The 55,331-nt window shown below is 71.3% G+C and carries 59 protein-coding genes (2 of these 59 only partly in view); 39 read left to right on the top strand and 20 right to left on the bottom strand.

All coding sequences use genetic code 11. From position 1 onward, the window contains the following. Window positions 1–2,562: the 5' portion of a TonB-dependent receptor gene (locus H2038_RS08065; RefSeq protein ID WP_292111402.1), read on the bottom strand. 57 nt of this gene lie to the left of the window's left edge; 2,562 of the gene's 2,619 nt are visible here — the first part of the coding sequence; it begins with the start codon at window positions 2,560–2,562; the stop codon falls past the left edge of the window. 437 nt (window positions 2,563–2,999) lie between these two features. On the opposite strand from H2038_RS08065, the gene H2038_RS08060 reads away from it, so the two are divergent. From H2038_RS08060 to H2038_RS08010, 11 genes are all read left to right on the top strand, one after another. Then, window positions 3,000–5,867: a monovalent cation/H+ antiporter subunit A gene (locus H2038_RS08060; RefSeq protein ID WP_292111400.1), complete on the top strand. Its 2,868-nt coding sequence runs from the start codon at window positions 3,000–3,002 to the stop codon at window positions 5,865–5,867. After that, window positions 5,864–6,211, top strand: coding sequence for a Na+/H+ antiporter subunit C (locus H2038_RS08055; protein WP_292111398.1), 348 nt, complete (start codon window positions 5,864–5,866; stop codon window positions 6,209–6,211). Before H2038_RS08060 ends, H2038_RS08055 begins: the two co-directional genes overlap by 4 nt. Further along, a complete protein-coding gene (locus H2038_RS08050) occupies window positions 6,208–7,749 on the top strand; it encodes a monovalent cation/H+ antiporter subunit D (protein WP_292111396.1) in 1,542 nt (513 codons plus the stop codon). Before H2038_RS08055 ends, H2038_RS08050 begins: the two co-directional genes overlap by 4 nt. Then, entirely contained in the window at window positions 7,746–8,237 is a 492-nt protein-coding gene (locus tag H2038_RS08045) for a Na+/H+ antiporter subunit E (RefSeq protein WP_292111394.1), read from the top strand. Before H2038_RS08050 ends, H2038_RS08045 begins: the two co-directional genes overlap by 4 nt. After that, window positions 8,234–8,509 carry a K+/H+ antiporter subunit F gene (locus tag H2038_RS08040; RefSeq protein ID WP_292111391.1) on the top strand — a complete coding sequence of 92 codons (276 nt, stop codon included), beginning with the start codon at window positions 8,234–8,236 and terminating at the stop codon, window positions 8,507–8,509. Before H2038_RS08045 ends, H2038_RS08040 begins: the two co-directional genes overlap by 4 nt. Further along, complete coding sequence (locus H2038_RS08035) at window positions 8,506–8,937, top strand: Na+/H+ antiporter subunit G (protein WP_292111388.1); 432 nt, start codon at window positions 8,506–8,508, stop codon at window positions 8,935–8,937. Before H2038_RS08040 ends, H2038_RS08035 begins: the two co-directional genes overlap by 4 nt. Window positions 8,938–8,986: 49 nt before the next feature. Next, entirely contained in the window at window positions 8,987–10,390 is a 1,404-nt protein-coding gene (locus H2038_RS08030) for a protein adenylyltransferase SelO (protein WP_292111384.1), read from the top strand. Window positions 10,391–10,692: 302 nt separating this feature from the next. Then, window positions 10,693–11,115 (top strand): DoxX family protein, encoded by a 423-nt coding sequence (locus H2038_RS08025; RefSeq protein WP_292111382.1) that lies wholly within the window; start codon window positions 10,693–10,695, stop codon window positions 11,113–11,115. A 164-nt stretch (window positions 11,116–11,279) separates the two neighbouring features. Then, a complete protein-coding gene (locus H2038_RS08020; protein ID WP_092309511.1) occupies window positions 11,280–11,765 on the top strand; it encodes a MerR family DNA-binding transcriptional regulator in 486 nt (161 codons plus the stop codon). Window positions 11,766–11,769: 4 nt separating this feature from the next. Then, a complete protein-coding gene (locus H2038_RS08015; RefSeq protein ID WP_292111377.1) occupies window positions 11,770–13,554 on the top strand; it encodes an acyl-CoA dehydrogenase C-terminal domain-containing protein in 1,785 nt (594 codons plus the stop codon). A gap of 2 nt (window positions 13,555–13,556) precedes the next feature. After that, window positions 13,557–14,720, top strand: a complete 1,164-nt coding sequence (locus H2038_RS08010; protein WP_292111375.1) for an acyl-CoA dehydrogenase family protein — start codon at window positions 13,557–13,559, stop codon at window positions 14,718–14,720. Here H2038_RS08010 and H2038_RS08005 read toward each other — a convergent pair. Then, window positions 14,717–15,247 carry a DUF4334 domain-containing protein gene (locus tag H2038_RS08005; RefSeq protein WP_292111372.1) on the bottom strand — a complete coding sequence of 177 codons (531 nt, stop codon included), beginning with the start codon at window positions 15,245–15,247 and terminating at the stop codon, window positions 14,717–14,719. The genes H2038_RS08010 and H2038_RS08005 overlap by 4 nt on opposite strands. 206 nt (window positions 15,248–15,453) lie before the next feature. On the opposite strand from H2038_RS08005, the gene H2038_RS08000 reads away from it, so the two are divergent. The 6 genes from H2038_RS08000 to H2038_RS07975 are packed head-to-tail and all read left to right on the top strand — an operon-like array spanning window position 15,454 to window position 20,111. Then, complete coding sequence (locus tag H2038_RS08000; RefSeq protein WP_292111370.1) at window positions 15,454–16,866, top strand: hypothetical protein; 1,413 nt, start codon at window positions 15,454–15,456, stop codon at window positions 16,864–16,866. Window positions 16,867–16,875: 9 nt separating this feature from the next. Next, window positions 16,876–17,595, top strand: a complete 720-nt coding sequence (locus H2038_RS07995) for a 16S rRNA (uracil(1498)-N(3))-methyltransferase (protein WP_292111367.1) — start codon at window positions 16,876–16,878, stop codon at window positions 17,593–17,595. A 45-nt stretch (window positions 17,596–17,640) separates the two neighbouring features. Beyond that, on the top strand, window positions 17,641–18,093 hold the full coding sequence (locus H2038_RS07990; protein WP_292111365.1) for an ion channel: 453 nt from the start codon (window positions 17,641–17,643) through the stop codon (window positions 18,091–18,093). Window positions 18,094–18,146: 53 nt separating this feature from the next. Then, window positions 18,147–19,508, top strand: coding sequence for a glutamate--cysteine ligase (locus tag H2038_RS07985; RefSeq protein WP_292111363.1), 1,362 nt, complete (start codon window positions 18,147–18,149; stop codon window positions 19,506–19,508). 49 nt (window positions 19,509–19,557) lie between these two features. Then, a complete protein-coding gene (locus tag H2038_RS07980; protein ID WP_292111361.1) occupies window positions 19,558–19,821 on the top strand; it encodes a type II toxin-antitoxin system ParD family antitoxin in 264 nt (87 codons plus the stop codon). After that, window positions 19,821–20,111 carry a type II toxin-antitoxin system RelE/ParE family toxin gene (locus H2038_RS07975; RefSeq protein WP_292111358.1) on the top strand — a complete coding sequence of 97 codons (291 nt, stop codon included), beginning with the start codon at window positions 19,821–19,823 and terminating at the stop codon, window positions 20,109–20,111. Before H2038_RS07980 ends, H2038_RS07975 begins: the two co-directional genes overlap by 1 nt. 3 nt (window positions 20,112–20,114) lie before the next feature. Here the strand turns inward: H2038_RS07975 and H2038_RS07970 are convergent, their stop codons facing one another. Further along, a complete protein-coding gene (locus H2038_RS07970) occupies window positions 20,115–21,134 on the bottom strand; it encodes a histone deacetylase family protein (protein ID WP_292111356.1) in 1,020 nt (339 codons plus the stop codon). Window positions 21,135–21,200: 66 nt separating this feature from the next. After that, window positions 21,201–21,494, bottom strand: coding sequence for a hypothetical protein (locus H2038_RS07965; RefSeq protein ID WP_292111353.1), 294 nt, complete (start codon window positions 21,492–21,494; stop codon window positions 21,201–21,203). 135 nt (window positions 21,495–21,629) lie between these two features. Between H2038_RS07965 and H2038_RS07960 the strand changes: the two genes are divergently transcribed. The 6 genes from H2038_RS07960 (at window position 21,630) to H2038_RS07935 (ending at window position 26,469) form a co-directional block, all read left to right on the top strand. Continuing rightward, complete coding sequence (locus tag H2038_RS07960; RefSeq protein ID WP_292111350.1) at window positions 21,630–22,211, top strand: TetR family transcriptional regulator; 582 nt, start codon at window positions 21,630–21,632, stop codon at window positions 22,209–22,211. A 31-nt stretch (window positions 22,212–22,242) separates the two neighbouring features. Then, window positions 22,243–22,992, top strand: coding sequence for a DUF72 domain-containing protein (locus H2038_RS07955; RefSeq protein WP_292111347.1), 750 nt, complete (start codon window positions 22,243–22,245; stop codon window positions 22,990–22,992). A gap of 123 nt (window positions 22,993–23,115) precedes the next feature. Then, window positions 23,116–23,670, top strand: coding sequence for a hypothetical protein (locus H2038_RS07950; protein ID WP_292111344.1), 555 nt, complete (start codon window positions 23,116–23,118; stop codon window positions 23,668–23,670). A 68-nt stretch (window positions 23,671–23,738) separates the two neighbouring features. Beyond that, on the top strand, window positions 23,739–24,809 hold the full coding sequence (locus H2038_RS07945; RefSeq protein ID WP_292111342.1) for an NAD(P)-dependent alcohol dehydrogenase: 1,071 nt from the start codon (window positions 23,739–23,741) through the stop codon (window positions 24,807–24,809). A gap of 93 nt (window positions 24,810–24,902) precedes the next feature. Continuing rightward, on the top strand, window positions 24,903–25,628 hold the full coding sequence (phbB, locus tag H2038_RS07940) for an acetoacetyl-CoA reductase (protein WP_292111339.1): 726 nt from the start codon (window positions 24,903–24,905) through the stop codon (window positions 25,626–25,628). Window positions 25,629–25,728: 100 nt separating this feature from the next. Then, entirely contained in the window at window positions 25,729–26,469 is a 741-nt protein-coding gene (locus H2038_RS07935) for a DUF4908 domain-containing protein (protein ID WP_292111336.1), read from the top strand. Between the two features lie 7 nt (window positions 26,470–26,476). Here the strand turns inward: H2038_RS07935 and gloB are convergent, their stop codons facing one another. After that, window positions 26,477–27,205 carry a hydroxyacylglutathione hydrolase gene (gloB, locus tag H2038_RS07930; RefSeq protein WP_292111333.1) on the bottom strand — a complete coding sequence of 243 codons (729 nt, stop codon included), beginning with the start codon at window positions 27,203–27,205 and terminating at the stop codon, window positions 26,477–26,479. Window positions 27,206–27,250: 45 nt separating this feature from the next. Between gloB and H2038_RS07925 the strand changes: the two genes are divergently transcribed. The 5 genes from H2038_RS07925 to H2038_RS07905 all read left to right on the top strand — a co-directional run bounded on the left by H2038_RS07925 (window position 27,251) and on the right by H2038_RS07905 (window position 31,893). Then, entirely contained in the window at window positions 27,251–28,009 is a 759-nt protein-coding gene (locus tag H2038_RS07925; RefSeq protein WP_292111331.1) for a methyltransferase domain-containing protein, read from the top strand. 9 nt (window positions 28,010–28,018) lie between these two features. After that, the gene (locus H2038_RS07920) at window positions 28,019–28,522 is read left to right on the top strand and encodes a histidine phosphatase family protein (protein ID WP_292111328.1); all 504 of its coding nucleotides are present in this window, start codon (window positions 28,019–28,021) and stop codon (window positions 28,520–28,522) included. After that, window positions 28,519–28,869, top strand: coding sequence for a DUF952 domain-containing protein (locus H2038_RS07915; protein ID WP_292111325.1), 351 nt, complete (start codon window positions 28,519–28,521; stop codon window positions 28,867–28,869). Before H2038_RS07920 ends, H2038_RS07915 begins: the two co-directional genes overlap by 4 nt. Then, window positions 28,860–29,897 carry a quinone-dependent dihydroorotate dehydrogenase gene (locus H2038_RS07910; protein WP_292111322.1) on the top strand — a complete coding sequence of 346 codons (1,038 nt, stop codon included), beginning with the start codon at window positions 28,860–28,862 and terminating at the stop codon, window positions 29,895–29,897. Before H2038_RS07915 ends, H2038_RS07910 begins: the two co-directional genes overlap by 10 nt. A 64-nt stretch (window positions 29,898–29,961) precedes the next feature. Beyond that, complete coding sequence (locus H2038_RS07905; RefSeq protein ID WP_292111321.1) at window positions 29,962–31,893, top strand: ATP-binding protein; 1,932 nt, start codon at window positions 29,962–29,964, stop codon at window positions 31,891–31,893. Here the strand turns inward: H2038_RS07905 and vsr are convergent. Then, complete coding sequence (vsr, locus tag H2038_RS07900; RefSeq protein ID WP_292111319.1) at window positions 31,851–32,297, bottom strand: very short patch repair endonuclease; 447 nt, start codon at window positions 32,295–32,297, stop codon at window positions 31,851–31,853. The genes H2038_RS07905 and vsr overlap by 43 nt on opposite strands. A 7-nt stretch (window positions 32,298–32,304) precedes the next feature. Beyond that, the gene (locus tag H2038_RS07895) at window positions 32,305–32,790 is read right to left on the bottom strand and encodes a peroxiredoxin (protein ID WP_292111316.1); all 486 of its coding nucleotides are present in this window, start codon (window positions 32,788–32,790) and stop codon (window positions 32,305–32,307) included. A 117-nt stretch (window positions 32,791–32,907) separates the two neighbouring features. On the opposite strand from H2038_RS07895, the gene H2038_RS07890 reads away from it, so the two are divergent. After that, window positions 32,908–33,477 (top strand): YqgE/AlgH family protein, encoded by a 570-nt coding sequence (locus H2038_RS07890; RefSeq protein ID WP_292111314.1) that lies wholly within the window; start codon window positions 32,908–32,910, stop codon window positions 33,475–33,477. Here the strand turns inward: H2038_RS07890 and H2038_RS07885 are convergent. The 11 genes from H2038_RS07885 to coxB form a co-directional block, all read right to left on the bottom strand. Next, window positions 33,474–35,150, bottom strand: coding sequence for a bifunctional diguanylate cyclase/phosphodiesterase (locus H2038_RS07885; protein ID WP_292111312.1), 1,677 nt, complete (start codon window positions 35,148–35,150; stop codon window positions 33,474–33,476). The genes H2038_RS07890 and H2038_RS07885 overlap by 4 nt on opposite strands. 26 nt (window positions 35,151–35,176) lie before the next feature. Beyond that, a complete protein-coding gene (locus H2038_RS07880; protein WP_292111310.1) occupies window positions 35,177–35,767 on the bottom strand; it encodes a GNAT family protein in 591 nt (196 codons plus the stop codon). Window positions 35,768–35,779: 12 nt separating this feature from the next. Further along, window positions 35,780–36,991, bottom strand: a complete 1,212-nt coding sequence (locus H2038_RS07875) for a pitrilysin family protein (RefSeq protein ID WP_292111308.1) — start codon at window positions 36,989–36,991, stop codon at window positions 35,780–35,782. A gap of 50 nt (window positions 36,992–37,041) precedes the next feature. Further along, window positions 37,042–37,776, bottom strand: coding sequence for an SURF1 family protein (locus H2038_RS07870; RefSeq protein WP_292111306.1), 735 nt, complete (start codon window positions 37,774–37,776; stop codon window positions 37,042–37,044). Continuing rightward, window positions 37,769–38,149, bottom strand: coding sequence for a DUF983 domain-containing protein (locus H2038_RS07865; protein ID WP_292111304.1), 381 nt, complete (start codon window positions 38,147–38,149; stop codon window positions 37,769–37,771). The genes H2038_RS07870 and H2038_RS07865 overlap by 8 nt, the downstream gene beginning before the upstream one ends. Continuing rightward, a complete protein-coding gene (locus H2038_RS07860) occupies window positions 38,146–39,054 on the bottom strand; it encodes a cytochrome c oxidase subunit 3 (protein WP_292111301.1) in 909 nt (302 codons plus the stop codon). The genes H2038_RS07865 and H2038_RS07860 overlap by 4 nt, the downstream gene beginning before the upstream one ends. Before the next feature lie 47 nt (window positions 39,055–39,101). Continuing rightward, complete coding sequence (locus tag H2038_RS07855) at window positions 39,102–39,665, bottom strand: cytochrome c oxidase assembly protein (RefSeq protein ID WP_292111299.1); 564 nt, start codon at window positions 39,663–39,665, stop codon at window positions 39,102–39,104. Continuing rightward, window positions 39,662–39,847, bottom strand: a complete 186-nt coding sequence (locus H2038_RS07850; RefSeq protein ID WP_292111297.1) for a hypothetical protein — start codon at window positions 39,845–39,847, stop codon at window positions 39,662–39,664. Before H2038_RS07850 ends, H2038_RS07855 begins: the two co-directional genes overlap by 4 nt. Before the next feature lie 4 nt (window positions 39,848–39,851). Further along, on the bottom strand, window positions 39,852–40,817 hold the full coding sequence (cyoE, locus tag H2038_RS07845) for a heme o synthase (protein ID WP_292111295.1): 966 nt from the start codon (window positions 40,815–40,817) through the stop codon (window positions 39,852–39,854). Between the two features lie 73 nt (window positions 40,818–40,890). Next, a complete protein-coding gene (gene ctaD / locus H2038_RS07840; RefSeq protein ID WP_292111293.1) occupies window positions 40,891–42,555 on the bottom strand; it encodes a cytochrome c oxidase subunit I in 1,665 nt (554 codons plus the stop codon). A 25-nt stretch (window positions 42,556–42,580) separates the two neighbouring features. Next, window positions 42,581–43,615: a cytochrome c oxidase subunit II gene (coxB, locus tag H2038_RS07835; RefSeq protein ID WP_292111291.1), complete on the bottom strand. Its 1,035-nt coding sequence runs from the start codon at window positions 43,613–43,615 to the stop codon at window positions 42,581–42,583. 245 nt (window positions 43,616–43,860) lie between these two features. On the opposite strand from coxB, the gene H2038_RS07830 reads away from it, so the two are divergent. The 7 genes from H2038_RS07830 to H2038_RS07800 all read left to right on the top strand — a co-directional run bounded on the left by H2038_RS07830 (window position 43,861) and on the right by H2038_RS07800 (window position 51,416). Further along, complete coding sequence (locus H2038_RS07830) at window positions 43,861–44,226, top strand: PadR family transcriptional regulator (protein WP_292111289.1); 366 nt, start codon at window positions 43,861–43,863, stop codon at window positions 44,224–44,226. After that, window positions 44,223–44,801 (top strand): DUF1700 domain-containing protein, encoded by a 579-nt coding sequence (locus H2038_RS07825; protein WP_292111287.1) that lies wholly within the window; start codon window positions 44,223–44,225, stop codon window positions 44,799–44,801. The genes H2038_RS07830 and H2038_RS07825 overlap by 4 nt, the downstream gene beginning before the upstream one ends. Before the next feature lie 13 nt (window positions 44,802–44,814). Next, on the top strand, window positions 44,815–45,216 hold the full coding sequence (locus H2038_RS07820) for a hypothetical protein (RefSeq protein ID WP_292111285.1): 402 nt from the start codon (window positions 44,815–44,817) through the stop codon (window positions 45,214–45,216). 21 nt (window positions 45,217–45,237) lie between these two features. Next, window positions 45,238–45,594, top strand: a complete 357-nt coding sequence (locus tag H2038_RS07815) for a DUF2807 domain-containing protein (RefSeq protein WP_292111283.1) — start codon at window positions 45,238–45,240, stop codon at window positions 45,592–45,594. Window positions 45,595–45,632: 38 nt separating this feature from the next. Next, on the top strand, window positions 45,633–47,063 hold the full coding sequence (gene tldD, locus H2038_RS07810; protein WP_292111281.1) for a metalloprotease TldD: 1,431 nt from the start codon (window positions 45,633–45,635) through the stop codon (window positions 47,061–47,063). Between the two features lie 161 nt (window positions 47,064–47,224). Further along, window positions 47,225–49,270, top strand: a complete 2,046-nt coding sequence (locus H2038_RS07805) for a TonB-dependent siderophore receptor (protein ID WP_292111280.1) — start codon at window positions 47,225–47,227, stop codon at window positions 49,268–49,270. 94 nt (window positions 49,271–49,364) lie between these two features. Further along, on the top strand, window positions 49,365–51,416 hold the full coding sequence (locus H2038_RS07800) for a TonB-dependent siderophore receptor (protein WP_292111277.1): 2,052 nt from the start codon (window positions 49,365–49,367) through the stop codon (window positions 51,414–51,416). A 70-nt stretch (window positions 51,417–51,486) separates the two neighbouring features. Here H2038_RS07800 and H2038_RS07795 read toward each other — a convergent pair whose 3' ends face one another. Continuing rightward, window positions 51,487–53,427 (bottom strand): oligopeptide:H+ symporter, encoded by a 1,941-nt coding sequence (locus H2038_RS07795; RefSeq protein ID WP_292111274.1) that lies wholly within the window; start codon window positions 53,425–53,427, stop codon window positions 51,487–51,489. Between the two features lie 204 nt (window positions 53,428–53,631). After that, window positions 53,632–53,844 carry a hypothetical protein gene (locus H2038_RS07790; RefSeq protein WP_292111272.1) on the bottom strand — a complete coding sequence of 71 codons (213 nt, stop codon included), beginning with the start codon at window positions 53,842–53,844 and terminating at the stop codon, window positions 53,632–53,634. A gap of 43 nt (window positions 53,845–53,887) precedes the next feature. Here H2038_RS07790 and H2038_RS07785 point away from each other — a divergent pair, with 43 nt between their 5' ends. The 3 genes in view from H2038_RS07785 to H2038_RS07775 are tightly spaced (each overlapping or abutting the next) and all read left to right on the top strand, a layout consistent with a single transcriptional unit that may run on beyond the window. After that, window positions 53,888–54,955 carry an isoaspartyl peptidase/L-asparaginase family protein gene (locus H2038_RS07785; protein WP_292111270.1) on the top strand — a complete coding sequence of 356 codons (1,068 nt, stop codon included), beginning with the start codon at window positions 53,888–53,890 and terminating at the stop codon, window positions 54,953–54,955. Next, window positions 54,952–55,323 (top strand): cupin domain-containing protein, encoded by a 372-nt coding sequence (locus H2038_RS07780; RefSeq protein WP_292111268.1) that lies wholly within the window; start codon window positions 54,952–54,954, stop codon window positions 55,321–55,323. Before H2038_RS07785 ends, H2038_RS07780 begins: the two co-directional genes overlap by 4 nt. Beyond that, window positions 55,323–55,331 carry the beginning of an isoprenylcysteine carboxylmethyltransferase family protein gene (locus H2038_RS07775; RefSeq protein ID WP_292111266.1) on the top strand. 498 nt of this gene lie beyond the right edge of the window, so 9 of the gene's 507 nt are visible here — the first part of the coding sequence; the start codon lies at window positions 55,323–55,325; the stop codon falls past the right edge of the window. The genes H2038_RS07780 and H2038_RS07775 overlap by 1 nt, the downstream gene beginning before the upstream one ends.

The raw sequence follows: 55,331 nt of genomic DNA, 5'->3' as shown, positions 1-55,331 counted from the left end.
GTAGGTCTGGGTATCCAGCGCCGGGTTGTAGTAGGTGCCGTTCGGCTGGACCGTGGTCTGGAAGGCCGAGCCCTGCAGCGGGCCGTTGTAGGCGACCTGCACGTACTCCTCGTCGGTCAGGTTCTGCCCCCAGATCTCGACGGTCCAGTGCTCGTCCGTCGGACCGAAGGAGATGCGGCCGTTGAAGGTCGTGAAGGCGTCCTGCTGCTTGTAGGGCAGCAGGTCGGAGCCGGTGTTGTAGTCCGACATGTACTTGGCGGCCAGGGAGAAGCCGGCGCGCATGTTGTTGGCGAAGTCGCGATCGTAGTTGATCGAGGCGGTCGCCGACCACTCCGGCGCGAACGAGGCCGTGGCGCCCGGCAGCAGCGACAGCTGCGGGAAGTTGCCCGGGTTGGTCAGGTCCGCGGCGGTGAACTCGCCGTACTCGGTGTTCGTCCAGGTGACGCCGCCCTGCAGGCTCAGCCCCTCCATCGGGGTGAACCACAGGAAGTCGGCGTCGACGCCGCGCGAGGTCAGCTCGGGGATCGACTCCACCACGAAGGCGGTGCCGAGGAAGGTGTTGAGCTGGAAGTCCGAGAAGGTCTGGTCGAAGTAGGTCGCGTTCAGCAGCAGGGAGCGGTTGAGCAGGGTCATCTTCACCCCCGCCTCGTAGCTGTCCACGACTTCCGACGGGAACAGCAGGGAGGCGGTCGGGGTGATGCCCGACTGCACGCGATCGAGGTTGTAGCCGAAGCTCTTGTAGCCGCGGGCGTACGAGACGTAGGCCATGACCGCGTCGCTGAAGCGGTAGGAGCCCTTGATCGTGCCGCTCAGCTCGCCGTCGTCGAAGGACTCGCTGATGACCCGGTTGTTGAAGGCGGCGTTGGCCCACGGCAGACAGATGTTGCCGATGACCGTCGAGGCGGTGCTGGCGCTGAGGAAGGCGGTGCCGAGAGCCGTGGCGTTGGCGATGGCGGCGGCGCAGGTCGTGCCGTTGCCGTTCAGGTTCTGCTGCCGCCCGTCGAGGCTCTTCTCGTCCATGGTGTAGCGCAGGCCGAACGTCAGGTCGAACTGGTCGGTCACGCGCCAGGTGTTGTTGGTGAAGATCGCGTACGAGGTCGATTCCTGCTCGTAGGCGTCCTGATAGCCGTAGCCGACCGTGAAGACCGGGCCGGTGGCGGCCAGCGGGCTGGCGGCCGGCTGGGTTCCGCCGGTGGCCAGACAGCCCTGGATCTGCGGGGCGGTCGTGCCCGGGCGGGTCAGACAGCCGATGATCGAGGGGCTGATCGCGAACGCCGGGTTCGCGGCGTTGAAGCGCGAGCTCAGCAGGAACGACATGAACGGGGTGTAGTCCGCGCCGTAGTACCAGCTGTCGGTGCGGCCGATGTCCTCCTTGGTGGCGAACAGGCCGACCAGCCAGTCGAAGCGGTCGGTCTGGCCGGCGAGGCGCAGCTCCTGGGTCAGGTTCTCGACCGTGTACCCGTAGCCGCCGTTCTGCTCGCGGTAGGCGATGTCCGCGCCGGTGTAGTCGACGTCCATGCCGATGTCGCCGGACCAGTCGCGCCACGAGGTGATCGAGGTCAGGGTGGCGTTCATCGACGGGATGTCGATGTTGGCCTCGGCCGAGAGGCCCCTGTCCTCGATGTCCTGGCCGGTGCCGCGGTTGGCGTAGGCCTGACGCGAGAACGGCAGCGGCCCGAAGCCCGGCGCCGGCGGGCGCTGGCCGGGGCCGGCCGACAGGGCGTCGATGAACGGATAGGTCGGGCCGGTGCGGATCTGCACGCCGGTGCAGCAGTACTCGTCACGCGTCGTGTAGTCGGCGATGATCCGGACCGAGGTGTTGTCGTTCGGCAGCCAGAGCAGCTGGCCGCGGGTGGTCATGAAGTCCTGGTTCTGGTCGTCCAGCTCGGTGCGCGGCCCGTCGCCCAGGTCCACGCCGTAGAAGCCGTCGCGCACGCGGTGGCCGGCGTACAGACGGAAGGCCAGCTGGTCGGTCAGCGGACCGGTCACCGAGCCCGACACGCCGAGGGCGCCGTAGTTCCCGCCGGTCAGTTCGGCCGAGGCCCCGGGGGTGAAGGAGGGGGCTTCGGTGATGATGTTGATGACGCCGGCCGAGGTGTTCTTGCCGAACAGGGTGCCCTGCGGCCCCTTCAGCACCTCGATGCGCTGCAGCTCGCCCAGGTCGCCGAAGCCGACCGAGTTGCGCGAACGGTAGACGCCGTCGATCACCACGCCGACCGAGCTCTCCAGGCCGGGGTTGTCGCCGACCGTGCCGACGCCGCGGATGCGGGCGGTGGTCGAGGCTTCCGACTGGGTGGAGGTGACGGTCATGCCCGGCGTCAGGATCTGCAGATCCTTGATGTCGCGGACGCCGGCGTCGTCGAGGGTCTCCGCCGAGAGGCTGGTGACCACGATCGGCACGTCCTGCAGGTTCTGCTCGCGCTTCTGGGCGGTGACGATGATGTCGTCGATCGTCGTCGGCCCCTCCTGGTCCTGGGCGGCGGCGACGCCGGCGAAGCCGAAGGCGCAGGCGCCGACGACGGACGCCGAAACGGTGGTGCGAAGAAGATTGGTAAGGCGCATGCACGGCTCCCCGACGTTGGTCGGGCGTCCGCGGACGCCCGGCGTTTCCTGGTCCCTGGTCCGCGCCCTTACATGGAGCGCGAAACTCCAGCATCCGGGGTAATCCAAGCCGGAGTCAGCGACAAGGAGCGGCGACCGGTCACGCCGTATTTCAACCGTGGGCAGGCCCGGACTGTGACGCAAAAGCGACAGAAATCGATGACCTTACGTCAATATTCGTGCCGATCGGGCGGCAGTAATGGATCGCCGGCGACAGGATCGTTGCGCCGGCGGGCAGTGTTCGGCGCCGCGCCGGCCGGACCGCGGCGAAGCCCCGGCGGGGGCCGGCTGCGACCGATCGCGCGACCGAATTGGGCCGAAAGGGGGAGAAATCCGCGCCAAGCCCCTCTATCAAGGCGGGCCGCGCCCCGCCTGTCCCCCGCTTCCGAGGCCGACTGTTGCTGTTTCTGCTCGCCCTGCTTCCGCTGATCGGCGCCGCCGCGCCGGCGCTCGCCATGCGCGGCGGCCGCAATGCGGCGGCCCTGGCGGCCGGGACGGTGACGCTGGCGGCGCTGGCGACGCTCGCCGCGCTGGCCCCCGCCGTGATGGCCGGCGAGACGCTGCGGGCGGGGGTCGCCTGGATTCCCGCCCTCGGGCTGAACCTCAACCTGTTCCTCGACCCGCTGGGCCTGATGTTCGCCGGGATGATCCTCGGCATCGGCCTGCTGGTCATCGTCTACGCGCGCTTCTACCTGGCGGCGGCCGATCCGCCGGGCCGGTTCTTCAGCTATCTGCTGCTGTTCCAGGGCGCGATGCTGGGCATCGTGCTGTCGGACAACGTCCTGCTGCTGCTGGTCTTCTGGGAGCTGACCAGCCTCTCGTCCTTCCTGCTGATCGGCTTCTGGCGTCAGTCGGCCGAGGCGCGGCAGGGGGCGCGGATGGCGCTGACCATCACCGGCGGCGGCGGCCTGGCCCTGATCGGGGGGCTGCTGATCCTCGGGAACATCGCCGGCTCCTACGACCTGACGGTGATCCTGCAGCAGAGGGAGGCGATCCAGGCCTCGCCCCTGTACCTGCCGGCCCTGCTGCTGATCCTCGGCGGCTGTTTCACCAAGTCGGCGCAGTTTCCGTTCCACTTCTGGCTGCCGCACGCCATGGCCGCGCCGACGCCGGTCAGCGCCTATCTGCACTCGGCGACCATGGTGAAGGCCGGGGTGTTCATGCTGGCGCGGCTGTGGCCGGTGCTGGCGGGGACCGAGGCCTGGTTCCTGATCGTGGCCACCACCGGCCTGGTCACCATGGTGTTCGCCGCCTGGGTGGCCCTGTTCAAGGACGACCTGAAGGGGCTGCTGGCCTATTCGACGATCAGCCACCTGGGCTTTCTGACCATGCTGTTCGGCATCGGCACGCCGATGGCGGCCGTGGTCGGGGTGTTCCACATCCTCAACCACGCGACCTTCAAGGCGGCGCTGTTCCTCAACGCCGGCATCGTCGACCACGAGGCGGGGACGCGCGACATCAAGCGTCTGGGCGGGCTGTTCGGCCTGATGCCGATCGCCGGGACCCTGGCCCTGATCGCCGGCCTGTCGATGGCGGGAATCCCGCCGCTGAACGGCTTCATCTCCAAGGAGATGATGCTGGAGGAGGCGGCGCACACCGTCTGGGTGGGCCAGCCGTGGGTGTTCCCGGCGCTGGCGACCCTGGGGGCGCTGCTGTCGGTCGCGTATTCGCTGCGCTACATCGTCCACGTCTATTTCGGCCCGCGCCGCGACGACTATCCGAAGACGCCGCACGATCCGGGCGTCGGCCTGTGGGGGCCGCCGGCGGTGCTGACCGCGCTGGTCGTGATCATCGGCCTGTTCCCGGCGCTGACCGCGGGGCCGCTGGTGGACGCGGTCGCCGGGGCGGTGACCGGCGGCGCCGCGCCGCACGTGCATCTGGCGCTCTGGCACGGGGTCAAGCCGGCGCTGTTCATGAGCCTCGCCGCCATCGCCCTGGGGGCGGCGGCGCTGGTCGCGCACGGACGGCTGGAGCGCCTCTTCGCCGCCGTCGGCCTGCCCGCGGCGAAGGCGCTGTTCGAGGCGGCGGTGGACGGCGGCGCCGCGCTGGCCCGGCGGTTCGTGGAGGCGACGCACAACGGCTCGCTGCAGCGGGCGATGGCGGCCCTGATCGCGACCTGCGTCGGCGTCGGCTTCGCCGGCGTGCTGGGCGGCGGCTTCAGCGTCGGCGGCCGGCCGGGGGTCGAGGCCTCGCCGGCGGCGGTGGCGGCCTGGGCGGCGCTGGTGGCGGCGACCGCCCTGGTGGTCGTCAACCACCGCGCCCGCTACCTGTCGCTGATCTACGTCGGGATCGTCGGCCTGGTGATCTCGCTGGCCTTCGCCCACCTGTCCGCGCCGGACCTCGCCCTGACCCAGATCTCGGTCGAGGTGGTGACGATCCTGCTGATGCTGCTGGCGCTCAATCTGCTGCCGAAGACCACGCCGGCGGAGAGCCGGCCGTGGCGGCGGGCGCGCGACGGGGCGCTGGCGTGCGCCGCCGGCCTCGGCGCCGGCGGGGCGGCCTGGGCGGTGATGACCCGGCCGCTCGACAGCATCTCCGGCTATTTCTGGGACAACGCCTATTCGGGCGGCGGCGGGACGAACGTGGTCAATGTGATCCTCGTCGACTTCCGCGGCTTCGACACCTTCGGCGAGATCATCGTGCTGGGCGTCGCGGCGCTCGGCATCTTCTCGCTGCTGGAGACGGTGGCCACCGGGGCCAGCGGGCGGCGGCTGGCGCTGTGGAAGCCGGATACGGTGCGCTCGCCCGAGCACCACCCGATGATGCTGGTGGTCGCCACCCGCCTGCTGCTGCCGCTGGCCGTGGCGGTGGGGCTGTACATCTTCCTGCGCGGTCACAACCAGCCGGGCGGCGGCTTCATCGCCGGCCTCGTCGTCTCGATCGCCATCCTGATGCAGTACATGGCCTCGGGCTTCACCTTCGCCGACCAGAGGCTGCGCGCCGACCACCACAGCCTGATCGGGGCCGGGGTGCTGGTCGCCGCCGCCACCGGCCTGGGGGCGCTGGCGTTCGGCCAGCCGTTCCTGACCAGCGCCTTCGACTATTTCACCCTGCCGCTGATCGGCGAGTTCGAGCTGGCCACGGCCATGCTGTTCGACATCGGGGTGGCCCTGACGGTGATCGGGGCGGTGATGCTGGCCCTCGCGCAGCTGTCCCAGGTGGCGCAGCGGGCCGAGAAGGCGCCGCCGCCGGAGACGCTGGAGGCGATGGACGTCGACCCGTCGCGTGCGCCGCCCGTCCCGTCGCCGAAGGAGGCCGGCCGATGACCCTCGAGATGCTGGTCGCCTCGTCGATCGCCATTCTGACCGCCGCCGGCGTCTATCTGGTGCTGCGCGGGCGGACCTTCCCGGTGGTGCTGGGGCTGGCCTTCCTGTCCTATGCGATCAACCTGTTCCTGTTCGCCATGGGCCGGCTGGTGGTGAACCGGCCGCCGATCTACGACAAGGCGGCCGAGGCCTACACCGACCCCCTGCCCCAGGCCCTGGTGCTGACCGCCATCGTCATCGCCTTCGGCATGACCGCCTTCGTGGTCGTGCTGGCGCTGCGGACCTTCCTCGAAACCGGCTCCGATCACGTGGACGGCCGCGAGGATGCGGAGGCCGGCTCGTGACCGCCTTCGTTCCCTGGCTGATCGCGGCCGCTGTGGTGCTGCCGGCGGTGATGGGGGCCGGCATCCTGCTGGCGCTGCGCCATCGGCTGGACGCCTCGCGCGTCGCTTCCCTGGCCTCGTGCCTGACGCTGGTCCTGATCGCCGCGGCGCTGGTCGTCGAGGCCTCCGGGGGCGGGGTCACCAGCTACGAGCTCGGCGACTGGCCGGCGCCGTTCGGCATCGTGCTGGTGCTGGACCGGCTGTCGGCGATGATGCTGCTGCTGACCTCGGTGCTGGCCCTGGTCGTGATGGTCTATGCGGCGTCCACGGGGATCGACCGGAAGGGCTGGCACTTCCACCCGCTGTTCCAGTTCCAGCTGCTTGGCCTGAACGGGGCCTTCCTGACCGGCGACCTGTTCAACCTGTTCGTCTTCTTCGAGGTGCTGCTGATCGCCTCCTACGGCCTGCTGCTGCACGGGCAGGGGCCGCTGCGGCTGAAGGCGGGGGTGCAGTATGTGGTGATCAACCTCGTCGGCTCGACCCTGTTCCTGATCGGGGTAGGCCTGCTGTACGGCGTGACCGGCACCCTCAACATGGCCGATCTGGCGGTCCGCGTGGCCGCCGCCCCGCCGGCCGACCACGGCCTGATCGCCGCCTCGGCCCTCGTGCTGGCAGTGGTGTTCGGCCTCAAGGCGGCGGTGGCGCCGCTGCACTTCTGGCTGCCCGGCGCCTACGCCGCCAGCACCGGCGCGGTGGCCGCCCTGTTCGCGGTCATGACCAAGGTCGGGGCCTACGCCCTGATCCGCACGGGCACGCTGATCTTCGGCGCCGACGCCGGACCGCTGGCCTTCCTGACCGGGCCGTGGCTGCTGCCGGCGGCGCTGGCGACGGCGGCCATCGGCTTCACCGGCCTGTTCGCCGCCCGGGCCCTGCGCGAGATGGCGGCCTGGGCGGTGGTCGGCTCGATGGGCGTGCTGCTGGCGGCCATCGCCGTGTTCCGGGTCGAGGCCATGGGCCCGGCGCTCTACTACCTGCTGCATTCGACCTTGGCCGGGGCGGCCCTGTTCCTCGTGGTCGACCTGATCGCCGCACGTCGCGGCGCGCACCGGGACGCCCTGACCGTCGCGCCGCGCTTCCGCCAGTGCGAGCTGCTGTCGGGCCTGTTCTTCCTCGCGGCGATCGCCGTCGCCGGCCTGCCGCCGCTGTCCGGCTTCGTCGGCAAGCTGCTGATCCTCGACGGGGTGCGGGCGGCGCCGGGGGCGGCGTGGATCTGGGCCACGGTGCTGGTCACCACCCTGCTGGCCGTGCTGGCCTTCGCCCGGGCCGGCAGCCGGCTGTTCTGGAAGAGCGCGGAAGTCGGCGGCGAGATCGAGATGCGCGCCCTGCGCGGGCCCGTCGCCGGTCCGGCCGCGGCGGCGGCCCTGCTCGCCGCCCTCGTCGCGCTGACCGTCCTCGGCGGGCCGGTCAGCGCCTACACCGGGGCGGCCGCCGCCCAGCTGTTCGCGCCGCAGGCCTATGTCGAGGCGGTGCTGGGCGGGACCGCGGGAGGCGTCCGATGATCCGCCGCCTTCTGCCCCACCCGGCCCTGAGCGTGCTCGTCGGCGTCGTCTGGATGCTGCTGGTCAACGAGCCTTCCTCCGGCGGCCTGTTTCTCGCGGCGGTCTTCGCCGTGCTCGTGCCGCTGGCGACCAGCCGGTTCTGGCCGGACCGCCCGAGGATCCGCTTCGGCCGGGCCGCGCTGGCCTATCTGGGGATCGTCCTGCTCGACATCCTGATCGCCAACTTCCAGGTCGCCTGGGTCATCCTGACCCGGCGCAACCGCGACCTGCGCGCCCGCTGGCTGGTGGTCCCGCTGGCGCTGCGGTCGCCGGAGGCGATCACCGTGCTGGCCGGCACGATCAGCCTGACCCCCGGCACCGTCACCAGCGACGTCTCCGCCGACGGCCGGGCCCTGCTGGTGCACGCGCTCGACGTGGCGGATCCGGAGGCGGAGATCGCCCGCATCAAGGCGCGCTACGAATCGCGCCTGCTGGAGGTGTTCCCATGACGATCCTGTCGGCGGGGCTCGGCTTCGCGCTGGCGTGCATCAGCCTGGCCATCCTGCTCAACCTGTTCCGGCTGGTGCGGGGGCCGACCTCCGGCGACCGCATTCTGGCGGTCGACACCCTGACCATCAACGCCATCGCCCTGATCGTGGTGTTCGGCGTGGCCCATGCGACGAAGATCTATTTCGAGGCGGCCCTGCTGCTGGCCATGGTCGCCTTCGTGGGCACCGTGGCCTACTGCAAATTCCTGCTGCGGGGAGACATCGTCGAATGAGCCTCGCCGCCGAGATCGTCATCGCCGGCCTGCTGATCCTGGGCGGCGCCTTCATCCTGGTCGGCTCCTGGGGGCTGGCCCGGCTGCCGTCGCTGATGACCCGGCTGCACGGGCCGACCAAGGCCAGCACCCTGGGCGTTGGGGCCTGCCTGATCGGCTCGATGATCTACTTCCCCGCCTCGGGCGCGACCTTGTCCGCCCACGAGCTGCTGATCACCATCTTCCTGTTCCTGACCGCGCCGGTGTCGGCCAACATGATCGCCAAGGCCCACCTGCACCGCCAGGGGCACGGCATCGACCCGAATCCGGCCGACGGCATCGTCAGCGGCCTGCCGGCGCCGCCGTCGGGCGGCGACTGGGCGACCTTCCACGGGGCGGCGGAGGACGACGACGCGCCGCCGGCGCACGGCGACGCCGCGGCCCCCTGAGGCGGCCGTCGAGGTTGCAGCCTTCGGCCGGCGGGCGCATTTGCCCGCCATGCCCGTGTCCCCCGCCTACCGCCCCGAGCCGCGCTTCTTCGATCTCGGGGAGGACTATGGCGACGCCGTCCGGCCGGCCTCCTTCCCGCAGACGATCCTGCGCTTCCGCAACGACCGGGCGGCGGCGACGGTGGGGCTGGAGACGCTGGACGACGCTGGCTGGATCGCCGCATTCGGCCGCTTCGAGCCCCTGCCCGGCCAGCCGGGACCGGTGGCGATGCGCTACCACGGCCACCAGTTCCGCACCTACAATCCCGACCTCGGCGACGGGCGGGGGTTTCTGGCGGCGCAGCTGCGGGCGGACGACGGGCGGCTGCTGGACCTCGGCACCAAGGGCTCGGGTCAGACGCCGTGGTCGCGCGGGGCCGACGGGCGGCTGACGCTGAAGGGCGGGGTGCGCGAGGTGCTGGCGGCGGAGATGCTGGAGGCGCTGGGCGTTCCGACCAGCCGCGCCTTCAGCCTGATCGAGACCGGCGAGGCGCTGGAGCGGGGGGACGAGCCCTCCCCGACCCGCTCGGCGGTGCTGGTGCGGCTGTCGCACAGCCATGTCCGGTTCGGGACCTTCCAGCGGGCCGCCTACTTCGGCCGGACGGACATGATCGAGGCCCTGGTCGAGCATGCCCGGGCGCTCTACCACCCGGAGGTGGAGGGCGGGGACGTCCCCGGCTTCCTCGCGGCGGTCGTGGCGGCCTCGGCCCGGCTGACGGCGCGATGGATCGCGGCGGGCTTCGTGCACGGGGTGCTGAACACCGACAACCTGAACGTCACCGGCGAGAGCTTCGACTACGGGCCGTGGCGCTTCCTGCCGTGGTACGAGCCGGGGTTCACGGCGGCCTATTTCGACCAGACCGGGCTGTACGCCTTCGCGCGCCAGCCCGAGGCGGTGTTCTGGGCCCTGACCCAGCTGGGCGGGGCGCTGAAGACGGTCGCCGCGGCGGAGCCGCTGACCGCGGCCCTGAACGGCTTCGGGCCGGCCTACATCCGCGAGCTGCGGGCCGCCTTCCTCGAGCGGCTGGGGGTGAAGAGCCTCGGCGAGGCGGCCGACCAGCGGCTGCTGGACACGACCCTGGCGCTGCTGCGCGAGGGCGGCGAGGGGCTGCGCTGGGAGCCGCTGTTCCACGACTGGTTCGGCGGCTTCGCCTCCTCGGCCCGGGCGCTGCGGGGGCCGCGGGCGAAGACCTACCAGGGGGAGGCCTTCGACGCCTTCCGCTTCGCCCTGTTCGAGCACGAGCCGGACCGGCCCGAGCGGCTGGAGCATCCGGTCTTCGCCCGCCCCGAGCCGGAGGAGATGCTGATCGACGAGGTCGAGGCGATCTGGGCGGCGATCGACGCCGGGGACGACTGGGGGCCGTTCGAAGCGAAGATCGACCGGGTCCGGGCGGCCGGCGCCGCCCGCCGCTGAGCCGCTGCTGACAGCAGGGCGGCAGCAGGCTGGCAGTAGACGGGAGGGGTCCGAAGCGCTGCCCCGGTGAGCCGATGACCTGCCCCGCCTCCCCCTGCTCCGACGCCGGCCGGCGCCCGCCGCCGGCCCGCGGCGCATTACAACGAATTATAGGTGCGGCCACGCTTTGGCCGCCGGCGCTCCGCACAAGGCGGTCACGGATGGTTACGCTTCCGGCCGCCCCCCTTGCGGAGACGGCCGGGCAAACCGATCTCACCACTGTTACCAATCAAGAAGAGCGCCCCTCCCCGGGCGTCGCACATATGACTTCCCAGGCCCTCTCCCCCGCCCGCTCGCGGCTGAATGCGAGCTACCGCAACCTGACCCTGTGGACCCTGCAGGGCTGGATCGCGATGTTCTTCATCGCCGCCGGCTACGCCAAGGTGACCGAGCCGATGACGAACCTCGTCGAGCTGATGCGCTGGCCGGCGTTCGCGCCGGAGAACCTGGTGCGCGGCCTGGGCGTGGCCGAGATCGTGCTGGCTGTCCTGGTCCTGGCGCCGCTGGTGTCGTGGAAGCAGGGGCGGCCGCTGCTGGTGGTGGCCGCCGCCGGCCTGCTGGCGCTGGAGGTGATCATGCTGGCGCTGCATGCGCTCGGCCTGGAGTTCGGGCTGGCCGCGACCAACCTGGCGCTGATCGCCATCACCGCGCCGGTGCTGTGGATGCGGGCGCGGGAAGTGCGCTGAGGCGCAGGCGGCAGGCAGCAGGCAGCAGGCAGCAGGCCGAAGCGGCGGTGGCGCGGCGGGTCGAGGACGGGTCACAACAGATTCTGCTGCCTGCTGCCTGCCGCCTGCGCCCTCACCCGAACCTTCCCTTTACGTGCACGTAAAGTTCGGCTTATCTGGCGGCCATGGCGACCGCCGACGATCATCGCACCTATTCGATCCGCCAGCTGTGCCGCGAGTTCGGGGCGACGGCGCGGGCGCTGCGCTTCTACGAGGACAAGGGGCTGCTGACCCCGGCCCGCAAGGGCCAGACGCGGGTCTATGACGCCCGCGACCGCGCGCGGCTGAAGCTGATCCTGCGCGGCCGGCGCATCGGCTTCAGCCTGCAGGAGATCCAGGAGATGCTGGATCTGTACGACCGCAAGGATCACAACGCCCACCAGATGGCGGTGGCCCTGCGCCGCCACCGCGCCCAGATCGCGGCGCTGAAGCAGCAGCTGGAAGACATCGAAGGCGCCATCCAGACGGCCGAGGAGGCCTGCCAGTGGATGGAGCAGAAGCTGGGCGAGCACCGTCCCGACCTGCTGCCCGGCGCCGAGGAGTACGCCTCGCTGCTGCGCGAGCGCCTGAACCCCGACCACCATCACCAGCCCTTCAAAGCGAGAGCGTAGTCCCATGGCCTACAAGGCGCCTGTCCGAGACCTGACCTTCGTCCTCAACGAGGTGCTGGAGATCGACCGTTACGCCAACCAGCCCGGCTTCACCGACGTGTCGTCGGAACTGGTCGGTCAGATCCTCGAGGAGGGGGCGAAGTTCGCCGAGGAGGTCATCGCCCCGCTGAACCGGGTCGGCGACCAGGAGGGCTGCAAGTTCGACAATGGAAAGGTGACCGGTCCGACCGGCTGGAAGGAGGCCTACCAGCAGATGGTGGCCGCCGGCTGGCCGGGCCTGAGCTCGGATCCGGAGTTCGGCGGCCAGGGCATGCCGGCCATCGTGGGCATGGCCTTCGGCCAGTTCACCGCCGCCGCCTCGCCGGCCTTCTCGATGTACCCGGGCCTGACCCACGGCTGCTACGAGGCGCTGCACGCCAACGGCTCGGACGAGCAGAAGGCGACCTACCTGCCCAAGCTGGCCACCGGCGAATGGGGCGGGACCATGAACCTGACCGAGCCGCAGTGCGGCACCGACCTGGGCATGATCCGCACCAAGGCGGTCCCGAACGGCGACGGCAGCTATTCGATCACCGGCCAGAAGATCTGGATCTCGTCGGGCGAGCACGACTTCACCGACAACATCATCCACCTGGTGCTGGCCCGCATCGAGGGCGCGCCGGCGGGGATCAAGGGCATCAGCCTGTTCGTGGTGCCCAAGTTCTTCGTCAACGAGGACGGCTCGGCGGGCGCGCGCAACGAGGGCGTCCAGTGCGCGGGCCTCGAGCACAAGATGGGCATCCACGGCAACGCCACCTGCGTGATGTCCTACGAGAACGCGAAGGGCTGGCTGGTCGGGACCGAGAACAAGGGCATGGCGGCGATGTTCGTCATGATGAACGAGGCCCGCCTCGGCACCGGCCTGCAGGGGCTGGCCATCGGCACGGCGGCCTACCAGGCGGCGGCGGAGTTCGCCAGGGACCGGCTGCAGGGGCGGTCGCTGACCGGGCCGAAGAACCCGGACGGCCCGGCCGATCCGATCGTGGTGCACCCGGACGTGCGGCGCATGCTGCTGGAGGCGAAGGCCATCGTCGAGGGCGGCCAGGCCTTCATCCTGTGGACCGCGCTGCAGGCGGACCTGCAGCGGTCGAACGACGAGGCGACGGCCACCAAGGCGCGCGACTACATGGGGCTGATCACCCCGGTGCTGAAGGCCTATCTGACCGATCGCGGCTTCCACGCCGCCTCGCTGGCGATGCAGGTGCACGGCGGCTCCGGCTACACCGAGCACTTCCCGGCGTCGCAGTACCTGCGCGACGCGCGCATCACCATGATCTACGAGGGCACCAACGGCATCCAGGCGCTGGACCTCGTCGGCCGCAAGCTGCCGGCCAACGGCGGCCGGGCGATCATGACCTGGTTCGGCGAGATCGACGCCTTCGTGGCGGAGCATGGCGGCGAGGGCCCGCAGAAGCCCTTCATCGACGGCCTGGCCGACGCCAAGAAGAAGCTGCAGGAAGCCACCATGTGGCTGATGCAGAACGGCATGCAGAACCCGGACAACGCCGGGGCGGCGAGCACCGACTACCTGCACATCTTCGGCCTGACGGCCCTGGCCTATATGTGGGCGCAGATGGCGCTTGCGGCCCAGAAGGCGATCGACGGCGGCTCGGACGACCCGTTCTACGCGCACAAGATCGCCACCGGCCGCTATTTCGTCGAGCGCATGCTGCCCGACACGGGCGCGCATCTGGCCAAGCTGAAGACCGGCGCGGACGTGCTGATGACCCTGCCGGCGGAGGCGTTCTGAGCATGAACGTCCTCAACGCCCCCGACCCCGCCTTCATGCAGGAAGAGGAGATCACCCTCTTCTCCGACAGCGTCGGCAAGTGGATCGACGAGCACGCGCCGCCGGAGAAGGTGACGCAGTGGATCGCCGACAGCTCGGTGCCGCGCCAGCTGTGGAACGACGCCGGCGAGGCGGGGCTGCTGGGCATCTCCATGCCCGAGGCCGACGGCGGCATGGGCGGCGACTACCGGCACGAGGTGGTGCTGATGCGCCAGCTGGGCTGGAAGGGCGCGGACCACTTCGGCATCTCGCTGCACAATGCGATCGTCATGCCCTACATCTGGCACTACGGCACCGAGGAGCAGAAGGCGCGCTGGCTGCCGCGGCTGCAGTCGGGCGAACTGGTCGGCGCCATCGCCATGACCGAGCCGGGCGCCGGCTCGGACCTGCAGGGGGTCAAGACCACCGCCATCAAGACCGGCGGCCAGTATGTGGTGAACGGGTCCAAGACCTTCATCACCAACGGCCAGCTGGCCAACTTCATCATCGTGGTGGCCAAGACCGATCCGGCGGAAGGCGCCAAGGGCACCAGCCTGATCGTGGTCGAGACCGACGGGGCCGAGGGCTTCGAGCGGGGCCGCAACCTGCACAAGATCGGCATGGAGGCCAACGACACCTCCGAGCTGTTCTTCAACGACGTGAAGGTCCCGGGCGAGAACATCATCGGCGGCGGCGAGGGCCAGGGCTTCATCCAGCTGATGCAGCAGCTGCCGCAGGAGCGGCTGAACATCGCCGTGCAGGGCGTGGCCGCGGCCGAGCGCGGGCTGGAGCACACCCTGGCCTACGTCAAGGAGCGCAAGGCCTTCGGCAAGCGCATCCTCGACTTCCAGAACACCCAGTTCAAGCTGGCCGAGGTGAAGACCAAGCTGACGGTGGCCAAGGTCTTCGTCGACCACTGCATCGAGCGCCACCTGAAGGGCGAGCTGGACGCGGCGACCGCCTCGATGGCCAAGTACTGGGTGACGGACATCCAGGGCGAGACCATCGACGAGATGCTGCAGCTGCACGGCGGCTACGGCTACATGAACGAGTACCCGATCGCCCAGCTGTACAAGGACGCCCGGGTGCAGCGGATCTACGGCGGCACCAACGAGATCATGAAGCTGCTGATCGCGCGGACGCTCTAGCGCTCGCGGGTCAGCAGAAAGAAAAAGGGCTGCGGCGTCGGGCGCAGGTCCATCAGGCCCAGCACCCGGTCGGCGTCGATCTGGCGGAAGTGATCGATGATCGGCAGGTCGTCGTAGATCATCGCCGCCGACACCCGGCCGCGATGGGCCACGGATCGCAGTCGGGCCTTGGGCTTCCGGGTGCTGATCAACGGCCGGACGAGGCGGAACAGGCCGCGGGCGGCGTCGGTCCGGGCGATGCGCGGCAGGGCCAAGGCCAGGCCCAGAGGCAGGCGGGCCGGGTCGAGGGCCAGGACCTCGTTGTCGCGGCCAAACAGCAGCGGATCGACCCGGTCGGCGTCGATGAACCGCTTGCCGCGCCAGCCGTGGAAGGCCAGCAGGCCGTCCAGCGGGTGGCCCGTGGGCAGCTCCGAACCGCGCCAGGTCCCGATCATGACGTCGGGCGTCACGGCGGGCAGGGCGTCGAAGGCGTCCAGGGCCGCGGCCGTCGTCCGGCCCTCGTCGGCCCAGGTCTTCAGCCACGGCATCGCGGGCCTCCCGCAGTCATCCGGGGAAACCAACGCGGCGGCCGCCGGCCTGATCCGCCCTGCCGCCCGGGAGACGATCCGATCACGAACCAATAGCATCGTCCGCGCAACAGCGTTCCGGAAATCCGGCGCGCGTCGCGGCCTCGCGGTAGACGGTTAACGGTCAAGCTTTGCAGTCTGCCTCCGACATCGGGGGATGCTGTTTCATGAGTTCGTTAGGGGAAGCCGCCCTTGCGGCGGCGGCCGGCCTGCGTTCGACGCCGGTCGAGTTTCTGATCTTCGGACTGACGCTGGCAGGCGTCGCCGTCTTCCACCGGCGACCGCTGCTGGTCGCCCTGGCGGGGCTGGCGGCGACCGTCGGATTCAAGCTTCTGGTTTCGGGCTTCGCCCACGGAACCGGGGTGGACGGACTGCTCGCCCACGCGGCGCACGAGGCGGTGCTGCTCGGCAACCTGGCCCTGCTGCTGCTGGGCTTCGCCCTGCTGGCCAGCCAGTTCGAGCGCAGCAACATTCCCGAGGCCATGCCGCGCATCCTGCCGGACGGCTGGACCGGCGGCCTGGCCCTGCTGGGCCTGGTCTTCGTCATGTCGATCTTCCTCGACAACATCGCCGCCGCCGTCATCGGCGCGGTGGCCGCGCGCCATGTGTTCCACGGCAAGGTGGGCGTCGGCTATCTGGCCGCGATCGTGGCGGCGGCCAACGCGGGCGGCGCGGGCAGCGTGCTGGGCGACACGACCACCACCATGATGTGGATCAGCGGCGTCTCGCCGCTGGCGGTGGTGAAGGCCTTCGTCGCCGCGGGCGTCGCCCTGCTGATCTTCGGCCTGCCCGCCGCCCTGCAGCAGCAACGGCATGCGCCGATCCAGCGCCACGTCGCGCCCGACGCCCCGCGCATCGACCGGGTGCGGGCGGGCGTCGTCCTGTTCATCCTGCTGACCCTGCTGGCGGTGAATTTCGCCGGCAACGCCTGGTATCCGCAGCACCAGGACCGGGCGCCGTGGCTGGGCCTGAGCCTGTGGGCGGCCCTGGTCCTGACCGCGCCGGTCCGCATGCCGAAGCTGTCGGTGCTGGGCGGGGCGGCGAAGAGCGCCCTGTTCCTGACGGCGCTCGTGGCCACCGCCTCGCTGATGCCGGTCGACCGGCTGCCCGAGGCCGGCTGGCGCACGGCCCTGGGTCTCGGCGTGCTGTCCTCGGTGTTCGACAACATCCCGCTGACCGCGCTGGCGCTCAAGCAGGGCGGCTATGACTGGGGCGTGCTGGCCTTCGCCGTCGGCTTCGGCGGCTCGATGATGTGGTTCGGCTCGTCGGCCGGGGTGGCGGTGTCGGCGCAGTTTCCGGAGACCCGATCGGTGGTCGAATGGCTCCGGCGGGGCTGGTACGTCCCCCTCGCCTATGTCGCCGGTTTCGCGGTCATGCTGCACCTGACCGGCTGGACGCCGACGCCGACCCGGGCCGAGCAGGCCGGGGTCGCGCACGCCGCGCCGCCGGCGGTGCTGGACGAGGCCCTGCACCGGACGGGCGAGGCGTGGCGCGCCATGGTCCGCGATCTGGAGGAGAGGCTCGAGACGACCGCCGGCCGGCCGGCGGCGGGCCTATCCAGTCCGGAGTCGGCGCACTAGAATCGACGGGTGATCCGCCTCTACGTCCCCCAGCCCCTGTCCGCCGGCGCGGCGCTCGCGCCCACGCTCGAGCAGTCGCGCTACCTGACCCAGGTGATGCGCCTGAAGGCGGGCGATCCGCTGCTCGTCTTCAACGGGACCGACGGCGAGTGGCGCTGCGTCGTGGGCGAGGTGTTGAAGAAGGGGGTGGTGCTGCGGGCCGGGGAGCGGGTCCGCGAGCAGGTCACGCCGCCGGACGTGCACCTGCTGATCGCCCCGGTGAAGAAGTCGGCGCTGGAGTTCGCCGTGGAGAAGGCCACCGAGCTGGGGGCGTCGCGGATCGGCCTGGTGACCACGGCGCGGACGCAGCCGCAGCACCTGCGCATGGACCGGCTGGCGGCCATCGCCGAGGAAAGCGCAGAACAGACCGGGCGGCTGGACGTGCCGGCGGTGGAGGGGCCGCGGAAGCTGGCCGAGGTGCTGGACGGCTGGGACGGGCGGCGGCGGCTGATGTTCTGCGACGAGACCGGCGGCGAACCGGCGCTGAAGGCGCTGAGCGGGGCCGGCGAGGGCCCGTGGGCCATCCTGATCGGGCCGGAGGGCGGCTTTTCGCCGGAGGAGCGCGAGCGGCTGCGGAGCCTGCCGTTCACCACCGCCGTCTCCCTGGGCCCGCGGGTGCTGCGCGCCGACACGGCGGCGGCGACGGCGCTGACGCTGTGGCAGGCGGCGGTCGGCGACTGGGAACGCTGAGCGCCGGCGTCTTGTCCGTTCCCGCGATCCGGGCAAGATGGCCGCATGTTCAACGAGCTGGCCCTGTCGACGGTGCTCGCCCTGCTGGCGGTGGGCGTCCACGGCTTCGGCCTGCAGGGCCTCGGCCGGCTGCTGGAGATCTACGAGGCCCGGCGGGGCCCGGTTCCGATGGCCGATCCGTTGTGGCGGCACTCGCTGCTGACCATCGGCGTGGTGCTGGGCCTGTTCGTCATCCACGGGGTGGAGATCTGGCTTTACGCCGCCGTGTACCGGGTCATCGGCGCGGTGGAGACGCTGCGGGACGGGGTGTACTTCTCCAGCATCAGCTACGGCTCGATCGGCTACAGCGACGAGCTGATGGCCCCGCCGTGGCGGCTGCTGGGGGCCATCGAGGGCGTCGCCGGCGCGATCCTGCTGGGGTGGTCGGTGGCCTTCTTCGTCTCGGTCATGACGCCGTTCACGGTGCGCCGCCGTCGCCCGCGTCCGGACCCCTCTTGAGCAGCGAAGCGCGGCGGCCCATCTAGCCGCGACACGAGGGGTTACAGATCCGCATGGCCGAAGCCGAACCGCTTACCCGCGACGACCTGATCGGCGCCATGTCGAAGGGGATCAAGCCCCGGGAGCAATGGCGCATCGGCGCCGAGCACGAGAAATTCGGCTTCGACAAGTCGAGCCTCCGCCGGCCCGCCTATGAGGGCGAGAGCGGCATCCGCGCCATGCTGGAAGCGCTGCAGCGCTTCGGCTGGACGCCGGTGCGGGAAGGCGGGCACGTCATCGCCCTCGAGCGGCGGAACGACGAGGGGTTCACCGCCTCGATCAGCCTCGAACCGGGCGGCCAGTTCGAGCTGTCGGGGGCCCCGCTGAAGGACATCCACGGCATCTGCGACGAGACGGGGCGCCACCTGGTCGAGGTCAAGCAGGTCGCCGACCAGCTGGGGCTGGGCTTCCTCGGCCTCGGCTTCGACCCGATGTGGCGGCGCGAGGACGTGCCGGTCATGCCCAAGGGCCGCTACGACATCATGCGGGCCTACATGCCCAAGAAGGGCGCGCTGGGCCTCGACATGATGCTGCGCACCTGCACCATCCAGGCCAACCTCGACTTCGACAGCGAGGCGGACATGGTGCTGAAGTTCCGCACCTCGCTGGCGCTGCAGCCGGTCGCCACGGCCCTGTTCGCCAACAGTCCGTTCACGGAAGGCCGGCCGAACGGCTTCCTGACGGCGCGGGCCAATGTCTGGACCGACACCGATCCCGACCGCACCGGCATGCTGGACTTCGTGTTCGAGGACGGCTTCGGCTTCGAGCGCTACGCGGACTATGCGCTCGACACGCCGATGTATTTCGCCAAGCGCGGCGAGCGCTACGTCGACCTGTCGGGCCAGTCGTTCCGCGCCTTCATGGACGGCCGGCTGGACGCCCTGCCGGGCGAGCGGGCGACGAAGAAGGACTGGGCCGACCACCTGACCACCCTGTTCCCGGAGGTGCGGCTGAAGCAGTACCTCGAGATGCGCGGCGCCGACGGCGGACCGTGGAGCCGGATCTGCGCCCTGCCCGCCCTGTGGGCCGGGGTGCTGTACGACGCGCCGTCGCTGGCGGCGGCCTGGGACCTGGTCAAGGACTGGGACATCGCCGACCACGAGCGCCTGCGCCGCGACGTCACCCGGCTCGGGCTCAAGGCGGAGGTGGCCGGCCGCACGGTGCAGGACGTCGCCCGGGACCTGGTCGCCATCGCCCGGCAGGGGCTGAAGAACCGGGCCCGCTTCTCCGGCGGCATGGTCGACGAGCGCGGCTACCTGTCGGAGCTGGAGGACATCGCCGACAGCGGGATCACTCCCGCCGAGCGCCTGCTGGAGCTGTACCACGGCGACTGGCAGGGGGACGTGGAGCGGGTGTACCGCGACTTCGCCTACTGAGGGTTGGCCCCGCGTTGACAGGCGCCGGCGCGAGGCAGACCCTGTAGCCATGGCCGAGATCACCGTCTCCCTCCCGGAAGACCTGAACGCCTGGGTCGAGGCGCAGGTCCGCGCCGGCCGCTACCGGGACGCGGGCGAGGTGGTGCGCGACCTCCTCCGTCGCGAGCAGGTGAGGGCCGGGAAGATCGCCCACCTGGAGCGGCTGGTGGACGAGGCCCGGGCCAGCGGCGTCAGCGAGCGCAGCGTCGATGAAATCTTCGCCGAGGCTCGCGCGGAGGCCCTGACGCAGACCACGCACCCCGCCGCCGGCTGATGCGGGTTCGCCTGTCGGAGGCGGCCCGGGCGGACATCCGGGCGATCTACCGCGAAGGCGTCGAAAGGTTCGGTCCAAAGCAGGGCGATGTCTACGCGGACGGGCTGCGCGCCTCGATTCAGCGGCTCGGCCAATTTCCACGGTCGGCGCCCGTGCGCGCCGGGCTGCGCGCCTCGATCCGCATCCTGCCGTACAGAAGTCATATCGTCCTGTACGAACTGGACCCTGCGGGCGTGCATGTCCTGCGCATCCGCCACGGCCTTGAGGACTGGCTGGACTCCCTCCCCTGACCCTCAGAACCCCGAGAGGAAGCCTTCGACGTTGTCGGCGAGCTCGGCGACGGCGTAGCCGCCTTCCATGACGATCAGGGTCGGCCGGCCGAGGGCGGCGATGCGTTCGGCCAGGCGCGGGTAGTCGCCGGTGGCGATGCGGAAGTGGGAGATCGGGTCGCCCTCGAAGGTGTCCGCGCCGAAGGAGACCACCAGCAGCGACGGATCGAAGCGCGCGATCGCCTCCAGCGCCGTGTCGAGAGCGGCCGTGTAGCGATCGAGGGTCGCGCCGCGCGGCAGCGGCAGGTTGAGCGTGGCCCCCTCCCCCTCGCCGACGCCGCCCTCGTCGGCCTGGCCCCAGAAGAACGGATAGTCGCTGGCCGGATCGGCGTGGATGGAGGCGAAGAACACCGACCCGTCGTCGAGGAAGACGTCCTGGGTGCCGTTGCCGTGGTGGTAGTCGACGTCGAGGACGGCGACCCGGGCGTGGCCGGCGTCGCGCGCCGCCCGGGCGGCGACGGCGGCGTTGTTCAGGTAGCAGTAGCCGCCGAGGTAGTCGGCGCCGGCGTGGTGGCCGGGCGGCCGGCACAGGGCGAAGCTGGTGCGCTCGCGCCCGTCCAGCAGCGGCTGGAGGGCGGTGAGGGCGGTCTGGGCCGCCCACCAGGCGGCCTCCCAGGTCCCGGCGGTGACCGGGGTGCAGGCGTCGTACGAGAAGCGGCCGATCCGGGCGTCGATGCGGTCGAGGTTCAGCGACCGGCGGCCGATCACCGGCCAGGCGTAGCCGATGGCGTCGCCGGGGCGGCCGGCGGCCGTCCAGTCGGCGTGGGCGCGCTCGAGGAAGTCGAGGTATTCGGCCGTGTGGACCCGCAGGAGGGGCGCGCGGCCGAAGTCGCGGGCGGCTTCCCAGGGGCCGAGGCGCGCGGCGATGTTCGCCGCCCGGGCCGGCACGTCCGCGTGCGGCGCCCAGCCGCCGTTGTGGAACTCCTGCGCCGGCGCGTGGGCCAGCTGGCGCGGGTCGAAGACGCGGAACATCGATGCGGCCATGGAAGCCCTCCCCGCCGCAGCGCGCGGCCGGGGAGGGCTAGCACGGGTCGCGGGCGCTGCGGAGGGTCAGGCCGCCGCGGCGTTGCACTGGACCAGTTCGGCCTCCGTCAGGGCCATGCCGTCGCGCGAGAAGGCCGACACCGGACCGAAGCGGGCCGCGAAACGGCGGCATTCCCGCATCAGCGGCTGGGAGGCGCCGCCGCCGCGGCCGATGCAGCGGCCGGCGGGGTCGCACGACCAGTTGCGGCCGTCGAGGTTGGCCCGCACCTCGCGGGGCTCGACGAGGGTGGCGGCGGCGCCGGCCGCGGCCGGCGGGGCGGCGAGCAGGGCCGCGGCGAGGGAAAGGGAGGCGAGAAGCATGGCGCTTCCTCCGTTGAGGGTGGTCACGACGACCGGCTCCGTGTAGAAGTGACCGGTCGTGCACAAATGAGTGACCGCTCGGTCACTTTGAGTCAACAGGAAAGTGTCCGGTCGGACACTTGTGGAGTCGGATCGATGGCGGGCAAGGGCGAGGCGACGCGGGCGCGGCTGATCGACGAGGCCATGCGGCTGGTCGCCGTGCGCGGCCTCGCCGCCGTCAGCCTGGCCGACGTGGCCGCCGCGGCCGGCGTGTCGAAGAGCGCCGTGCTGAAGCACTTCCAGTCCAAGGAAGCGCTGCAGGCCGAGCTGGTCGAGGCCATGATCGAGCGCTTCACCGAGCGGGTGTGGCGGCCCGCCGAGGGACTGGCGCCCGGGCGGGAGCGGCTGGACCGGATCGCCGAGCTGGAGCTGGACTGGGTCGACGGCCAGGACCGGCCGGGCGGCTGCCCGCTGATGGCCGCCGCGGCCGAGCTGGACGACCAGCCGGGCCCGCTGCGCGACGTGCTGAAGGCCAGCCAGCTGCGCTGGGCCAGGGTCATCCGTCGCGAGTTCCGGACGCTGTATCCGGACCTCGACGAGGCGGCGCTCGACGCCAGGGTGTTCCAGTACAAGGGGATGGTGCTGTCCTACAGCCACTCGAAGCGGCTGCTGGACGACGCGACCGCCCGCGCCCACGCCCGGGCGGCCTACCGCGCCCTTGTCCCCGCCGCCGGCTGAGAGCACATCGGTCTCCGCACAGGAGGGCGAGATGACAGGCACGATCCGCGTCGGCGTCGGCGGCTGGACCTACGAGCCGTGGCGCGGGGTCTTCTATCCCGAGAAGTGGAGCCAGAAGCGCGAGCTGGAGTACGCCAGCCGCAAGCTGACCTCGATCGAGATCAACGGCACCTACTATTCGACCTTCAAGCCGGACAGCTGGATGAAGTGGCGCGACGAGACGCCGGAGGGGTTCGTCTTTTCGGTCAAGGCCAGCCGCTATTGCACCAACCGCAAGGTGCTGTCGGACATGGGCGAGTCGATGGGGCGGTTCCTCGACCAGGGGCTGACGGCGCTGGGGGACAAGCTGGGCCCGATCAACTGGCAGTTCATGGGGACCAAGAAGTTCGATCCCGAGGATTTCGAAGGCTTCCTCAGGCTGCTGCCGAAGGAGAAGGACGGGCTGCGCCTGCGCCATGCGCTGGAGGTGCGGCACCCGAGCTTCGACACCCAGCAGTTCTACGACCTGGCGGCGAAGTACGGCGTCGCCATCGTCTACGCCGAGGACGAGGAGGCGCCGGAGTGGCCGCGCATCGACCAGCCGACGGCGGACTTCACCTACGCCCGGCTGATGTCCAGCCGCGAGGACGAGCCGACCGGCATGACGTCGGCGGAGCTGGACGCGATCGCGGCCCGGGCCCGCGCGTGGGCCGGGCGCGGGGACGTGTTCGCCTACTTCATCTCCGGCGCGAAGGTGCGGAACCCCGCCGCCGCCATGGCGCTGATCGACCGGCTGGGCTGAGGGCGGCGCTTGCCCCGCCGGCGGCCGCGCCGCGGGCGGTCGTCCGGCCATTACGCCGAATTAAGCCGCCCCGGGCCGGACGGCTTGCTAGCCATCTTCACTGCAGCGGAGGAGGAGGCGGGCGTGCCCGGGGAGAACGACACAATCGATCGACTGCAGAAGCAGGTCGGACGACTTCAGATCACGACGCTCGCTCTGGCCGCCGGACTCGCGGTGGTGCTGGTCGGGGGCGCAGCGCGCGATCCCGTCCAGGACGAGGTCAAGGCGCGGCGGATCGCCCTCGTCGACGGGCGCGGGGTGGAGCGGGTGGTGATCGGCACGGATGCGGGGCGGCAGCACGGCCAGTCGGCGGCCCTGTGGATCTATGATGAGACCGGCGTGGAGCGCGGCGGGCTGGGCACGTTCGAGAACGGCCAGGCCTCGCTGGCGCTGGATGCGCCGGCCGGGGTCGGCGCGCCCATGCGGGACCGCCTGGGGCTGGTGGTGAGCCGCACCGGAGCCGCGTCGATCCGGCTGAACAACAACGACACGGGCGTGCCGGTGCGCCTCGTCACCGACGCCGAGGGCGGGGGCGGCCTGGAGCTGATCGCCTTCGACCATGCGGAACGCAAGGCGCGCATCCGGCGGCTGACCTACGAAGGTGAGACCACCCGGGAGATCCCCATGGGCGGCGGCTGAGCCCGCGGGCTTGCGCGGCGGGAAGCCGAGCCTAGCTTAGGCCCCCTTCCCCGCCGCCGGAGCCTTCCATGCCCATCGCCACCCGCGCCTTCGCCGCCGTCGCCGCCGACCAGCCGCTGGAGCCCTGGCGGTTCGACCGGCGCGACCCGGGTCCGGACGATGTGGCGATCGAGATCCGCTACTGCGGCGTCTGCCACTCGGACCTGCACGTGGCGAAGAACCAGCTGGGCGGCACGCGCTATCCGATCGTGCCCGGCCATGAGATCGCCGGGGTGGTGACGGCGGTGGGCTCCGGCGTCACCCGCTTCAAGGTCGGCGACCGGGTCGGGGTCGGCTGCATGGTGGACAGCTGCCGCACCTGCCCCGCCTGCGTGGCGGGCGAGGAGCAGTACTGCGAGCCGGGCATGATCCAGACCTACGGCTCGCGCAACGCGAAAGGCGCCGAGGTCGGGCAGACCATCACCCAGGGCGGCTACTCGGACCGCATCACCGTCGATCAGAATTATGTGCTGCGCATCCCCGACGCCCTGCCGCTGGACGCCGCCGCGCCGCTGCTGTGCGCCGGCATCACCACCTGGAGCCCGCTGCGCCACTGGAAGGTGGGTCCGGGCTCGAAGGTGGCGGTGATCGGCCTGGGCGGCCTCGGCCACATGGCGGTCAAGCTGGCCGCCGCCCTGGGCGCCGAGGTGACGGTGCTGTCGACCTCGGACCGGAAGAAGGCCGACGCCGAGCGGATGGGGGCGAAGCACTTCCTGATCAACTCGGACAAGGCGGCCATGCAGGCCGCGGCGGAAAAGTTCGACCTGATCATCAACACGGTCTCGGCCACCCACGAGATCGCCAGCCATATCAACCTGCTGGCGCGCGACGGGACCATGGTCATGCTGGGCCTGACCACCGAGGGGATGCCGGTCTACGCCATGCCCCTGCTGTGGCGGCGGCGCAGCGTGGCGGGCAGCCTGATCGGCGGCATCCGGGAGACGCAGGAGATGCTCGACTTCTGCGCCGAGCATGGCATCGCCTGCGATATCGAGGTGATCGCGCCGGAGCAGATCAACGAGGCGTACGAGCGGATGGAACGGTCGGACGTGCGCTACCGCTTCGTCCTCGACATGGCCCGTCTGGCGCCGGCGGCGTAACGACGCTTTCCGCGCAACGTCCGGCAAGCTAAAGCGTATTCCCACGGCAGGCGGCCCACGGAGAGGCCGCCGCTCAGGGACAGGAATACGCACATGGCACGCGTCGCACTCGTGACGGGCGGCACCCGCGGCATCGGCAAGGCGATCGCCCAGCGGCTGAAGGAAGACGGGATGGCGGTCGCCGCCGGCTTCTCCGGCAACGAGGCCGCCGCCCGCGCCACCGCCGAGGAACTGGGCGTGATGGTGGTCAAGGGCAACGTCGGCAGCTTCGAGGACTGCCAGCGCGCCGTGGCCGAGGTGGAGGCGGCGCTGGGGCCGATCGACGTCCTGATCAACAACGCGGGCATCACCCGCGACGGCTTCTTCCACAAGATGACCGCCGACCAGTGGTCGGACGTGATCCGGGTGAACATGGACAGCGTGTTCAACATGACCCGCCAGGTCATCAACGGCATGCGCGACCGGGGATGGGGGCGGATCGTCAACATCAGCTCGATCAACGGCCAGAAGGGCCAGATCGGCCAGACCAACTACTCGGCCGCCAAGGCGGGGATGATCGGCTTCACCAAGGCCCTCGCGCTGGAGAACGCGCGCAAGGGGGTCACGGTGAATTGTATCGCGCCCGGCTACATCGACACCGAGATGGTGGGCGCCATGGACGAGAAGGTCCTGGCCGGAATCATCGCCCAGATCCCGGTCGGAAGACTCGGAAAAGGCGAGGAAATCGCCGATATGGTGTCGTGGCTGGCCGGCGAACGTGCCGGATATGTCACAGGCTGCACCCTGTCGCTGAACGGCGGTCAGTATCTGGTCGGGTGATCCGGCCCCTGCCCAAAATCCGCCGCGCCGCGATTGCACCAAGGCGGCCATGGAGTTGACGGCGAAGGCGAGGCCGGCGTGGACGCCGCTTTCGGCCGCGATGGCGATCGCCCTCGCGGCGTCGGCTCTTTCGCTCGCCTCCACGGCGGGCGCCAGCGCCCAGGAACGCGCCAACGCCCAGGCCGAACAGAGCCGCGCCCTCCGCCTCCAGCCGCGGCCCAGCAGCGCCCTTCCGCCGCCGGGGCGCTACGTCGCCGACACGGGCGACGCCTTCACCCTCGACCGGTCCGGCAACCACTCGCTGCTCAGGTTCGAGCGCAGCGAGGAGACCTGGGTCCTGCGCCCGAGCCCGGCGCCGCGCGGCGACGTGATCTATCGCAATGACGCCGGTCAGCAGGTGCTGCGGGTGACCCCGAACGGGGGCATCACCGTCTACACCGGACGGGCGCCCGGCGGGGCTCCGGCCTCGTTCGCGGGGCCCGGCCAGAACCTGACCCCGCCGGTGCTCGGACCGTTCCGCCTGTGGAGCCTGATGGCGCGCCGCAGCGCCATGCTCAGCGAAGCGGTCGGACGACTGGTCGAGATCAACGTCGACACCGGCGGCGACGCCGAGGCCCTGACGGTCGAGGCCCTGATCCTGTCGACCGACGCCGTGGCCCGGATCTCCCGCTCGCCCGGCGGACGGGAGGCGCTGAACCAGCTCCGCCGCATCGTCATCGTGGAGGGCGGCGCCGCCTCGGTGACCTACGCCCGGGGCGAACTGCGCGTCGTCGTGGCGCCCTCCCAGGGCGTCGCCGGACGGCCGTCTTCGGCCCGGGTGATCCGGGCCTTCCTGCAGTAGCAGACCGTCAGCCCCGGAAGCCGTCCTTGGCCGCCCGCAGGGCGGCGAAGGCGGCCGCATCGGGCGCGCGCAGGAAGGGGTTGAAGGCCTTCTCTGCCCCGATGGTCGTGGGAACGGTGGACTCCCCACGCTCGCGCAGAGCGAAGATCCCGGCCGCCCGCGCCTCCATCTCCGGACGGTCGTCGACGCTGAGCGCGAAGCGGGCGTTGGAGGCGGTGTATTCGTGGGCGCACCAGATCACCGTCTCGTCGGGCCAGGCGGCCAGGGCGCGCAGGCTGGACCACATCTGGTCCGGCGCGCCCTCGAACAGGCGCCCGCAGCCCATCACGAACAGCACGTCCCCGACGAAGGCCTGGGCGTCTTCCGGCGAGCGGTAGACGATGTGACCCAGGGTGTGGCCGGGCGTGTCAGTCACCTCGAAGGCGGTCTCGCCCAGCCGCACGCGATCCCCGCCCCGCACCACGCGGTCCAGCGGCGCCGCCCGGCGGACCTCCTCGGGACCGACGATCTCGCATCCGGTCGCGGCCTTCAGGGCGGCGTTGCCCTGGGTGTGGTCGGGGTGCCAGTGGGTGTTCAGGACCAGGTCGAGCCGCCCCCAGCCGGCGCGCTCCAGCCCGGCGAGGATGGCGTCGGCGTCGGGCGCGTCAACGGCCGCCACCGAGCCGCTGCCGGCGTCGCGCAACAGCAGGCCGTAGTTGTCCGACAGGCAGGGGAACAGGCGCACGTCGAGGGGCATGGGGCCATTCTGGCAGCGGCGCCCCGACGGGTCTATGCTGGCGGCATGCGGCGCAGCATCGAGGAGCTTCGCGACTTCTACGGCGAGCCGACCGGCGCGCTGGCCCGACGCCTGCTGGCGCGGCGGCTGGAGGACGCCTGGGGCGAGGCGACGAACTGCGACGTGCTGGGCCTCGGCTATGCGACGCCGTGGCTGGACGCCTTCGTCGGGGCGCGGCGGGTGGTCGCCGCCATGCCGGGCGGCCAGGGGGTGGAGCCGTGGCCGGCGTCAGGCAAGAACCGGACGCTGCTGGTGGACGACCGCCGACTGCCGTTCGCCGCCGGCGCCTTCGACCGGGTGCTGCTGGTGCATGCGCTGGAGGAGGCGGACGACGCCCGGGCCCTGATGCTCGAGGCGGTGCGGGCCCTGGCCCCGGCGGGGCGGATGATCCTCGTCGCGGCGGCGCGCGGCGGCCTGTGGGCGCGGGCGGAAAGCACGCCCTTCGGCCATGGGCGGCCGTTCACCCGGCGCCAGCTCGAGCGGCTGGTGCGCGAGGCGGGGCTGGAGCCGGTCGCCTGGTCGCAGACCCTGTACGTGCCGCCGTGGCCGCCCCTTCTGCCGCTGGCGGACGGGCTGGAGCAGGTGGGGCGGCGCATCCTGCCCGGGACGGCCGGGGTGATCCTTCTGGAGGCGACCCGCCAGGCCTATGCGCGGATCCGTCCGGGCGGGGCCGTCGCCCCCGCCGCCGCCCTCGCGCCGGCCCTTCAGCCGCAGCCGGCGGGTCGCAGCCATCGCGGTCTGGCGGGAACCTCCGAACGGCCCTAAAGGGCGGCCATGCAGCGACTGATCCTGATGCGCCACGCCGAGGCCGAGCGGACGGGCGGCGCCGGCGGCGACCGCACCCGGCCGCTGTCGGCCCGCGGCCGGATCGACGCCGCCCTGATGGGCCGGACCCTGGCGGCGCGGGGGCTGCGTCCGGATCTGGCGCTGGTCTCGCCCGCCACCCGCACCCGCCAGACCTGGGACCTGGTCCATGACGCGCTGGGCGACGTGCAGGTCCGAGACGACGAGGCGCTGTACAACGGCTCGGCGGAGACCCTGCGGCGGCTGGTCGAGGCCGCCGAGGAGGAGGCCGGGTGCCTGCTGGTGCTGGCGCACAATCCGGGCGTCCACCTGCTGGCGCTGGAGTATCTCGGCGAGGGCGCGGCCTCGCCGGCGCTCATGGACCGGATGAGCGGCGGCTTCGCGCCGGGCGCGGCGGCGATCTTCTCGGTCGACCCCGCCGGACGCCCGCTGTTCGAGGGACTGCTGCAGCCGCGGGAGCTGGAAGCCCGGTGAGCGACGTGGCCTGGAAGCTGGTCGACGCCGCCGAGTGGGCGGCCGCCGGTCCCGCCTGGGACGGCTCGGAGGTGGATCGCGCCGACGGCTACATCCACATGTCGATGGCGGACCAGCTGGCCGAAACGGCGGCGCGCCACTACCGCGGCCGGAGCGGGCTGCGTCTGCTGGAGGTCGATCTGGCGAGCCTCGGGGACCGGCTGGTCCGGGAGCCGTCGCGGGGCGGGGCCCTGTTCCCCCACCTGTACGGGCCGCTGCCGCGCACGGCCGTGCGCTCCGAGCGCGGGCTCGCCGTCGATGCGGCGGGGGTGATGCGGTTCGAGGACGGAGCGGTCGGATGGCCCTGAGCGATCTCGGCGCGGGGCTGCTGCGCCGGCTGGACCCCGAGACCGCCCACGGCCTGGCCCTGCGCGCCCTGCAGCTGGCCCCCCTGCCCGCCCCGCCGCCGGACGATCCGGTGCTGCGCGCCCGCGTCGGGCCGCTGGAGCTGCCGAACCCGATCGGCCTGGCCGCCGGCCTCGACAAGAACGGGGAGGCGCTGCACGGGCTGGCGCGGCTGGGGTTCGGCTTCGTCGAGTGCGGCTCGGTCACGCCGCGGCCGCAGCCGGGCAATCCCCGCCCCCGCCTGTTCCGGCTGGCGGAGGACCGGGCGGTGATCAACCGCATGGGGTTCAACAATGCGGGGCTGGAGGCGTTCGCCGCCCGCCTCGAGCGGCGGCCGCGGACCGTGACGGTCGGCGCCAACCTCGGCGCCAACAAGGACACGGAGGACAAGGCGGCGGACTATGTGGCCGGCCTGCTGCGGCTCAAGGGGCTGGCCGACTATCTCACGGTCAACGTCTCGTCCCCCAACACGCCCGGCCTGCGCGCCCTGCAGGGGCGGGCGGCGCTGGACGACCTGCTGGGCCGGCTGGCCGAGGCGCGCGGCGAGGACCGGACGCCGGTGTTCCTGAAGATCGCCCCGGATCTGGACGCGGCGGAGATCGGCATGATCGTCGAGGCGGTGATCGACCACGGGCTCGACGGGCTGATCGTCTCGAACACCACCCTGGACCGACCCGCCGGTCTCCGCTCGCCGCACCGCGAGGAGGCCGGCGGCCTGTCCGGAGCGCCGCTCAGGGACAGGGCGCGCGCGGCGCTGACCGCGGCGGCGGAGGCGGCCGCCGGGCGGCTGCCGCTGATCGCCGTCGGCGGGATCGATTCCGGCGAGGAAGCCTGGCGGCGCATCCGCGCCGGGGCCTCGGCGGTCCAGCTGTATTCCGCTCTCGTGTACCAGGGGCCGGGGCTGGTGGCGCGGATCAAGCGCGACCTCGCGGCGCGGGTGCGGGACGAGGGTTTCGCGTCCGTGGCGGAGGCGGTCGGAAGCGCCCGTTGACGGAGCGTTAGGGCAAGACCGGGATAGTCGCGGCGGGGGCCGCTGGCCAATTCCGGGGAGCCGCATGGCGATCGCTACGGCCGCGACGACTGACCAGACGCCGGACCCTTGGACCGGCGCCATCCATCAGCGGCGCAAGGCGCTGCTGCAGCGTCTCGGCATGGCGGCGGCGAGCGCCCTGGTGTTCAGCCCGGTGGTCGGCTGGGAGCTGAGCTTCGTCTGGTTTGTCGGCTACCTCCTGATCCAGGCGCTCGACCTGTGGGTCTTCGCACCGATCAACGGACGGCGGGCGACGCGCCTGCGGGGGCTTCGCGCCCTGGCCGGCGACGCCCTCCTGGTCGCCAACGCCGGCTATTTCGGCAGCCTGTCGCTGCCGCTCTGGCTGGTGGGCGGACCGCTGGCGGGCATCTGCGCCACCCTGCTGCTGTCCGCGGGCGCCATCTATTCGATGATCAATGCGCCGCGCTCGAAGCGGGTGCTGGTGCTGACCGTCGTCCCCCAATTCCTCTACCTCGCCACCGTGCCGGTGTTCATGGCCATGTTCGGCGCCGGCACCGGACTGGTCACGGCCGCCGCGGTGGCCGTCGGGGTGTTCGTCACCTACTGCCTGTCGACGTGGCAGCGGATGAACGAGGCCCGCATCGCCGAGACGGCCGCGCGGCTGGAAGCCGAGCGCAAGCGTCAGGACGCCGAGCGCATCATGGAGGGCCGCAGCGCCTTCCTCGCCGCCGTCGGCCACGACCTGCGCACGCCCATCAGCGCCATCCTGACCGGCTCCGTCGAGCTGGAGCGGGCGGCGGCCGACGGCGGCTCCCGCGCCCAGGCCCGCCTGATCAGCGACGCCGGCTTCATGATGAAGGCCCTGCTGGACGACCTGCTGGACCACGCCAAGCTGGAAGCCGGCCACATGACCGTGGACAGCGTCGATTTCGACCTCCGCGACCTGCTCAACCAGACGGTGCGGCTGTGGCGCGGTCCCGCCCGCGCCAAGGGGCTGAAGCTGCGCGTCGAGGGCGCGGCGTCGATTCCGGCCGCCGTCCGCGGCGATCCGATGCGGCTGCGTCAGGTGCTGAACAACCTGATCTCGAACGCCATGAAGTTCACCCCGCAGGGCTCGATCACCCTGCGGCTGCGGTCCTGGCCGGAGGAGCCGGCCGGCCACGCCCTGCTGATCGACGTCATCGACACCGGGCCCGGCATGACGCACGAGCAGATGGGGCGCCTGTTCACGCCCTTCGACCAGATCGCCGACGGGATCAGCGCCCGGCACGGCGGCACCGGCCTCGGCCTCGCCATCAGCCGCCAGCTGGCCGAGCTGATGGGCGGACGGCTGACCGCCCGCAGCCGGCCCGGCGAGGGGGCCCAGTTCACTCTCGCCCTGCGGGTCGAGCCGGGCGAGGATTCCCTCTCCTCGCCGCCGACGCTGGAGCAGCAGGGCCGGGAGGCGGTGGCCCGCGCGCTGGTCGGGCCGGCGAAGCCGGACGCCTCGGCCCCGCCGGCGGAGTCCCCGGTCATCGCCGCGACCGCGGCCGCACCGGCGCCGGAGCCCGCCCCGGCGGAGGCGGAGGAGGCGGACGACGGGCGTCCCATGCGGGTGCTGGTGGTGGACGACCACGACATCAACCGGCGCGCCATCCAGCTGATCCTGCAGCCGCTCGGCTGCGACATCTCCACCGCCGCCGACGGCATGGCGGCGCTGAAGATCTGCGAGGCGACCCCGTTCGACCTGATCTTCATGGACGTGCGGATGCCGGAGCTGGACGGGCGCGAGACCACCCGCCGCATCCGCGCCGGCAGCGGACCCAACGCCCGCGTGCCGGTGATCGCCGTGACCGCCGACACGGCGCCCGAGGACATCGCCGCCTGCACGGCGGCGGGCATGACCTATTTCGTGCCCAAGCCGATCACCCCGCAGATGCTGCTGGGGGCGATCAACCACGTGATGACCATGGCTCAGCCCGGGGACGCGGCGGAGATGGAGACGGCGGTCGCCTGATCCTCGAGCGCCGCGACCAGCCGGTCGGCCAGGTCCGGCCGGCGCAGGCCGCATTCCCAGACGGTGATCACCCGCCAGCCCTGCGCCTGCAGCTGCGCCGCAGCCCCCGCGTCGCGGGCCGCATTGCGGGCGATCTTGGCGGTCCAGTAGGCGGCGTTGGCCCTCGGGACCCGCGCGCCCCGGGGGCAGTCGTGGCCGTGCCAGAAGCAGCCGTGGACGAAGACGGCGACCCGCCGTCCCTTCATGACCAGGTCCGGACGCCCCGGCAGGCCGGCGCCGCCGAGCCGGTAACCGACTCCGGCGGCCCGGAAGAGGCGGCGCACGATCAGCTCCGGCCCCGTGTCGCGACCCTTCACCCGGCGCATCACGGCGCTGCGCTGCGCCGGGGTGAAGACGTCGGTCATGCCGGCCCTAGAGCTGGGTCAGCAGGTGTTCGGCGGACGACACCTTGTACTCGCCCGGCTGCTCGACGTTCAGCTGCTCGACCACGCCGTCGCGGATCAGCATCGAGTAGCGCTGCGAGCGCTCGCCCATGCCGAAGCCCTTGGCGTCCATCGACAGGCCGAGGGCGCGGGTGAAGTCGCCGTTGCCGTCGCCGAGCATCAGGATGTCGTCCTTGCCGACGCCCTGGCTGTCGGCCCAGGCGCCCATGACGAAGGCGTCGTTGACCGAGACGCAGGCGATCGCGTCGACGCCCTTCGCCTTCAGCGTCTCGCGGGCGTCCTTGAAGCCCGGGAGGTGCCGGGCCGAGCAGGTCGGGGTGAAGGCGCCCGGCACGGCGAACAGGGCGACGGTGCGGCCCTTGAAGACCTCGTCGGTGGAGACCGGCTTCGGTCCCTCGTCGGTGGCGCGCGTCAGCGTGGCGGAGGGGATGCGGTCGCCGATCTTCACGGTCATGGAAGGCTCTCCGGATGGGGCTGCGGGATGGGTCCCGCCGCCCAGATAGGGCCTGCGGCGAAACTCGCCAACCTCGCGCGACTTGCGCCTGCGCCGCCGGCTCCCGATGATAGAAGGATGGACCACTTCCAATCCCTGGCCGGGCGCCTGCTGGTGGCGATGCCGGGCATCGGCGACCCCCGCTTCGAGCATGCGGTGATCCTGATCTGCGCCCACGGGCCGGATCACGCCATGGGGCTGCGCCTCGACCGGCCCGCGCCGGGCGTCGACCTGAAGATGGTGCTGACCAAGCTGGAGACGCCCGCGCCCGATGCGGCGGCGGAGCGTCCGGTGCTGGTCGGGGGGCCGGTCGAGCGGGAACGGGGCTTCGTGCTGCACACCGACGACTGGATGGCGGCGGACGCCTCGGCCCTGATCGGCGACGGGCTGGCGATGACCGGCACGCGCGAGGCGCTGGCGGCCATGGTCGATCCGGCGGCGGGGCCGCGGCGGTCGGTGCTGCTGCTGGGCTACGCCGGCTGGGGCGAGGGTCAGCTGGAGGAGGAGCTCGGCGAAAACGTCTGGCTCACCGCCGACGCCGACGCCGATCTGGTCTTCGACCCCGACTACGAGGCCAAGTGGGCGCGCGCCCTAGCCACCCTGGGCATCGACCCGGGACGGCTGTCGGGCCAGGCGGGCCGCGCCTAGGCGCTCTGGCCCGAGCGCGCCTTGATCGGGGCCGAGCCGTCGGCGAGGGACTCGTTGAGGTAGACCTCGGCGCCCTGGGCGGGCAGCGGCTGGGCGTAGCCGAAGCCCTGGCCGTAGTGGCACTGGGCCTGCAGCAGGAGCTTGGCCAAGGTGGCGTTCTCGACCCCCTCGGCGACGACTTCGAGCGACAGGTCGCGGCCCAGGTTGACGACCGAGCGGACGATCTTGGCCGAGCCCTCGTCCTTGTCCATCGTGAGCACGAAGTAGCGGTCGATCTTCAGGGTGTCGAACGGCAGGCGGGCGAGGTAGCTGAGCGACGAGAAGCCGGTGCCGAAGTCGTCCAGCGCCAGCGAGGCCCCGGCCTCGCGGAGCTCCTTCAGGATGGCGGCGGCGCGCGTGGTGTCGCGCATGATGTCGCTCTCGGTGACCTCGAGCTTGAGCGCGCCGCGCGGCAGCCCGGTCTCGGAGATGATCCGGGCCACGTCGGCGACCAGGCCGGGCCGCTCGATCTCGCCCACCGACAGGTTGACGCTGCAGAACAGCTTGCCGGCGCCGGGGTGGCGGCGCAGCCACTCGGCGAGCTGGCGGGCCGACTGGGTCATCATCAGCAGGCCCAGCTCGTTCATCAGCCCCATCTCGTCGGCGAGGCCGAGGAACTCGTCGGGGGGCACGAGGCCGCGGCGCGGGTGACGCCAGCGGGCCAGGGCCTCGAAGCCGGCGACCGCGCCGGTGTCGAGGTTGACGATGGGCTGGTAGAAGGGCTCGATCTCGCCGCGCACGAAGGCGTTGCGCAGGTCGGACTCCAGCGCCAGCCGCGAGAGGCTGTCGCTTTCGAGGGCGCGGCCGTAGGCGGCCACCCCGCCGCGGCCGGCGGACTTGGCGTGCTCGACCGCCAGCTCGACGCGGCGCAGCAGTTCGGCGGCGTCGGGCGCGTCCGGACCGCCCTCGACGGCGACGGCGCCGATCGACACGGTCGGATAGATATCGAAGCCGGCGATGCGCAGCGGCTGCTCCAGCGCCTCGCGCACCCGCTCGGAGGCGGCGGTGGCGCCGCGCGGCACGATGATGGCGAACTCGTCCTCGCCGACGCGGGCGGCGGCGGCGTCCTGGGCGAAGGCGGCGTTCAGGCGGGAGCCGAGCGCCGACAGCACCAGATCGGCGCGCTCGTGGCCCAACGCCTCGTTCAGCCGGCGCAGGCGGTCGACGTCGGCCGCCACCAGTTCGTACTCGCCCGGCTGGGTGAGGGCGTCGGCGGCGCGGCTGATGAAGGTGCGGCGATCGAGAAGCCCCGTCAGCTGGTCCCGCTCGCAGGCCGAGAAACGCTTCTCCAGCGCCGCCACTCCGGCGGCGCGCAGCCCGTCCTCCAGCCAGACGCCGCGCCAGATGCAGGTCTCGGAATCGCGCATGCGCAGGCGGACGGCGACCTCGGTCCCCTCCTCCTGCGGCTTGAGGATCTTCTCGGCGAGGGCGCGGTCCTGGGGCACGGCGACCGCGGCGAAGGCGGCCCCGGAGCACTCCGGCGCGAGCGGGCCGAGCCCGAGGGCGCGGGTCGCGCCGGTGAAGCGCATCTGGTCCTGGGCCGGGGTCCAGATCCACAGGGCGGTGTCCGCAGCGGCCAGCGCCTCGATGGCGGTCGTCGCGTCCCAGGCCAGACTTCTGGAGCGATTGTTCAAACGCCTACGGATCCCCGGTGAACGGCTCAGCCGTCGCAGCCGGCCCCGTCGTTCACGCGGCCGAACAACAGATGATCTGCCCAAGCGCCGTTAATTTTGAGATAAGCCCGGGCCTGCCCCTCCAGCTCGAAGCCAGCCTTCTCCAGCACGCGGCGGGAGGGCGTGTTGGCGGGGACGCAGGCCGCCTCGACCCGGTGCAGGCCGAGCTCGTCGAAGGCCCAGGCGGTCATGGCGCGGACCGCGGCGGTGGCGTGGCCGCGACCGGAGAACCGACGACCGATCCAGTAGCCGAGGGTGCCGGTTTCGGCGACGCCCCGGCGGACGTTGGAGAGGGTGATGGCGCCGACGAGGGCGCGGTCGGGCTCGCGGTAGACGAAGAAGGGCCAGGCGTGCCCCGCCTCCATCTCGCGGGCGTAGATGGTGAGTCGCCGCCGGAAGGCGGCCCGGGTCAGGTCGTCCTCGGGCCAGGTCGGCTCCCACGGCTGGAGGTAGGCGCGGGACTCGCCGCGCAAGGCGGCCCAGGCCTCGTGATCCGACGCCCGCGGCGGGCGGAGGACGACGCCCCGGCCGCGCACGACCGGACCGCTCGCCTCGCTGATCCAGTCGAGAAGGGCCATCGCCGCAGGATATCAGCCGAACAGGGCGCGGTGGAAGGCGGCGCCGGCCGGGCCGGCCGCGGCCGGGCCGAGCACGGCCGTGGCCGAGGTCCCGGCGGCCAGCGCCGCCCCGGCGGCGTCGCGCACGCTGGCGGGCGTCTGGGCGAGAATGCGGTCGGCGGCGACCTGCGAGGGGATGGGCGCGCCGAACAGGAGGGTCTGGGCCGCGGCCCGGCCGGCGCGGGCGGCGGGATTCTCGTCCGACATCCACAGGCCGGCGTTGAGCACCGCGGCGGCGCGGGCGACCTCCGCCTCCTTCGGACCGTGCTCGGCCAGGGCGCGCAACTCGTCGGCGCAGACCCGCGCCAGCTCGACGGCCCGCTCGGCGGCGGCCCCGGCGTAGATGCCGAGCACGCCGGCGTCCTCATAGGGCTCGTGCCAGGCGTCGATGGCGTAGGCCAGGCCGCGGGCCTCGCGCGCGCTCTGGAACAGGCGCGAGGCCATGCCGCCGCCGAGGATCTCCGCCAGCATGCGGGCGGCGGCGTAGGTCGGCTCGACCGCCGAGGCCGACGGGAGCTGGAACACGAGGTTGGCCTGTTCGATCCGGCGCGTCAGCCGGTCGGCGCCGCCGGTGAAGCGGGCGGCGGCCGGGGCGTCCGCAGGGATCGCGGCCTCGCCGCCGAACCAGCGCCCGGCCAGCGTCAGCAGCTCGTCCTCGTCCACCGCGCCGGCGGCGGCGACGACCATGCGGTCAGGGGCGTAGAGGCGGGCGCGCCAGGCGGCGATGCTCGCCCGGTCGATGGGGGCCAGGCTGGCGACGGAGCCGAGGATCGGTCGTCCGAGCGGCTGGTCTGCGAAAGCGCGGGTCTGCGCCATTTCGAACACGTGGTCGTCCGGGGTGTCGAAGGCCTCGGCGATCTCCTGGGCGACGACGTCCTTCTCGCGCTCGATCTCCGCCGGATCGAGCGTCGGGCGGAAGACGAGGTCGGAGAGGACCTGCATGGACAGAGGCAGCGTGCCCGCCAGGCCGCGAACCTCGAAGCTGGTGCGCTCGTAGCCGGTGGCGGCGTTGATCGAGCCCCCCTGCCCCTCGATGCGCTCCACGATCTCGCGCGCGCCCATGTCGCCCGCCCCCTTGAACACCAGATGCTCGAGGCAGTGCGACCAACCCGAGGTCGCCTCCGTCTCCCAGCGCGCGCCGCCGCGCACCGTGACCGTCAGAGCCAGGGTGCGCAGGCCCGGCATGGGGTCGCAGACGACGCGGACGCCGTTGGGCAGGGTGTGGAGGCGGGCGGTCAGGACGGTTCCTTGTCCCCGGGGCGGGAGGGGCCGGACATGCGCCGGCGGAGCAGGGCGATGTAGAAACCGACGAGGGCGAGCGCCAGTCCGAACCAGGTCAGGGCGTAGCCGAGGTGGTTGTTGGAGAAGGCCGGCGGCGGGGCGGAGGGCTGCAGGGCGGCCCAGTCGGGATTGGTCGACGCGAGGGCGAAGGCGGTCCACGGCGACACCGGACCCTCGACCCCGAGCGCGCGGGCCATGGCGGCGTTGTCGCGCACGTAGAAGCGGTCGTCCTGGGCGGCCAGCGCCATGGGGCCGGGGGCGGGGGTGGCGCGGATCTCGGCCACGACGCGCAGGGGCGTGGACGAGGGCGCGACCGGGGGACGCGCCGAAATCCCGTCCGCGACGAAGCCCCGGTCGACGAGGACCACGCGGTCCAGTCCGGGGTCGCGGCAGGCGGAGATCAGGCGAACCCCGGCCTGGCCGTCGTGGATGCTCTGCAGCTCCACCCAGGGGGCGGTGGCGAGGCCGGGACAGGTCAGTTCGACCTTGCGGAACTCGGGCCGGGCGGCGGCGAACACCCGGGCGGCGGGAGCGACGGGCTCCTCGGCGGCGGCGTCGGCGGCGGCGATCAGCCCCGCCTTCCATTGCATCCGCTGCACCTGCCAGACGCCGAGCGCGAGCAGCACGGCGCACAGGCCGGCGCAGAGGACGGTCAGGATCCAGGGGAAGCGGCGGGGCAGCTCAGTCACCGGACCGGGACTCGCGCATCTGCAGGGCGATCATCAGGCCCTTGGCGGGCCGCATCAGGGCGAACGAGAGGCCGGCCACCAGCGGCAGGGCGCCCGCCGCCACCGCCCAGACCGGCGGCGCCCAGGCCAGCTGGATGAACAGGGCCCCGAACACGACCGGGGCCCCGGCGGCCTGCATGACGAAGACCGCCGCGCCGTCGCCGGTGTTCAGGCGGCGGAAGTCGTAGCCGCAGACCTCGCACGCCTCGACCACCTTCAGGAAGCCGGCGAACAGCCGCCCGCGACCGCAGTGCGGGCAGCGGCAAAGCAGACCGGCGCGGATCGGGTCGATCCGCGCCGGCTGGCCGTATGAAGCTGTCGGGCCCTCGGTCAACCGAAGGTGACGTAGACGAAGGCGAAGAGGAACAGCCAGACCACGTCCACGAAGTGCCAGTACCAGGCCGCCGCCTCGAAGCCGAAATGCTTCTCCGGGGTGAAGTGGCCGGCCAGCAGACGCAGCAGGCAGACGATCAGGAAGATGGTCCCGACCAGCACGTGGAAACCGTGGAAGCCGGTGGCCATGAAGAAGATCGAACCGTAGAGGCCCGCGCCCGCCGCTTCCTCGTTGAAGAACAGGTTCTCGTGGATGATGTGCTGGTACTCGTAGGCCTGCACCGCGGTGAACAGCACGCCCAGGGCGATGGTGATGGCGAGGCCGATCTTCGTCGCATTGCGGTCGCCGTTGGCCAGGGCGTGGTGGGCCCAGGTGACGGTGGTGCCGGACAGCAGCAGGATCACGGTGTTGAGCAGCGGCAGCTGCCAGGCGTCGAGGGTCTCGACCCCTTCCGGCGGCCAGGTCGACCACTTGGCGGCGGTGTCGGCCCAGGCGCCGATCTCGGGAATGTGGGTCCGCGCCTCGTTGAAGATGCTCATCTCGAAGAACATCCAGAAGAAGGCGGCGAAGAACATCACCTCGGAGGCGATGAACAGGATCATGCCGTAGCGCAGGCCGAGCGAGACGACCGGGGTGTGGTCGCCCTTGCGGCTTTCCTTGATCACGTCCGACCACCAGCCGAACATCGACACCAGCACGCCGGCGAGCCCGAGGAAGAACAGGGCCTTGTCGCCCTTGGTCAGCAGGGCGTCGGCCAGCGGACCGGCGCCTTCCGCCACGAGGCCCTTCATCCAGACCACGGCGCCGGTCAGCATGACCGCCGCGGCGGCCGAGGCGACCAGCGGCCAGGGGCTCGGATCGACGAGGTGGTAGTCGTGGTGAGGAGTCGCGTGGGCGTCGGCCATCGGGGTCTCTTGAACGGTCGAGAGTCGTGTGTGGGCTATAGCGCCCGCTATCCGGCCGCGCCAGAGGGCAGGGCGTCGTTTGCCGCCTGCTCGAAGCCGTCGCTGGGATAGAAGGTGTAGCTGAGGGTGATCTCCTGCACGCCGCGGCTCTCGCGGTCCGTGGCCAGCTCCGGGGCCACGAAGTACTGCACCGGGAAGCGCACGGTCTCGCCGGCGGCGATCTGCTGCTCCTCGAAGCAGAAGCACTGCAGCTTCTGGAAATAGGGGCCGGCGCGTTCCGGAACGACGTTGTAGCCGGCGCGGGCGGTGATCGGCCGGTCCGAGGTGTTGGTCACGTCGAAGAAGGCCATGCCGGTCTCGCCGATGCGGACGCGCTGGCTGACCTGCTCGGCCCGGAAGCGCATGGGCAGGTTGCGGACGTTGGTGTCGAAGCGAACCAGGACCGTCCGGTCCAGCTGGACCTCGGAGGCCTTGTCCGCGCGCATCACGGTGCCGTTGAAGCCGGTGACCTGGCAGAATAGCTGGTAGAGGGGCACGGCGGCGAAGGCCGCGCCGGTCATGAAGACGACGGTCCCGGCGCAGATCAGGGCGACGAGATGGGTGCGCTTCACCGGGCGGCCTCCGCCGGGGCGGCCGCGGCCGCCGCCTCCGCCGAGCGGGCCGCCGCGTCGCGGTTCCGCTGCAGGTTCAGGACGGTGATGGTGAACACCAGCACGATGAACACGACCAGGCCGCCGGCGATGGCGAGGTTGCGCTTCTTGCGGGCTTCGAGTTGTTCGGGGGTCAGGCGCATCGGATCAGGGGCTCAGGGTCCGGGTCAGGCTCTCGACCAGCAGGGCGGCGAAGATGGCCATCAGATAGAGGATCGAGAAGGCGAACAGGTTGCGGGCCGGTTTGGCCTCCGCGCGGACATCATACAATGCGGCCTCTCGCCCCACGGCCTCGGCCTTGTCCGGCTCGTCGCCGGCGCGGGAGCGCCAGACCCGGAAGGCCAGGGCGAGGAAGCCGGCGCCGCCGGCGGCGGAGACCACCAGATAGCCGGGCCCGCCGAGGCCGAGCAGGCCGGGGGCGATCGCCACCGGCACGAGCACGAGGCTGTAGAGCCAGATCTGCAGCCGGGTGCTGCGGGCGCCGCGCGCGACCGGCATCATCGGGATGCCGGCGCGGGCGTAGTCCCCGGCCGAGTAGAGGGCCAGGGCCCAGCTGTGCGGCGGGGTCCACAGGAAGATGATCAGGAACAGCAGCCACGCCTGCCACGGCGCCTCGCCGGTGGCGGCGGCCCAGCCGATCACCGGCGGCAGGGCGCCCGCGGCCCCGCCGATGACGATGTTCTGGGGCGTCCGCCGCTTGAGCAGCAGGGTGTAGAAGACCGCATAGTAGAGGATGGTCAGCAGCAGCAGGCCGCCGGCCAGCCAGTTGGCGGTCATCCCGAGCAGCATCACCGAGAAGATCGACAGCAGCACGCCGAAGGCCATGGCGTCGTTCTTGCGCACCCGGCCGGCGGCGACCGGCCGGCCGCGGGTGCGGCGCATCAGGGCGTCGGTCTCGCCCTCCAGCGCCATGTTCAGCGCGCCGGCCGCCCCCGCGCCGACGGCGATGCACAGCACGGCGATGGCCGACGAGACCGCGTCGAGGTCCCCGCCCGCGACCACCAGGCCGGTGACCGCCGTGAAGATCACCAGCGACATCACGCGCGGCTTCAGCAGCTGGAAGAAGTCTTCCGGCTGGGCCGTGGAGATGGCGGGGGCGAGAGGGTCGGACATCAGGTCTCCAACGGCTGAGGGCCGCCCCCGGGCAGGAGCGGCCCCCGACGATTCTGCCGGACCGGCCGGACGATCAGTGTTCGTCGCGCTTGATCACCGGCAGTTCGTTGAACTGGTGGTGCGGCGGCGGCGAGGACAGGGTCCACTCCAGGGTGGTGGCGCCTTCGCCCCACGGGTTGGCCACGCCCTTGCGGCGACGCACGGCCGCCTCGAGCAGGACCACCAGGAAGATGACCACGCCGACGACGGTGATCGCATAGCCGACCGAGGAGACGTGGTTCCACAGGGTGTAGGCGTCCGGATAGTCGACGTAGCGCCGCGGCATGCCCTGCAGGCCGAGGAAGTGCTGCGGGAAGAAGATCACGTTCACGCCGACGAACATGACCCAGAAGTGCAGCGCGCCGAGGAACTCGTTGTACTTCACCCCGAACATCTTCTCGAACCAGTAGTAGAAGCCCGCGAAGATCGAGAACACGGCGCCCAGAGACAGCACGTAGTGGAAGTGGGCGACCACGTAGTAGGTGTCGTGCAGGCTGTAGTCGATGCCGGCGTTGGCGAGCACCACGCCGGTGACGCCGCCGACGGTGAACAGGAAGATGAAGCCCATCGCCCACAGCATCGGCGTCTTGAAGCTGATGGAGCCGCCCCACATGGTGGCGATCCAGCTGAAGATCTTCACCCCGGTGGGGACGGCGATGATCATCGTCGCGGCCACGAAGTAGGCGCGCAGGTTGATGCTCATGCCCACGGTGTACATGTGGTGCGCCCACACGATGAAGCCGATGAAGCCGATGGCGACCATGGCGTAGGCCATCGCGAGGTAGCCGAAGATCGGCTTGCGCGAGAAGGTCGAGACGATGTGCGAGATCATGCCGAAGCCCGGCAGGATCATGATGTAGACCTCGGGGTGGCCGAAGAACCAGAACAGGTGCTGGTACATCACCGGGTCGCCGCCGCCGGCCGGATTGAAGAAGCTGGTGCCGAAGTTGCGGTCGGCCAGCAGCATGGTGATGGCGCCGGCCAGGACCGGCAGCGACAGCAGCAGCAGGAAGGCCGTGATCAGCACGCCCCAGGCGAACAGCGGCATGCGGTGCAGGGTCATGCCCGGCGCGCGCATGTTGAAGATGGTGGTGATGAAGTTGATCGCGCCGAGGATCGACGAGGCGCCGGCGATGTGCAGCGAGAAGATCGCCAGATCGAAGGCGGGACCCGTGTGGCCCATGGTCGAGAGCGGCGGATAGGCCGTCCAGCCGCCGCCGAAGCCGCGGCCCGGGCCGCCGTCGACGAACATCGACAGCACCAGCAGGACGAAGGCGAAGAACAGCAGCCAGAAGGAGATGTTGTTCATGCGCGGGAAGGCCATGTCCGGCGCCCCGATCATGATCGGCGTGAAGTAGTTGGCGAAGCCGCCCATGGTGGCCGGCATGACCACGAAGAACACCATGATCAGGGCGTGCGCCGTGACCGTGACGTTGTAGCCGTGCTTCGACGCCTCGACGATGCCGAGCTGCTGGATGATCGAGCCTTCGCGGAACAGCTGGATGCCCGGCTCCGCCAGCTCCCAGCGGATCAGGCCGGACAGCGCGCCGCCCACCAGTCCGGTGAAGATGGCGAACACCAGGTACAGCATCCCGATGTCCTTGTGGTTCGTCGACAGGAACCAGCGGGTGAAGAAGCCCGGCTTGTGGTCGTGATGACCATCGTGGTCGTGGGCGAGGTTCTGGGCTGCGGTGGCCATGGTCTCTGGGCTCTCGCGGATCGTATTACTGGGCCGCCGGGGCGGCGGCGGTGTCGGGGACGGCGGGGGCCGAGGCGGCGGACGGCGAGCTGTCGAGCGCGCCGGTGTCGGCCGGGGGCTGGCCGGCGGGCGCGCCCGCGGCCGGCTGCATGGCGTCCGAGGCGACGTTGCGCGCGCCCTGGCCTTCCGTGCCGGCGGCCACCTGGGCCGCCGTGCCGCCCGGCGCGGCGGCGGCGGGGGTCATCGAGCCGCCCTTGGACGCCACCCAGGCCTCGAATTCCGCCTGGGTCACGACGTTGATCTGGATCGGCATGAAGGCGTGGTCGACGCCGCACAGCTCCGAGCACTGGCCATAGAAGACCCCGGTGCGGTCGGCGCGGAACCAGGTCTCGTTCACCCGGCCCGGGACCGCGTCGATCTTCAGGCCGAAGGCCGGCAGGGCGAAGGCGTGCAGCACGTCGGCGGCCGTGACGAGGACGCGCACGGTCTTGCCGACCGGCACGACGATCGGCTCGTCGGCGGCGAGGCGGTAGGGAACGTTCCGAGCCCGCGCCTCGTCCTCCGGCAGCATGTTGGAGACGTATTCGGCGATGCCCTGGTCCGGATACTCATAGGCCCAGTTCCACTGGTTGCCGGTCGCCTTCACGGTGAGGTCGGGCGTCGGCATGTCGTGGTAGGCGAACAGCAGGCGGAACGAGAACAGCGAGATGAACACCAGGATCAGGACCGGGACGACCGTCCAGATCACCTCGATCAGGGTGTTGTGGCTCCAGCGGGCCGGCGTCGGGTTGGACTTCTTGTTGTAGCGGATCACGATCCAGATCAGCAGGCCGAGCACCAGCAGGCAGATCGCCGTGATGATCGGCATCAGGACGAAGTCGTGGAACTGGTGCGCCTCGACCTTCAGCGGCGAGGCCGCCGGCTGAAGCCCCAGACCGCCCGGCGTCGGCTGACCGACCAGGTCGCCCGCCGCCCAGGCCGGCGCGGCCGAGAAGAGGGCCAGGCCCAGCGCGGTCAGACCGCCGCCGACAGTGGCCCGGGCCCGCGTGCCCATCCCCATGCGAGACATCCTCATCCTAATCCCGTTTCGTCGCAGGCGCTTGCGATCCAATCGCAAGCAGCCGCCGGGACCTGCGCCCGCGGCGGTTCTTCGGCCGGTCCATATCGCCCCCTCCCGCGCTTGCCAAGCGATAGAGCGCAGCCGCGACGAAAGGGCCCCGGATTAAATCCATTTCATGTTTCGCAAGCTACCTTGCGGCACAAGATACCTTGCGATAGCCTGGGTTCATCAAGGGAGACGTTGATGTGCCTGAAACCATAGAGATCCAGCTCAAGAAGGGGGTGCTGACGCTGTGCGTCCTCGCCCTCCTCGACCGGGGCGACAGCTATGCCTACGAGATCGCCTCCACCCTGTCCGACGCCATCGATATGGGCGAGGGCACCATCTATCCGCTGATGCGGCGGATGCAGACCGACGGCCTGGTCGAGACCTATCTGGTCGAATCGCCCTCGGGGCCGTCGCGCAAATACTATCGCCTCACCGACGCCGGTCGGCGGGCCCTTCTGGCCCAGACCGCCGAGTGGCGCGCCTTCGCCCGCGCCGTCGACGCCATCGTGGATGCGCCCGCCGACCCGGCCGGCGCCTCCGCCCAGCAAGGAGCTGAACAATGACCCGCGCCGAATTCATGGCCCGGCTGAAGCAGGGGCTGGTGGGCCTGCCCATGACCGCCGCCGCGGAGATCGCCGCCGACTACGAGACGCACTTCGAGGACGGCGCCGCCGCCGGCCGGTCCGAGGCCGAGATCGCGGCCGCGCTGGGCGATCCGTCGCGGCTGGCGCGCGAACTGCGCGCCGAGGCCGGCGCCCGGCGCTGGGGCCAGGAGCAGACCGCCTCGTCGGCGGCCGGGGCGATCTTCGCCATCCTAGGCCTCGGGGCCATCGACATCCTGATCCTGCTGCCGATCGTGCTGCCGGTGTTCGGGACGATGCTGGCCATGCTGCTGACCGGCGTGGGCGTGTTCATCGCCGGCGGCTTCGTGCTCGCCGTCGGGCCGTTCGTCGGCGCCCCGGGCGGCGTCTTCGGCGCCGTGCTGCTCGGCGTCGGGCTGATGGGCCTCGGCCTGTTCATGGGCGGCCTGTTCGCCCTGCTGACCAAGTGGCTGATCGACGCGACCATCTGGTACGCGCGCCTCCACTACCGGGTGCTGAAGCCGGCGCTCGAGCCCCAACCCGCCATCCAGGCCTGAGGGAGGACCTGACATGATCCGCAATCTTCTGATCATCACCGGCGTCGGCCTGTTCCTGGCCATCGTCGGCATCGGCGGCGCCGTGGCGCTGGGCGGCCGGGACCTGGCCCGGCACGAATGGACCTGGGTCGTGAGCGAGGGCCCGATGGGCGATTCGGACCTGCGCCTGCAGCGCGGCCGCGTCGAGCCCGACGCGACCCGCACCCTGGCCTGGGACGGCGCCGAGCGCCTGTCGGTGGACGTGCCGGCCGAAGTGACCTTCGTCCAGGGCGACCAGGCGAGCGTCCGCCTGACCGGCCCCCGGTCGGTGGTCGACCGGGTGCGCTTCGAAAACGGACGGCTGACGCTGCACGACGTCGGCCACGACACCGAGCGGGGCTATATCCGCTGGAGCGCCAACGGCGTGCGGGTGTAGAGCGAGACCGAGTCCCTGCGGGTGGTGGTCACCGCCCCGGACGTGCGCGCCTTCGAGATGGTGGGCAGCGGCGACCTGTCGATCCGCGACTACGACCAGCCGGCCCTGGAGCTGACCGTCCACGGCTCCGGCGACATCGACGTCCACGGCCGCACCGACCTGCTGACCGTCGAGGTCAACGGCTCCGGCGACGTGGACCTGGACCGGCTGGTGACCACCGATGCGGCGATCACCATCCGCGGCTCCGGGGACGTGGTGGCGGGGCCGACCGGCTCGGCCCGGGTCGACGTGGCCGGCTCGGGCGACGTGACCCTGACCCGGCGGCCCGACCGTCTGAGCCAGACGATCGACGGCTCCGGCGACGTCGACGTTCCCTGACCCGTGACGCGGGGACGGTCAGCGCCTACCTAGAGGCCATGACCGTCCCCGTTTCTCCGCCCGCCATTCTCGACAGCGCCGACCTCGGCGCCGACGAGGCCCTCTCCCTCCTGCAGGGCGCCCTCGCCGGCGCCGACGACGGGGAGCTGTTTCTGGAGCGCTCGGAGTCCGAGGCGCTCCACTTCGACGACGGCCGGCTGAAGTCGGCGGCCTACGACGCCACCGAGGGCTTCGGCCTGCGGGTGGTGGCCGGCGAGACGGCCGGCTACGCCCACGCCAACGAGATCAGCGCCGCCGCCCTGCGCCGCGCGGCGGACAGCGCGGCCCTGGCGCGGGCCGGCCATGCGGGGACCGCCGCCGAGGCGCCGCCGTCCACCAACCGCAGCCTGTACGAGCCGGTCGACCCCCTCGCCTCCCCCGCCTTCTCCGACAAGATCGCCCTGCTGGCGGAGATCGACGCCTGGGCCCGGGCCCGCGATCCGCGGGTGGTGCAGGTGTCCGCCTCGCTGACCGGGGAGCGGCGGCAGATCGAGATCCTGCGCGGCGACGGCCGGCTGGCGCGCGACCTGCGGCCGCTGGTGCGGCTGAACGTGTCGGTCACGGTCGAGAAGGACGGCCGGCGGGAAAGCGCCTCCTCCGGGGCCGGGGGCCGCGCCGGATTCGAGACCTGGATCGCCCCGGAGCGCTGGCAGGCGCAGGTCGACGAGGCCCTGCGCCAGGCGCTGGTCAACCTCGAGGCCGTCGACTGCCCGGCCGGGGAGATGGACGTGGTGCTGGGCGCCGGCTGGCCCGGCGTCCTGCTGCACGAGGCGATCGGCCACGGCTTCGAGGGCGACTTCCATCGCAAGGGGTCGTCGGTGTTCACCGGCCGCATGGGCCAGCGCGTCGCCGCGCCGGGCGTGACGGTGGTCGACGACGGCTCGATCGCCGGTCGCCGCGGCTCGCTGACCATCGACGACGAGGGCACGCCGACCTCCCGCACCGTGCTGATCGAGGACGGGATCATGGTCGGCCTGATGCACGACCGGCTGTCCGCCCGTCAGCTGGGCGCGCGCGCCACCGGCAACGGCCGGCGGCAGTCCTTCGCCCACATGCCCATGCCGCGGATGACCAACACCTTCATGGAAGGCGGGCGGGACTCGAAAGCGGACATGATCGCCTCGACGAAGCGCGGGCTCTACGCGGCCAATTTCGGCGGCGGGCAGGTGGACATCACCAACGGCAAGTTCGTCTTCCAGTGCACCGAGGCCTATCTGATCGAGGACGGGAAGATCACCGCCCCGGTGCGGGGCGCGACCCTGATCGGAGACGGGGCCACGGCCCTGACGCGGATCGAGATGATCGGCGACGACTTCGCCTTCGACCCGGGCGTCGGCGTGTGCGGCAAGGCCGGCCAGGGCGTGCCGGTCGGCATCGGCCAGCCCAGTCTGAAGATGGGCGGACTGACGGTGGGCGGGACGGCGGTCTGAGGGCCCGGCCTGCAAAGAACGTCAAGTAACAGGGAAACGGGAACAGAAGACGCAGATTAATTCTGTGTAATCATGTCCGCGTTTTAATGCACCTGTCCCCCTTGTAACTGGAGACTGCCGCGACACGCCGCCACACCTCTCGACGACGAGGGGAGTACGCGATGACCAGAACGATTCTGCTGACGACATCGGCGCTGGCGCTGTCCGCCGGCTTCGCCGCCGCGCAGACGCCGGCCGCGCCGGCCGCGCCGGCTCCGCAGGCCGAGGCGGGGCAGCAGGGCGTCCTCGTCTTCGAACCCGCCTTCTTCGCCGACCAGCGGCCCAACACCGCCCTGGACATGGTCAACCGGATCCCGGGCTTCAGCGTCGTCGACGGCGACGGCAGTCGCGGCTTCGAGGGCTCGGTCGGCAATGTGCTGGTCAACGGATCGCGGCCGGCCTCCAAGAACGACACCGGTTCGGCGGTGCTGGGCCGGACCCTGGCCAGCCAGGTCGAGCGCATCGAGCTGATCCGCGGCGGCGCGCCGGGCATCGACATGCAGGGCTTCGCCGTGGTGGTGAACGTCATCACCCGGCGCGAATCGAGCCGGCAGTCGATCTTCACCGCCAACGCCACGCTGTTCGAGGGCGGGCAGGACATCTACGGCGGGAGCTACCAGTTCACCGCCCGCGAGGGGGAGACCACCTGGGGCGTCACCCTGAGCGACGGCATGTCGATGAGCGACGCCAACGGCGTCGGGCCGGTGGTGCGGCGCAACGGGTCGGGCGCGGTGATCCGGAGCGAGGACTACTGGAACGACCAGTACGGCGGCAGCACCTCGATCCGCGGCAACTACGCCACGCCCCTGTTCGGCGGCAAGATCGACCTGACGGCCCGCTACGGCGTCAACGACTTCCATTCGATCTCGCTGCAGACCAGCCCGACGGTGCGGCGCGAGAACCTGTTCGACGACGACGGGTCGAGCGGCGAGGTGGGCGTGGTCTACACCCGGCCGCTCAGCCCGCGGCTCAATCTGGAAACCCGCTTCATCCACCAGTTCAACGACTTCGAAGCCTCGTCGACCGGCCGGGATCGGGTGAACGGCGTCGACAGCCCCGAGCAGCGCTTCGTCTCGGAGGGGAACGCCTCGGAGACCATCTTCCGCAGCCTCGTCCGCTTCGAGCGGTCGCCGGCGCTGACCTTCGAGACCGGCGGCGAGGTCGCCTACAACATGCTGGAGACCCAGCAGGCGTTCACCCTGGGCGGAACGCCGGTGCCCCTGCCCTCGGCTTCGGTGAAGGTGGAGGAGCTGCGCGGCGAGGCCTTCGGCAAGGGCACCTGGCGGATCCGCGACGACCTGACCCTTGAGGGCGGCCTGCGCCTCGAGGCCTCGACCATCCGCCAGTCGGGCGACGCCGACCAGGAGAAGAGCTTCTTCTTCGCCAAGCCCCGCCTGCAGGCGACCTGGACGCCGATGCCGAACAACCAGTTCCGCTTCCGCTTCGAGCGCGAGCTGGGACAGCTCGACTTCGGCGACTTCGCGGCCTCCGCTGATCTCGACGACGGCAATGTGTTCGGCGGCAACGTGGACCTCGAGCCGGAGCAGCGCTGGATCAGCGAGATCACCTACGAGCGCCGCTTCTGGACCGACGGCATCGTCTCGATCGGCTACCGGCACGACGAGATCGTCGACGCCATCGACGTGATCCCGCTGGGCATGGGCCTGTCGGCGGTGGGCAACATCGGCGACGGAACCCTGGACCAGCTGGCGGTGAACATCCTCGTGCCGATGGACCGGTTCAGCTTCTCCGGCGGCAAGCTGGGCTTCCGCAACACCTGGAACCACACCGAGGTGACCGATCCGACGACCGGCGAAACGCGCGCGATCTCCGGCGTGCGGCCGTCGCAGCCGGTGTTCACCATCCAGCAGGACATCCCGTCGTGGAAGCTGCAATGGGGCGGCGCCTATATCGAGAGCCTGCACCAGTTCAGCTACGATCCGGACCAGACCTCGGGGTTCCGCGGCTCGGACTATGTGGAGCTGTGGGCCGAGTACAAGCCGACGCCGACCCTGTCGCTGCGGGCGCAGGTGAACATCTGGAACGACTTCGAGGTCGAGCGGACGGTCTACGCCGACCGCACCCCGGCCCGGCCGATCGCCTTCGTGGAGAGCCGCTACATCGATCCGCGGACCTTCTGGTCGCTGCGCCTGCGCAAGACCTTCTGACCGGGGCGCCGCGCTTGCGCCGCGGACCTGTCACGCTTGTAACTGGAGCCGCGCCCCGCCCCGCCGCATCCTTCGGCGACAGGGGAAGGACAGCATGCGCAGGGCGATCTGGCTGGCGGGCGCCGCCGTCTCGATACTGGCCGGGCCGGCGGCGGCCCAGGCGCCCCTGCCGGAGCCTTCGCAAGCAGCCGGCGGCGGCGGCGAGGCGCGCGGCGTTCTCGTCTTCGAGCCCGCCTTCTTCGCCGCCTCCAGCCCCGACACGGCCCTGGACATGGTCAGGCGGCTGCCCGGCTTCTCGTTCGACGAGGGCGACGACGACACCCGCGGCCTGGCCGGCGCGGCCGGCAATGTGCTGATCAACGGCCAGCGGCCCTCCACCAAGAGCGACGGGCTGGAGGCCGTGCTGGAGCGGATCTCCGCCTCCGGAGTCGCCCATGTGGAGCTGATTCGCGGGGGCGCCCCCGGCATCGACATGCAGGGCCGCCCAGTGGTCGCCAACGTCGTCCTGCGCCGCGGCGCCGCCACCGAGCGGGTGTTCGAGAGCAACGCCTACCTCTACCCCGACGGCTATGTCGGCCCGGTGCTCGCCGGCCGCTGGTCCCGGCGGGAGGGGGAGGATTCGGTCGAGGCGTCGATCAGCGCCACCACGGACCGCACCGACGGCACCGGGGACGGCTTTCGCCGGCGCTACGACGCCGCCGGCGCCCTGATCCAGGACGCGGACCTGGAGCTGTGGGACCGCTTCCGCAACGTCCGCGCCACGGGCGCGGCGCAGCGGGGATGGGGCGGCGGACGGCTGCGGGTGAACGGCCTTCTGGGCTGGTTTGGCAGCGAGAGCTCGCAGGACGTGCTGATTCGCGCCGGCGCCGGGACGGACAGCTTCAACGACGAGGAGACGGACGAGGTCGACGCCGAACTCGGGGTCAACTGGACGCGCGACCTCGGGCCCCGCACCTCGATGGAGCTGATCGCGCTGCAGCGGTGGTCGGGCGAGGACTACGCCGGCTTCTCGGAGGGCGGCGGCGAGACCTCGCTGTTCACCGCCGACGCGACGGCCGGCGAGACGATCGCGCGCGCCGTCCTGCGTCACCGGCCGACGGACGCCTGGGCGCTGGAGACCGGCGGCGAGGTGGCTTGGAACGTCCTCGACAGCACGACGGCCTATGAGGAGAACGGCGTCCCCGTGCCCCTGCCCTCGGCGGCGGTGCGGGTGGAGGAGCTGCGCGGGGAGCTGTTCGGCCAGTCGACCTGGCGTCCCCGTCCGGAGTTCACGCTGGAGTTCGGGCTGCGGGTCGAGGTGTCCGAGATCAGCCAGTCGGGCGACAGCGAGCTGAGCAAGTCGTTCGTCTATCCCAAGCCGCGCCTGCAGGCGACGTGGACGCCATGGACCGGCCACCAGTTCCGCTTCCGCGTCGAGCGGGAGGTGGGGCAGCTGGACTTCGAGGACTTCGTCGCCTCCGCCGACATCGACATCGGCCAGGTGGAGGGCGGCAACCCCGATCTCGAGCCGGACAAGACGACCATCTTCGAGGCGGCCTATGAACGGCGCTTCTGGGAGGAGGGGGTGCTGGAGCTGTATGCCGCCCACGGCGAGGTCGAGGATGTCGTGGACGTCATCCCCCTGGCCGGCGGTTTCGACGGGGTGGGCAACATCGGCGACGGCTCGTTCGACGAATACATGGTGCGCCTGACCCTGCCGCTGGACCGGCTCGGCGTGGCCAACGCCCGGCTGCAGGCGCGGGCCAGCTGGGCGCGCACCGAGGTGATCGATCCGGTCACCGGCGAGGCGCGGCGCTTCGAGGGCGAGCAGGCCTTCGGCTGCGGCGTCGCCTTCAACCACGACCTGGCCGGCGGGCGGTGGTCGTACGGCTTCGATCACGGCTGCAACGTCGACAAGGGCCGCATCTTCCGGGTGCGCGAGGTGCGGGCCCTGTACGCCGAGCCCTTCGTCACCCTGTACGGCCAGTGGAAGCCGCGGGCCGACCTGACGGTCCGGCTCGACCTGGGCAACGCCACCGACCGGGAACAAGGCTACGACCGTGACATCTTCGCCGGGCCGCGGGACGTCGCCCCGCTGGCCTACCGCGAGGTGCGGCGCACGCGGATGAGCCCGTGGCTGTTCGTGCAGGTGCGGCGGACCTTCTGAGACGGCCGCGGCCACGAAAAAGGGCGGAGCCGCGAGGCTCCGCCCTTCCCGTTTCAGCGATGCGCCGGGATCAGGCCGGCGTGCTGGCGTGCGGCCGGGCGACGTTGCCGTCCTCCTGGCCCCGGTCGGTGAGATCGGGCCCCGGATGGTTGTCCGGGTCGTTGGCGCCATGCGACCAGCCCTTGATCAGGAAGCTGATCAGGATGAAGGCCACGCCGATGCCGACGCCCCACTTGCCGAGGGCGTCGAAGCCCGCAAGCGAGGTCTGCAGCGCCCCGGCCGGATCGAGCACCTGCCCGCCGACGGTCTCGGTTCCCATCAGGCCGGCGATGTAGCCGCCGACGTACTGGGCGATCGAGCTGGCGAGGAACCACACCGCCATCATGAAGCTGACCACCGAGGCCAGCGACAGCTTGGTGATCTCCGACAGGCCGACCGGCGACAGGAACAGCTCGCCGGTGGTGTGCAGCATGTACAGCAGGGCCAGCATGATCAGCGGCATTTGGAAGGCGCTGTCGACCATGCCCGAACCGGCGGCCCAGACCACCACCAGGAAGCCGAGTCCGACCTGCACGAGGCCGAGACCGAACTTCATGGTCGGGTTGGGGTCCATCTTCCTCGCGGCAAGCCAGGCCCACATCGCGGCGAAGATCGGCGCGAAGATGAGGATGAAGCCGGCGTTGAACGACTGGACCTGGGCGGCCGTGATGGTCGCGTCGATCCAGAAGCCGGACGGGGTGATGCCCGCCGCTTCCAGCTGGGCCGGGGTGCCGATGGTGACGCCGAGGAACTGCATGACCGTCGGGGTGATGGTCAGGTCGACGTTGCGGTCGGCGAACAGGTTCAGCGAGGTGCCGGCCTGTTCGAACAGGGTGAAGAACACCACCGCGCCGAAGATCAGCACCACGGCCAGCATCATGCGCTGGCGCTGCACCCAGGTCTTGCAGACGAAGGCGATGATCCAGGCGATGGCGATCAGCGACAGGATGGTCGAGATGCCGAGCACGGTGCCCACGAGGGCGTTGCGCTGGACCATGAACCACACGATGCCGACGCCGAGGATGGCGAGGACGTAGATCAGCCATTCGCGGTTGATCGGGCCGAACAGCGGCCGCTTGATCAGCTCCGGGTTCGGCGGCTCGCCGTTGCCCTGCAGCAGCGGCTTGCCGAGCACGAAGACCACGAAGCCGAGCGCCATGCCGACGCCGGCGAGGCCGAAGCCGGCCCACCAGCCGACGGTCTGGCCGAGGAAGCCGCACAGCACCGCGGCCCAGAAGGCCCCGAGGTTGATCCCGTAGTAGTAGAGGGTGAAGCCGGAGTCGCGGCGGGGATCCCCCTGCGGGTACAGCTGGCCGACGATGGTCGAGATGTTCGGCTTCAGGAAGCCGACGCCCATGATGATCAGCGACAGGGCGAGGTAGAAGACGTTGACGCCGCTCATGTCGCGGGTCGCGGTCATCGTGTACTCGCCGTCGGGCAGGACGGCCGGCAGCGAGGCGCCGGCGGGCAGGCCGTCGAGCTGGAGCCCGCCGCCCTCGGCGGGACTGAACTCGTAGAGCTGGCCGTCGACCATGATGCCGACCTCGCGCGCCGCGCCGCGGCCTTCGCTGACCACCTCGTACTGGGCGCCGCCGTAGCTCAGGGTCTCCGTGGCCGGGCGGCCCTCGTAGGCCATCAGTCCGTGACCGGCGACCAGCAGCAGGGCGCCGAAGGCGATCGCCTTGCGGGTGCCGATGTAGCGGTCGGCCATGATGCCGCCGATCAGCGGCAGCAGGTAGACCAGCGAGGTGTAGGACCCGTAGGTCGCCGAGGCCGTGGCGTCGTCGAACAGGAAGTGCTGGGTCAGGTAGAAGATCAGGATGCCCCGCATGCCGTAGTAGGAGAATCGCTCCCACATCTCGGCGAAGAACAGGATGATCAGCCCCTTCGGGTGGTTCTTCAGGATCTGCATCAGCACGGGGATGCCCGTGAGGGCCGTGATGATCAGACCTGCGATGATGACAATGTTCATGCCCGGGCTCCCCCCTGGCGGGCCCGAAGCCCGTCAGACGCGCCGTGCGCGCCCCCTGCGACCGTTCGGTTCAACGGCTTACTCCCTGTGACTTGCGCCCCACCTGACGCGCGAAGGCGCATAAGCAGCACGGTCGGGAAAGCCGGACAAGGGTTAAGGGTGAATTGGCGTGATCGTCTGCAGCTACGGGGCAACGCCCCCCGCTCAGACTTCGACGAGGTCCAGCCGACGCTCAATCCGGCCGAGTCGCTGACCAAAATGGTCGATCCGGCGGTTCAGGCCATTCACATTGGCCTCCAAGCCGGTGAGCCGCACCTTGATGTGGTGCATGTCTTCCTTGATGTTGACGAGGCCGGTTTCGACCCGTCCAAGCTGTGCCTGGATCTTCTGAAGCACCGGAATGACGATGTCGGTCACTTCTGACATGGTCGGAAGATTACCCGAAATGCCGGAACAACCAATGAACTGCACCCCCGCCGCGATCCTGGCCCTCGCTCTCGCCCTCTGCGGGACGACGCCCGCCGCCGCCCAGGAGGCGCCGCGCTGGTCGTTCGCCATCCACGGCGGCGCCGGGGTGATCGAGCGCGACAGCCTGAGCCCCGAGCAGGACGCCGCCTATCGCGCCGCCCTGCACCGGGCGCTGCAGGCGGGCTCGGCGGTGCTGGCCAACGGCGGCGCGGCCCTGGACGCAGTGCAGGCGGCGATCGAGGTGATGGAGGACGACCCGCTGTTCAACGCCGGCCGGGGCGCGGTCTTCACCGCCGCCGGGCGGAACGAGCTGGACGCCGCGGTGATGGACGGCTCGAACCTGCAGGCCGGCGCGGTGGCGGGCCTGACCCGCACCCGCCACCCGATCGCCGCGGCGCGGGCGGTGATGGAGCAGTCGCCGCACGTCATGCTGATCGGCGAGGGGGCGGACAGCTTCGCCGCCTCCGTCGGCCTGGAGCAGGTCGCGCCGTCTTTCTTCTTCACCGAGCGGCGCTGGCAGGGGCTGGTGGGCGCGCTGACCGCGGCGGGGCAGCCGGTCCCCGACCGGCCGGAGGGCGCGCCGGTTCCGCAGGCCGCCCTGGACGCCGCCGGTCCGCCGCTGAACGAGCGCAAATTCGGCACCGTCGGGGCCGTCGCCCTCGACAGTCAGGGGCGGCTCGCCGCCGGCACCTCGACCGGCGGCATGACCGCCAAGCGCTGGGGCCGGGTCGGCGACGTGCCGGTGATCGGCGCCGGCACCTACGCCTCCAACGCCGACGGCTGCGCGGTGTCGGCGACGGGCTCGGGCGAATACTTCATCCGTTCGACGGTGGCGCGGGACATCTGCGTCCGCACCCGCGAGGGCGCCGGGGCGCAGGCGGCCGCCGAGGCGGAGATCGCCGACGTCGGCGCGATCGGCGGCGACGGCGGGGTGATCGTCATGGGCGTCGATGGAACGCCCGCCTTCGCCATGAACACCTCCGGCATGTACCGTGGCAGCGCGTCCAGCGGCCGCCCGGCCGCCGTCGCCATCTACGCGGACGAGGAGGTGCGGCCGTGACCCACGGCGCGGTCATCGACCTGGCCGGCAAGTTCGCCGGCTTCTCCGAGCACTGGCGTCCGCGGGTGGCGGCGCGGCTGAACGGCCAGGACGTGCGGCTGGTCAAGGTGCAGGGCGCCTTCCCTTGGCACAGCCACGCCGACGCGGAAGAGATGTTCCTGGTCTGGAAGGGCCGCCTGCGGGTCGAGTTCCGCGACCGGGCGGAGACCCTGGGCCCCGGCCAGTTCCTCGTCGTGCCCCGCGGGGTCGAGCACCGCACCGCGGCCGAAGAGGAGGCCGAGGTGCTGATCTTCGAACCTTCGGAGGTGATCAACACCGGCGACGCTCCCGCCTCGGCGTTCACCGCCCCGCAGGGACAGACGATCTGATGGCCGGC

The sequence above is a fragment of the Brevundimonas sp. genome (genome assembly GCF_013912005.1).
Lineage (GTDB): Bacteria > Pseudomonadota > Alphaproteobacteria > Caulobacterales > Caulobacteraceae > Brevundimonas.
Note: the sequence above shows the minus strand (reverse complement) of the source record. Positions and strands in the feature narration are given on the sequence as shown.

Coding starts and splice junctions, on each gene's coding strand:
- H2038_RS08055 (WP_292111398.1), top strand. CDS start 5,864: ATGACCCTCGAGATGCTGGTCGCCTCGTCGATCGCCATTCTGACCGCC.
- H2038_RS08045 (WP_292111394.1), top strand. CDS start 7,746: ATGATCCGCCGCCTTCTGCCCCACCCGGCCCTGAGCGTGCTCGTCGGC.
- H2038_RS08040 (WP_292111391.1), top strand. CDS start 8,234: ATGACGATCCTGTCGGCGGGGCTCGGCTTCGCGCTGGCGTGCATCAGC.
- H2038_RS08035 (WP_292111388.1), top strand. CDS start 8,506: ATGAGCCTCGCCGCCGAGATCGTCATCGCCGGCCTGCTGATCCTGGGC.
- H2038_RS08030 (WP_292111384.1), top strand. CDS start 8,987: ATGCCCGTGTCCCCCGCCTACCGCCCCGAGCCGCGCTTCTTCGATCTC.
- H2038_RS08025 (WP_292111382.1), top strand. CDS start 10,693: ATGACTTCCCAGGCCCTCTCCCCCGCCCGCTCGCGGCTGAATGCGAGC.
- H2038_RS08020 (WP_092309511.1), top strand. CDS start 11,280: ATGGCGACCGCCGACGATCATCGCACCTATTCGATCCGCCAGCTGTGC.
- H2038_RS08015 (WP_292111377.1), top strand. CDS start 11,770: ATGGCCTACAAGGCGCCTGTCCGAGACCTGACCTTCGTCCTCAACGAG.
- H2038_RS08010 (WP_292111375.1), top strand. CDS start 13,557: ATGAACGTCCTCAACGCCCCCGACCCCGCCTTCATGCAGGAAGAGGAG.
- H2038_RS08005 (WP_292111372.1), bottom strand. CDS start 15,247: ATGCCGTGGCTGAAGACCTGGGCCGACGAGGGCCGGACGACGGCCGCG.
- H2038_RS08000 (WP_292111370.1), top strand. CDS start 15,454: ATGAGTTCGTTAGGGGAAGCCGCCCTTGCGGCGGCGGCCGGCCTGCGT.
- H2038_RS07990 (WP_292111365.1), top strand. CDS start 17,641: ATGTTCAACGAGCTGGCCCTGTCGACGGTGCTCGCCCTGCTGGCGGTG.
- H2038_RS07985 (WP_292111363.1), top strand. CDS start 18,147: ATGGCCGAAGCCGAACCGCTTACCCGCGACGACCTGATCGGCGCCATG.
- H2038_RS07980 (WP_292111361.1), top strand. CDS start 19,558: ATGGCCGAGATCACCGTCTCCCTCCCGGAAGACCTGAACGCCTGGGTC.
- H2038_RS07975 (WP_292111358.1), top strand. CDS start 19,821: ATGCGGGTTCGCCTGTCGGAGGCGGCCCGGGCGGACATCCGGGCGATC.
- H2038_RS07970 (WP_292111356.1), bottom strand. CDS start 21,134: ATGGCCGCATCGATGTTCCGCGTCTTCGACCCGCGCCAGCTGGCCCAC.
- H2038_RS07965 (WP_292111353.1), bottom strand. CDS start 21,494: ATGCTTCTCGCCTCCCTTTCCCTCGCCGCGGCCCTGCTCGCCGCCCCG.
- H2038_RS07960 (WP_292111350.1), top strand. CDS start 21,630: ATGGCGGGCAAGGGCGAGGCGACGCGGGCGCGGCTGATCGACGAGGCC.
- H2038_RS07955 (WP_292111347.1), top strand. CDS start 22,243: ATGACAGGCACGATCCGCGTCGGCGTCGGCGGCTGGACCTACGAGCCG.
- H2038_RS07945 (WP_292111342.1), top strand. CDS start 23,739: ATGCCCATCGCCACCCGCGCCTTCGCCGCCGTCGCCGCCGACCAGCCG.
- phbB (WP_292111339.1), top strand. CDS start 24,903: ATGGCACGCGTCGCACTCGTGACGGGCGGCACCCGCGGCATCGGCAAG.
- H2038_RS07935 (WP_292111336.1), top strand. CDS start 25,729: ATGGCGATCGCCCTCGCGGCGTCGGCTCTTTCGCTCGCCTCCACGGCG.
- gloB (WP_292111333.1), bottom strand. CDS start 27,205: ATGCCCCTCGACGTGCGCCTGTTCCCCTGCCTGTCGGACAACTACGGC.
- H2038_RS07925 (WP_292111331.1), top strand. CDS start 27,251: ATGCGGCGCAGCATCGAGGAGCTTCGCGACTTCTACGGCGAGCCGACC.
- H2038_RS07920 (WP_292111328.1), top strand. CDS start 28,019: ATGCAGCGACTGATCCTGATGCGCCACGCCGAGGCCGAGCGGACGGGC.
- H2038_RS07910 (WP_292111322.1), top strand. CDS start 28,860: ATGGCCCTGAGCGATCTCGGCGCGGGGCTGCTGCGCCGGCTGGACCCC.
- H2038_RS07905 (WP_292111321.1), top strand. CDS start 29,962: ATGGCGATCGCTACGGCCGCGACGACTGACCAGACGCCGGACCCTTGG.
- vsr (WP_292111319.1), bottom strand. CDS start 32,297: ATGACCGACGTCTTCACCCCGGCGCAGCGCAGCGCCGTGATGCGCCGG.
- H2038_RS07895 (WP_292111316.1), bottom strand. CDS start 32,790: ATGACCGTGAAGATCGGCGACCGCATCCCCTCCGCCACGCTGACGCGC.
- H2038_RS07890 (WP_292111314.1), top strand. CDS start 32,908: ATGGACCACTTCCAATCCCTGGCCGGGCGCCTGCTGGTGGCGATGCCG.
- H2038_RS07880 (WP_292111310.1), bottom strand. CDS start 35,767: ATGGCCCTTCTCGACTGGATCAGCGAGGCGAGCGGTCCGGTCGTGCGC.
- H2038_RS07875 (WP_292111308.1), bottom strand. CDS start 36,991: ATGCCGGGCCTGCGCACCCTGGCTCTGACGGTCACGGTGCGCGGCGGC.
- H2038_RS07860 (WP_292111301.1), bottom strand. CDS start 39,054: ATGGCCGACGCCCACGCGACTCCTCACCACGACTACCACCTCGTCGAT.
- H2038_RS07850 (WP_292111297.1), bottom strand. CDS start 39,847: ATGCGCCTGACCCCCGAACAACTCGAAGCCCGCAAGAAGCGCAACCTC.
- cyoE (WP_292111295.1), bottom strand. CDS start 40,817: ATGTCCGACCCTCTCGCCCCCGCCATCTCCACGGCCCAGCCGGAAGAC.
- ctaD (WP_292111293.1), bottom strand. CDS start 42,555: ATGGCCACCGCAGCCCAGAACCTCGCCCACGACCACGATGGTCATCAC.
- coxB (WP_292111291.1), bottom strand. CDS start 43,615: ATGGGGATGGGCACGCGGGCCCGGGCCACTGTCGGCGGCGGTCTGACC.
- H2038_RS07825 (WP_292111287.1), top strand. CDS start 44,223: ATGACCCGCGCCGAATTCATGGCCCGGCTGAAGCAGGGGCTGGTGGGC.
- H2038_RS07820 (WP_292111285.1), top strand. CDS start 44,815: ATGATCCGCAATCTTCTGATCATCACCGGCGTCGGCCTGTTCCTGGCC.
- tldD (WP_292111281.1), top strand. CDS start 45,633: ATGACCGTCCCCGTTTCTCCGCCCGCCATTCTCGACAGCGCCGACCTC.
- H2038_RS07805 (WP_292111280.1), top strand. CDS start 47,225: ATGACCAGAACGATTCTGCTGACGACATCGGCGCTGGCGCTGTCCGCC.
- H2038_RS07800 (WP_292111277.1), top strand. CDS start 49,365: ATGCGCAGGGCGATCTGGCTGGCGGGCGCCGCCGTCTCGATACTGGCC.
- H2038_RS07795 (WP_292111274.1), bottom strand. CDS start 53,427: ATGAACATTGTCATCATCGCAGGTCTGATCATCACGGCCCTCACGGGC.
- H2038_RS07785 (WP_292111270.1), top strand. CDS start 53,888: ATGAACTGCACCCCCGCCGCGATCCTGGCCCTCGCTCTCGCCCTCTGC.